Genomic DNA, 57,671 nt, shown 5'->3' on the forward strand with positions numbered 1-57,671 from the left:
AAATTACGGGGCCGGTGCCAGCATTGCCGAGCGCCGAGCCCTCCTGCATTACCGTGTTCAGAAAGCCGGTCGTTGACGCCCGAGCGGCCTCACCCGGCTTTTGCGGAGGGAACATGCCCGTCATTGCGACGTAGCCGCCCAGCGGAATCAGCTTGACGCCGTACTCGGTTTCGCCCTTGCGCTTCGACCAGATCGTGCGCCCGAAGCCGAGCATGTACTGCGTCACCTTGACGCCGAACAGCTTGGCGGGGACGAGGTGCCCGATTTCGTGCAGGCCGATAGAAACGGCGAGACCGATCACAAAGATCAGAATGCCGAGCACATAGAGCAAAACCTCAGTCACTCGCACAGGCTACTGCGCAGCGCTGTGGAATTTCAGGGAGGCCGCCGCCGAAGGGCCCAGTGCGCAATCGGTGCCGGATCGCCCGGCCGCCATGCACCCTCAGCGTGTGCGGGCGGTGATCGCCTGCTGCGCGCGCTCCCGAGCCCAGCGCTCGGCATCGGCGAGCGTGTCGAGCGTGAGCGTCGAGGGTGTCTCGTGCGCTTCCACCACCTGCCGCACGGTGTCGACAATATCGAGAAAGCCGATGCGCCCCGCGTGGAATGCGTCGACGGCTTCCTCGTTCACGGCGTTGTACACGGCCGGGTAGGTGAGCCGGGCGCGACCCACCTCCTTCGCGAGTTCAACGGCTGGGAACGCCGCGTTGTCGAGCGGTTCAAAGTCCCACGACGTCGCCGACCGCCAATCGAGCGGAGCCCCGATGTTGCCAATGCGATCCGGCCACGATAGCCCGAGCGCAATCGGCAACCGCATGTCGGGCGGAGACGCCTGCGCAATCGTCGACCCGTCAATGAATTCGACCATCGAGTGCACGATCGACTGCGGGTGCACCACCACCTCGATATCCCCGTACGACACACCGAAGAGCAGGTGAGCTTCGATCACCTCAAGTCCCTTGTTGATGAGCGTCGCCGAATTTGTGGTAACGACGCGGCCCATGTCCCAGGTCGGATGCGCCATCGCTTCCGCAGGGGTGACGTCGCGCAGCTCTTCGCGCGAGCGACCGCGGAAGGGCCCGCCAGAGGCGGTCAATATGAGCCGACGCACCTCGTCGCGACTGCCCGCTCGAAGCGCCTGCGCAATGGCCGAGTGCTCGGAGTCGACCGGCACGATCTGCCCGGGGGCAGCGAGGCCGGTCACGAGGTCGCCGCCGACGATGAGCGATTCCTTGTTTGCGAGCGCCAGCGTGCGCCCCTGCTTGAGCGCCGCGATGGTGGGGCCGAGTCCCACGGAGCCAGTAATGCCGTTCAGCACGAGATCGGCCTCGACGTCGTGGATGAGCTGCACCGCGGCGTCGGCGCCGAGCGCCGTGTGCTCGACGTTGAACTCATCCGCCTGCTCACGCAGGCGCTCCGCCTGCGTGCCCGCGACGAGCCCCGACACTTGATACTTGGCCGGGTGTTTGCGAATGACGTCGAGCGCCTGCTCGCCGATCGAACCGGTGGACCCGAGAATGATGACCCGCTTCATGCCCCCAGGCTAGTGGCAGGTACCGAGAAGGGCCCCAACGCGAACCAATTCGCGTTGGGGCCCTGACTCAGACGCTGCGCACTCGGACGCAGCTCTTCTCTCGTGCCTTACTCGGCTGCAGAATCCGCGTGGACCGTGCCGAGGATGTCGAGCACGAAGACCATCACGTCGTCTTCCTTGTGACCCTGCTGCTTCAGACCGGCGGCACCGTACCCGCCGTCTTCTGCAGGAACGACGGAGATGACCTGGGAACCGACCTTCTGGCCTTCGAGGGCCTTCTGGAAGCCGCCGATGACGCCGGTTGTCATAAAGTTGGCGGGTGCGCCGCGGCTCCAGCTCGAGTCGAATTCTTCGCCGGTGCTCCAGATCACGCCGCGGTAGTTGACGTACACACGGTCGCCGGGCTTCACCGTCTCGCCGTCGCCCTCGATCAGCGTTGCGATCGAGAGCTTGGTAGGTGCGTCGACGCCCTTCGGAATCGTAATGGTGGGCTCGCCGTTATCAGCCAACTTCACCGTCGGGAAGCCAGCGGGTGCCTTGACCGACTTGCCTTCTGCCTTCTTGAGCAGCTCGCTGTCTTCGAGCGTGCCGGGCTCGCCAGTCGCCGCTGCGGCGTCGGCAGCGTCGCTGATCTCACCGAACTCCATGACGATGACGAGCGAGTCATCAGCCGTGATGTTGTCGAGGCCGGTCTCCTTCGGATCCTGATCGCCGAACACGTCGGCGTACGGTGCGGCGAGGGCGACCTGTTCGCCGGCGGTGGCGCAGCGAAGGCCTTCGTACGCCCAGTCGGCGAGGCCACCCTTGTCAACCGTGATGGCGTTCGCGGGCAGCTGCTGCAGCACCGATCCGTCGGCGCCACTGAAGAGCGTCATCGAGGTGAGCACCGACTGGCCCGCCTCGACGACGTCACCCTTACCCTCCTTGATCACGGAGCGCTCAATCTTCTTCGTCGACACCGGAGTATCAGAGGTGAGCTTGAGGTCATCGCCCACGGAGCCCGAGACCTTCACGCTCGAGCTCGCCTTGCCAGAGGCAAGGCAGTCGGTGCCGTCGGCGTCAGCCTTCGCCGATCCACCGCCAGAACAACCGGCCAAAAGGAGTGCGCCCACGAGGGCTACGGGGGCGATGGCGCGCGTCAGTTTCACAGTAATAGCTGTCCTTCGAGTCTGGAGAGGCCGCTCCCGAACGCAGCGTGCTGCGGTGAAAGTGCGCCCGGAGCGCGGCCATACATGCACAACGAGTATGTCGCACCGCTCTGCCTGCCGCCTGAGAAGCGACCGACTCGCAGCTGTGGGTTAGCCGCGATCGGCGAGTGCCGCCGCGTAGAGATCCCTTGCCGACAGTCCCGTTGACTCGGCCACCGCCCTCGTCGCATCCTTCAAGCGTTCGCCAGCTTGCACCCGCTGTTGCACCTCAGCGAGCGCGGACTCCGGCGACACCGCGACCTCGGGCGCTCCGCCAACGACGATCACTATTTCGCCGCGCACGCCATCGGCAGCCCACTCAGCGAGTTCACGGAGCCCGCCCCGGCGCACCTCCTCATGGAGCTTCGTGAGTTCACGGCACACCGCTGCAGGCCGCTCGTCACCAAAGCCATCGGCGAGGTCGCTCAGTGAACTTGCGAGGCGTGTCGGCGCTTCGAAGAAGACGAGCGTGCGCCGTTCCGCCGCCAGCGAGCGCACAGCGCGACTGCGCTCCCCCGACTTCCGCGGCAAAAACCCTTCGAAGGCAAACCGGTCCGTCGGCAAACCCGCAACTGCGAGCGCGGTGATCATCGCGCTCGGTCCGGGAATCGCGGTGACGACCACGCCGCGCTCAGCCGCGAGCTGCACGACGCGAAAGCCCGGGTCGGAGACGGTCGGCATACCGGCGTCACTGACGAGCACGATGTCTTCGGTTGCGGCGCGCTCGACCAGCGCGGCCGCTCGGGCGTGCTCGTTGTGGTCGTGCAGTGCGATGAGCTCTGGACGATTCTCGATGCCGAGCAGTCTGAGCAGCTGGGCCGTGTGGCGCGTGTCTTCCGCGGCGACCACGGTCGCCTCCTCGAATGTGCTGCGCAGCCGGGCAGAAGCGTCGCCGAGGTTGCCGATCGGGGTCGCCGCGAGAAGGATCATGCACCAATCGTATGCGCCGTGGCCAGGCGGCTCGGTCCCCGGTCGCGACGCGGGTACTGCGAGAATGAAACCATGACCGATCCCCAACAACCCGCAAGCCCGCCGCCCCACCCGTATGCCGCGACTGCCGGGGCGCCCCGCACCCCCCGCGGCACTGGCGCACTGTCGATTGCGGCAATGGCGGTCGGACTTGCGGCGCTCGTCACCGTCATCATCTCGGCGCTGTACCTCGGCTGGGGCGCACTCTTGGCCGCCCTACTCGGGTTGGTCGCCATTGGGCTGGGCATTTTCGGGCTGCTGTCTCGGCGGAAGCGAGTGCCAGCGATCGTCGGGCTGGCCTCGGGTGCGCTCTCGGTGATCGCCGCCGTTGCGATTGGCGCGATAGCCGGGATCACACTCGCTAGCGCACTGGTCACGCACGCGACTGACGGTTCAGGCAGTTCGGGATCGACGCCCGACGCCTCCTCCGATGCGCCGACCGCGGCGGTCGAGTGGCCCGAGAACATGGCAACAGGCGGCATCGTCTTCGACCGCGACGGAGTCGTGCGCTCAGACGCGCCAGCTTCGGGCGAGCCCGAAACGACCACCTCCGATTCCTCATCTCACAGCATTCGCGTTTACGTTGACTACCGCTGCCCGTACTGCTCACAGTTCGAGACCACGAACGGTGACACCCTGCAACAGCTTGCGGCGAGCGGCCAGGCCACGGTTGAGATCACCCCATTGGCGTTTCTCGACCGCGTCTCCCCCGATCACTATTCCTCGCGCGCTTCAGCCGCGATGGCGTGCGTCGCCGATGCGCAGCCCGCGGCGGCGTGGGACGTCAACAGCCACCTGTTCGATCCGGACGTGCAGCCGTCTGAGACGAGCCCCGGGCTCACGAACGACGCCCTGGTCGACGCCATCGACGAGGCAGCTGGCGGGTTGAACGACGACGCGCGATCCTGCATTGAATCTGAGAAGTTCGTACCGTTCGCTCAGGCTCTGAACACCTGGGTCTTCGACAACCCCGTTCCGGGCGCGAAGGATCCGAGCACGACCGTGACCGGCACCCCGTTCGTGCTCGTTGACGGCGTGACGTATACGGGCAGCCTCGACGATGAGAAGGCGTTTACCGATTTCCTCGCGGATCAGGGAATGGTGCTCGGCTCAGGCTCATAGCTTGACGCCGCTTTTGCCTCGGTCTCGCGCGTGTGGCTGCTAGACTCGGTCGGCTATGCACCAAATGAGCGAGCACCCCAATCAAGCGCCAACGAACAGCGCGACAACGCTCATCGGGCGCACCGGAAAACTGTATTTCCCGCTCGCACTCGTGTCTCGTCTGCCGTTCGCAATGATGGTCATTGGCGTCTTAACGCTCGTGGTCTCCGCGCGCGGTTCGGTCGAGCTCGGGGGCCTTAATTCCGCCATGGTCGGCCTGGGCGTTGCCTGTTGCGGCCCACTCATCGGGGCGGCCGCCGATCGCTTCGGTCAGCGTCCGACGCTCCTGATTTCGGCCGCGGCAAACAGCGTGCTGCTCGGCGCGCTCGCCTGGGTTGCGTTCAGCTCGCTGCCGATTTGGGTGCTCTTCATCGGTTCTTTCCTTGCTGGCGCGACCGTGCCGCAGACGTCGCCGATGTCGCGCTCCCGGCTCGTGGCGATCGTCGCGAACGACCTGCCGCCGCAGCGACGGCCGCGAGTGCTGTCGAACGTGCTCGCCTACGAATCAGCAGCCGACGAGGTCATTTTCGTGTTCGGCCCGGTGATCGTCGGCGTCCTCGCGACGACGCTCGGCGCCTGGGCGCCGATTGCCGGCGCCGCCGTGCTCACGCTGCTGTTCGTCACGGCATTCGCACTGCACCACACGAGTGCCCCCGCGCAGTCCGCGGAGCAGCGCGCGGCGGCGCTCGCTCCGGCTTCAGAACTGGCGCGGCCCGCTTTGCTTGTCACCGTCGCTGGAATCATCTCGGTGGGCCTGTTCTTCGGTTCAATGCTCACAGCACTGACATCGTTCATGCAGGATCGCGGCGACCCCGAGAGTGCTGGGCTTATTTACGGCGCCATGGGCGTCGGGTCCGCGATTTTCGCGATCGGCGTCGCCGCACTGCCAGCCCGATTCTCACTGCGCGCGCGCTGGCCCGCCTTCACGCTCTGCATCATCGCCGGGACGGTGCTCCTGCAGTGGGCGAACGACGTGCCGTTCATGATCCTGAGTCTCGCCATTATGGGAATCGGCGTCGGCCCGCTGCTCGTCACGCTGTACAGCTTCGGAGCCGCTCGCAGCCCCGTCGGGCGCTCGGCGACCGTGATGACCATGTTGGGTTCTGGCCTCATGGTCGGGCAGTCAGCGGCCGCGGCGCTGACCGGCGTGATCGCCACCGACCTGGGAACCGCGGCAGCTCTCACGATCCCACTCGGCGCGGCACTGCTTGCGCTCGTCGCTGGCGGGGTGAATTGGTGGTTGAGCGGCTCAGACGATCGGGCCGGGCGAGGCCCGAATACGGCTCCGGTCACCGTCGTCGCGCCGGCGCCGTGAATCACTCAGCGAGCTGAGGAAATGCCGGGGTGACGCGCCCCCGGCGGAATATCGCCGTCCGCTGGGCGTTATACCGGAAGCCTGCACCGCCACCTCAAGAGGTGGAAGAATGGAGATTATGCCTGCCCCCGTGGTCACTCCCGCACACACTTCAGCCGCCGCGCTCAGCGCGGCCGACGTCGCCCTGCTGCGCGCGGAATTCCCGTACTTCGCGGCGCACGACGAGCTCGATGTCGCCCCGGCGTATCTCGACTCAGCAGCCACCTCGCAGCGCCCCACTCTCGTGCTCGACGCCGAACGACGATTCCTCGAGTCGTCAAACGCCGCGGTGCACCGCGGCACGAGCGGCGCGGTCGGCGCCGCAACCGAAGCCTTCGAGGGCGCGCGCGCCACGGTCGCTCGTTTCGTCGGGGCCGAATCCGCTGACCAGATCGTGTGGGCCGAGAACGCTACCGACGCCCTCAATATTGTCGCGCTCGGCATCGGTGAGGCGAACGCTGGCCTCGGAGTGCCAGGCAGCGAGCGCTATGCGCTTGACACCGGCGATGAAATTCTCATCACCGAAGCCGAACACCACGCGAATCTCATCCCGTGGCAGCGACTCGCGACCAAGACGGGGGCGACCCTGCGCTACATTCCAGTGCGCGCCGATGGCACCTGGACCCTCGACGATGCGCGCGCGGCGCTCACCGAGCGCACGCGGGTGTTCGCGTTTGCCCACGTCTCGAATGTGACGGGGTACGTCGCGCCCGTCGCAGAACTCGTCGAGCTCGCCCACGCAGTCGGCGCCATTACCGTCGTCGACGCCTGCCAGTCCGTGCCGCACCTGCCGGTCAATTTCACGGAGCTCGGCGTCGACTTCGCTGCGTTCTCAGGCCATAAAATGCTGGGCCCGAACGGCATTGGCGTGCTGTACGGGCGCCCCGAGCTGCTCGATGCACTGCCGCCAGCGCGCACCGGCGGCTCGGCAATCACCAAGGTCACGATGGAGACCGCGCTGTTCATGCCGGCCCCGCAGCGCTTCGAGCCCGGCACGCAGCCCGTCTCGCAGGCGGTCGGACTCGGCGCTGCCGTGTCGTTTATGGAAGCCATCGGTGTCGCCCGCGCTGCTGAGCGCGAGCACGAGCTCGTGGAGCGCCTCGTCGCAGGCATTGTCGAGACTCCGGGGCTGCGACTCCTTGGCCCAGCCGATACCTCACAGCGCGTCGCGCTGGCGGCGGTGTCGGTCGACGGAGTGCACGCCCACGATGTTGGGCAGTATCTCGACGAGCAGGGGGTGCTGGTGCGCGTGGGTCACCACTGCGCTCAGCCGCTGCACCGCGCACTCGGCATTACGTCGAGCACGCGTGCGAGCGTGCACGTGACAACGACTGAAGATGAGGTCGACCGATTCGTCGACGCGCTCCGCGGCGCACAGCGGTATTTCGGAGCGGAGGTGTCAGCGTGAGCGCGCTTGACGGGCTGTACCAAGAGGTCATTCTCGACCATTCAAAGCGCCCCATCGGCAAGGGTGAACTGACGGAGACCGAGGCGGCGCTGACCGCCACGCACCACGAGTTCAACCCCAGCTGCGGTGACGAGATCGACCTCTCGATCGCCGTCGACCCCGAGACCGGCCGCATCCGCCAGGTCGCGTGGGAGGGTCAGGGCTGCTCGATCTCGATGGCGTCCGCGTCGATTCTGGCGCAGCTCGTGCGCGATGACGAGCTCACGGTTGACGAGGCACGCGTGCGCATCGGCGCCTTCAGAGAGATGATTCAGGCGCGCGGCGCGGTCGAACCCGACGAGGAGTTGCTCGGCGACGCAGTCGCCCTGCAGGGAGTCTCGAAATTCGTGATGCGCGTGAAGTGCGCAATGCTCGGCTGGGTCGCGCTCGAGGCCGACCTCGCCCAGGTCGAAGCCCGCCGCTAGGCGGCGTTAGACGCCCGGCGCCCGGCGTTCCGCAAGCGATCCGCGTTCCGCAATACGGAAACCACCAGTTCGAGCTTGCGCAACGCGGATTGCTTGCGGAACGCGGCACCCGGATCGCTGATCCAGCGCCGCGGATCGCGCGTTCCGACCCCCTACCCCACCCGCGTCACCAGGCTCGACAGCTCGGCCCCTGGCGCGGTCACGCGGTCGGCGATCTCCCGGATCACGGCCTGCAACGCCGCGCCAGCGCGCGTGGGCGCCATGTCTGACCGGCGGGCGATACTCACGGTGCGCGCGAGCGCCGCATCCGCAAGCGGAGCGGTGCGCAACGATGGATGATCCGCTGCGACCATCGCCGGCACGACAGCGACACCGATCCCGCGCCCGGCGAAACTGAGCGCGGCATCCATCTCGGCCCCCTCGACCGCGACGAGGGGCGTCAGCCCGCGCGCCCGGAATGCCGCGTCGACCGTGACCCTGAGGTCATAATTCTCGGGGAACACGACCTGCGGCACCCGCGCGAGTTCGTCCAGCTCGACGGGAGCGGCGACGCGGGCCCCCGCCGCGCTGCCCCCGTCACCGGTTCGATCGAACGGATCGGGGCGCGTCGGGTCAGAGACCACCACGAGGCGTTCACTCAGGATCGGCTCCCGTTCGAGCACCGCACGCGCCGCCCCCGATGACACGCTTGTGACGATCAGCGCGAGATCGAGTTCGCCCGCCATGAGCGCCGCGATGAGGCTGCGCGAACCACGCTCGCGGATCTCGATGTCGATACCCGGGTAGCGATCCCGAAACTCGGCGAGTACATCCGCGACGAGGCTGGTGCAGAGTGTGGGCGTGGCCCCCAGCCGAATACGACCGCGGCGAAGCCCTGACAGATCGGACATTTCGTCGCGCGCGGTGTCGGCGTCTGCCAGCATGCGCCGCGCGATGGGCAACAGCCGCTCTCCCGCTTCGGTGAGCGCGACGTGGCCGCGTGCGCGATGCAGCAGTTCGACGCCGAGATCGGCCTCGAGCGTGGCGATCTGGCGACTCAGTGAGGGCTGGGCGACATGCAGCCGATCCGCGGCACGCGTGAAATGTTTCGTCTGAGCGATCTCGACGAATCCGCGCAACTGTTCGAGGTTCATATGCATAGCGTAAGTGCATCATCATGATTAGGACTATTCATTGGAGTAATCATGGCGATGCTTCTAACGTGGACCGCATGAGCACCTCAACCTCCACGGCCCCCACCTCGGATACCGCCCGCCCCGAACGTCTCCTCTCCACTTCCGTCCTCGTGATCGGCACCGGCGGTGCCGGGCTGCGGGCTTCCATCGAGCTCGCCGAACGCGGCGTGCAGGTGCTCGCAGTCGGCAAGCGCCGAGCCCACGACGCACACACGACCCTGGCTGCTGGCGGCATCAACGCCGCGCTCGGCACAATGGATCCTGAAGACAGCTGGCAGCAGCACGCGGCAGATACGCTGCGCGAATCGTACTTCCTCGCCGATCCGGCAATCGTCGAAACGGTCACCCGCAACGCGGCACGCGGCATTGAAGATCTCGAGCGGTGGGGCATGCCGTTCGCGCGCGAGTCCGACGGCCGCATCAGCCAGCGCTTCTTCGGCGCGCACAAGTATCGCCGTACGGCATACGCAGGCGACTACACCGGACTCGAGATCCAGCGCACTCTCATGCGCCGCGCCGCCGAACTGCGCGTCTCGATCATCGATACTGTCTACATCACGCGTCTACTCGTTTCCGAAGGGCGCATTTTCGGCGCCTACGGCTTCGATATCGTCGATGGCGGCCCGGTGATTATTCACGCTGACGCGGTGATTCTCGCCGCCGGCGGGCACACGCGCATCTGGCGCAACACATCGTCGCGGCGCGACGAGAACACGGGCGACTCGTTCCGTCTCGCGGCGCTCGCTGGCGGCAAGATCCGCGACGCCGAGCTCGTGCAGTTCCACCCGTCAGGCATCCTCGAACCCACCGACGCCGCTGGCACGCTCGTGTCAGAGGCGGCACGCGGCGAGGGCGGCATTCTGCGCAACGCACTCGGCGAGCGTTTCATGGAGCGCTATGACCCAGAGCGCATGGAACTCTCGACGCGCGACCGCGTCGCGCTCGCGAGCTACACCGAGATCTCTGAGGGCCGCGGCACCACGAACGGCGGCGTCTTCCTGGACGTTTCGCACCTGCCGCGCGAGCAGATCCTCTCGAAGCTGCCGCGCGTCTACCGGACCCTGATTGACCTGCAGATGCTCGACATCACCGAGGAGCCGATCGAGATCGCCCCCACGGCTCACTACTCGATGGGCGGCGTGTGGGTGCGCCCCGATGACCACGGCACGGGTGTCGATGGGCTTTATGCAATCGGCGAGGCATCGAGCGGGCTGCACGGCGCCAACCGACTCGGTGGCAACTCTCTCATCGAGTTGCTCGTCTACGGCCGCATCACCGGAGCCGACGCCGCCGAATACGTGACCGGACTCACGGAGGTGCGGCGCGACCCGGGCGCAGTCGCTGAGGCACGCGCCGAAATGCAGAATCTGCTGGTCGGCGATGGCACCGCTGGTAAGAGCACTGAAAGCCCGCGGCGGTTGCAGCGAGCGCTTCGCGACCTCATGACCGAGCACGCGGGCGTCGTGCGCAGTGAGGAGGGGCTCGCGGCGGGCCTTGAAAAGCTCGCTGCCCTGCAGGATCGGGTTGAGCGGGTGACGGCCCATCCCGATATTGCCGGGTTTGACGACCTCGCCCACGCATTCGACCTCTACGGGTCGATGCTCGCAGCGCGCGCAACGCTTGAATGCGCGCGTGAGCGCCGGGAGACCCGCGGCTGCCACAACCGATCCGACTTCGCTGAGCAAGATCCGGCGCTGCGCGGCAACTTCGTGTGGACGCCTGAAGGCGGCGCAGTGTTCGAGCCGCTGCCAGAAGCTCCCGATTCATTCCGGGACCTCGCGACCGCGGCGGCGGACGACTCGGTGAAGGGCAAACTGGTCGAGTAGGATCACCGACCGCTGGTAATGCGGTCTCGTGTGCGGCCTGGTTTACGGTCTGGCGCGCGGCCCTGTGTGCGGTATTTCCGTCCACAGGGCCGCGAATCTATGCGTTCCGGACCATTCAGCACGACTTCTGTGCACAACTCCGAAGGCCTGTCCCCTCGGGCTCACAATCGGTGTATGACCACACACAATCTCGCTTCCGGCCCCATTGTCCGTTGCCGAGGAACCGCCGATTTTCTCGCCGCGCTCCCCCACCTCACCGGCTTCACTGCCGACGACAGCGTGTTCGTCGTGTGCTTCATCGGGGCACGCTCGGGCGCAGCCGTGCGCTTCGATCTCCCCGAGAGCGAAGCGCCGTCTGACACGGCATCGCTCCTCGATTTCTTGAGCGGACTCACCTCCGACATCGCACACACGCATGGCGAACCCTGCGCGGTGGCGATCGTTATTACGAGCAGCAAATCGTTCGTTTCAGAGGGTGGGCCGCCGTGGCGACAACTCGCGCAACAGATTGAGCGGCGGCTCCGGCGCGACGGAGTCGCCGTACGGGAACTTTGTGTGGTTGCGTCAGACGGGTGGGTGAGCTTTCTCGATCGGCGGGCGCCGTCGTACGGGCGTCCGCTCAGTGACATCACGAACAGTCCCGTAGCGCGCGACGCGCTCCAACACTCCGAGCCTCCGGTAGCGCTCGACAAGCTGGGTGAAATTCCCGCGGCCGACCCCGAGCGCGCCTCAGCAATTGCGCGGGAGATTGCCGCGACCCACCCCTTCGACTCCCCGGGTTCAGAGCGGACCTCCCCGCCGCCTCTCGAACCCGGGGCCCACTCTCGGCCCTCGCCGGCCCGACTCACCGCCGCTGCCGCTGCCGTGCGTCAGCTGCGCAGCTACGATCCAGCAAGCGTGAGCGATACCGCCCGCCTGGCTCAAGCCGCGACGCAGTCAGATCTCTGGCTTGTCATCGCCCTCGGAGTGCTGACGCGACCCGAATTTCCGCTCGAACTCGCGGCCGATCTACCGCTCGGAAATTTCTCTGGTGTACCGGTCGACCTCGCGTGCGACGTGCAGGCCGACACTGAGGCAGACCGTGATGCCGCACACGGGCCTCCGCCAGGTTGGTCCATTTATCGGATCCTCGCGAGTATTTGCCCGGGGTTCACCGAACAAGATCGACTTCCGCACCTGTGCACGCGTCTGGGCGAGGCAATCGCCGAGACGCCAACGCGGCTGCGGCCGGGGTTGCTCGCCCTCAGCGCGTGGGTCTGGTGGCTGTATGGCAATCAGACGGTCGCGCAGCGTCAGCTTCGCGCAGCCCTCAGCATCGATCCGGCTCACGCAGTCTCGCTCATGGTGGAGCGTCTGACCTCAGAACCGCTGTATGAGCGCCTTATCTCGGCCGGAGCCCCGCGCCGCGTCGCCGATCAGCCGCCGCAGTCTCGGCGCACAGCACAGCAATGATGCGGTCAGTGAGCGCCGTCGAGAGCGGTTGCGCAAGGGTGAACCGAATCGCGGTCTGCGCGAGCTCCGGCGAGTACCCTAACGCGAGGAGCACGGGCGACGGTTCATCGGACCCCGCGGCGCACGCCGATCCAGACGACACCGCGAGCCCGGCCGCATCGAGCGCGACGAGCATGGACTCGCCGCTCACACCGGCAATCACGAACGAAGCGTGCCCCGGCAACCGTTCATCACGGTGCCCGGTGAGTCGTGCGCCCGGCACCTCAGACAGCACCCGCGTGATCAACGCGTCTCGCGACTCCATGAGCGCGACCGCGCGCGTGCCGAGGTGCGCCTGCGCCGCGACTACCGCCGCTGCGAACCCTGCGACGCCGGCGACGTTTTCTGTGCCTGAGCGACGGCCACCCTCGTGCCCCCCGCCGTGCATCAGCGGCTCCAACCGCAGTCCCGCTCGCACGAGCAGCGCACCTGTGCCCTGCGGCCCACCGAACTTATGACCGGCGATGGTCATCGCATCGATGCCAGGCCCGGGCCACGCAGCCCCGGCCTCGTCAGAAAACCGCACGGGCAGCGCTGCGGCCGCTTGCACGGCATCCGTGTGTACGAGGGCCCCCCGGGCGCGGGCAATCTCCGCGATGCGCGGCAGATCCTGCACCGTGCCCACCTCGGCGTTGGCCAGTCCGACGGTCACAAGCGTGGTGTCGCCTCGCGTGAGCGCAGCGACCGAGGCGGGGTCCACGAGTCCGTCGCCGTCGACCTCTGCGATATCTACGGTGAACCCGAATACCCGCTCGAGGTACCGGCAGCTCTCGATGACAGACGGGTGTTCGATGGGCGTCGTCACGATGTGGCGACCGCGCGGGTTCGCGAGCGCGAGCCCTATCACGGCGAGGTTATTTGCCTCCGTGCCGCCAGAGGTGAACACGACGTCAGCGAGCCGTGCACCAAATGCGTCGGCGATCGAGCTCCGCGCGGCTTCGACCGTCGCCCGAGCAATGTGCCCTGCCTGGTGCACGCTTGAGGGGTTCGCCGCACCGGCGTCGAGCGCAGCGATCATCGCAGCGCGTGCTTCGGGCCTGAGCGGCGCGGTCGCAGCAGCGTCGAGATACCCTGTGGCCCCGTCCTCACTCATCGCCGTGCCTCAGTCAGCATCAAGTCCGAGATCCAGTGCACGCGCGCCGTGGGTCAGCTGCCCCACGGAGATGACGTCGACGCCCGATTCAGCGATCGCCGCAACGGTGTTGAGGGTCACGCCTCCGCTCGCCTCCGCGACGACCCGTCCGGCGATGCGATCGACGGCGGTGGCGAGGTCGTCGGTGCTGAAGTTATCGAGCAGTACTCCGGTGACGTTCGAATCGAGTACGGCGTCGAGCTGGTCAAGACGATCGACCTCCACGATGATCGACGTTGTATGCCCGGCGCGCTCCCGAAGATGCTGCAGGGCAGCTGTCGTTGACGCCGGGTCTACGGCACCCAGCGCGGCAAGGTGGTTGTCCTTCACCATGATTGCGTCGGAGAGCCCGAACCGGTGGTTCGACCCGCCGCCCACCCGCACGGCGTGCTTTTCCAGGGCTCGCAGCCCCGGTGTGGTCTTTCGAGTGTCGGCGATGCGCGCTGAAGTGTGCGCTACGGCGGCCACGAAGCGCGATGTCAGCGTCGCAATGCCACTCAAGCGCTGGGCGAAGTTCAGTGCGACGCGTTCCCCCGTCAACACACCGCGGGCCGGGCCGTTCACCCGTCCGAGCACTTCGCCCGCACGAAAGGCGGTGCCGTCGGCGACGAGCTCGGTGACGCGCACGCGCTCATCGACCTGGCGAAAGGTCTCCCGCACAATCTCCCCGCCCGCGAAGACCCCGTCTTCGCGGGCTATGATGCGAGTCGCCGTTTCGAGTTCCGATGGAATCGCGAGCTCGACCGTGAGGTCTCCCCAGGGTGCGTCTTCGATGAGGGCCGCGCGCACAACCGCTTCGATAGTGGGTCTGGTCAGCATGCGGCAACGCTCCTCTGCTCGTTCGCGTGATGCGAGAGCCCACGCATATCCACCTGCGCGGGCAGCACAGCACGCGACGCAATGTGAAACGCTCGCCGCCGGGCCTGCGCCGGGTCGGTATTCGGGTGATCCGAACGGAACTGCGCACCCCGGGACTCGGTTCGTGCGGTCGCTGCGGCGCAAATCATGGCGGCGAGCGCCGCGCTACGCTCAGCACCAGCCTCGGAGCCGGTCCCAGCGCCTGGCTCCGTTCCGTGGCGTGAGCGGCCGTGCGAATTGCTGCCCAGATGAGCAAGGATCCTCGCGGCTGTCGCGAGCCCATCTCCGCTTCGTTCAATGCCCAGGTGCGCGCCGACGACGCCCGAGACCTCATCGGCGTGACCGACGGTCTTGGAGGCGAGATCAATTGAAGTCAATTCGCGAGCATCGGAGGCGAAGCCACAGCCGCCGCGCGCTTCGCCAGCCGGGAGTTCGATCGTGTCGGCGTCCCGCACGAGTCGTCGCATCCCGTTGCCTTCCAGTGCCCAGTCGCCGCGGTGCGGTTCGAAGGCGGTCGCTTGGCGGCCAGCTCGTGCGCCGAAGACGAGCCCCTCGAGCAGCGAATTCGACGCGAGCCGGTTGGCTCCGTGCACGCCGGTTGCGGCGACCTCGCCGGCTACAAACAGTCCGGGATGGCTGGTGCGTCCCTGCAGATCGCTCGCGACGCCGCCCATCGTGTAGTGCGCGGCCGGAGCAACCGGCACGGGCTCAGTTCGCCAGTCGAGCCCGAGTTCGGCGAGGATCCGCGAAATTCCGGGGAATTCGCGCGCGAGCGCGCCAGCGCCGGCGTCGCGTTCGATCGCTGTGGCGTCGAGCCACACCTCCCTGTCGCCGCTGCGCTGCAGTGCGCGGTGCGTCTCGAGCGAGACAATGTCGCGCGGAGCAAGCTCGGCGAGCGGGTGCTTGCCGAGCATGTACCGCTCGCCGCTCGCATTCCGCAACACGGCTCCGGCTCCGCGCAGGGCCTCCGATATCAAAAATCCGCGGGCGCCGTCTGGGCCTCCCACGAGCACCGTGGGGTGAAACTGCACGAATTCCAAGTCGGCCACAAGCGCCCCAGCGCGCGCGGCGAGCACGACTCCAGCACCGCGCGCCGCCGGATGGTTCGAACTCACCGGGTAGAGGGAAGCGTATCCGCCCGTCGCCAGCACAACGGCGTCCGCACGCAGCTCGGAGTGGCACCCCGTCGCATCGCGCACAATCGCTCCGCGCACGACACCTCCGGCGACGAGCAACTGCTCGACACTCGTACCCTCGATCAGGGTCAGCGCATTCCCCGCTGCGGCCAAGCTCTGCACTCGGTCGACGAGATAGGCGTGCAGTGCGGCACCCGTGCGGTCGCCTCCGGCGTGGACGATGCGTGCGCGGCCGTGCGCCGCCTCGAGTCCGAGCGACACGGAGCCGTCGGCGTCGCGGTCGGCCGGGAAGCCGTCAGCGAGCATGGTGCGCACGATTCGGGCCCCGTCGCGCACCAGAGCCGCTGCAGCAACCGGGTCGGTGAGACCCGCACCCGCCACCAGAGTGTCGGCCAGATGATCGGCCTCGCGATCCTGCGCTCCGATGGCCGCCGCAATTCCGCCCTGCGCGAGCGGGGTATTGCCGAATGGCCCCGGGGTCACGAGCACCGCCTCACCGCCGTGACGCACCGCGGTGAGCGCCGCCGACATTCCGGCGACACCCGATCCGATGACCAGGATCATGGCTTCGCCGCCAGCATGCGTTCGAGGGCAACACGCGAGTCTCCTGCGACCGACTCCGGCACGGTGATCCGGTTCGGGTGTTGACCCGCGAGCAACGATTCGAGCGTCCAGGCAAGGTATGCGGGGTGTATCCGGTACATCGTCGAACACGGGCACACCACCGGATCGAGGCAGAAGATCGTGAGGTCGGGGTGCTGCTGTTGCAGCCGGTTGACGAGGTTGATTTCAGTGCCAACCGCGATGACGCTGCCGGGCTCCGCGGCCTCAATTTCACGACGAATGTACTCCGTCGAACCGGCGCCGTCGGCGGCTTCAACCACCGCGGCCGGGCACTCGGGGTGCACGATCACCCGCACACCGGGGTACTCGGCACGGGCGCGCTCGATCTGGGCAACCGTGAAGCGCTTGTGCACCGAGCAAAAGCCGTTCCACAGGATCACTCTGGAGTCGCGCAGCTTCTGCTCGGTGTGCCCGCCGAGCGGCAGGTGGGGGCGCCAGAGCGCCATCTCATCCTCGCCGATGCCCATCGCCTTGGCGGTGTTGCGCCCTAGGTGCTGGTCGGGGAAGAACACGACGCGCTGACCCCGCTCGAAGGCCCACTCGAGCACGGTGCGCGCGTTCGACGAGGTGCAGACGATGCCACCGTTGCGGCCGCAGAACGCTTTGATTGCCGCGGAGGAATTCATGTACGTGACCGGGATCACGGCCTGCCGCCCGTCGGCGGTCGTTTCACCCAGCGTCGAGGTGAGTTCGCGCCAGCACGCCTCGACCTGGTCGATCGTGGCCATGTCCGCCATCGAGCAGCCTGCCGCAAGATTCGGCAGAATCACGGCCTGGTCGGGGCCAGAGAGAATGTCGGCGGTTTCGGCCATGAAGTGCACGCCGCAGAACACGAACGCCTCGGCCTCGGGGCTCGCCTTCGCGGCTTGCGCGAGCATGAACGAGTCCCCGACGAAGTCAGCGTAACGTACGATCTCGTCGCGCTGATAGAAGTGGCCCAGAATCTGCACGCGACCGCCGAGCGCCTCGCGGGCCGCAGTGATCCAGGCGTCGAGTTGTTCATCGCTCGCCTCCGTGTAGCGCACGGGCAGCGGGCCCTGGCGCGGCGCGTCACCCGGAATCTGGTCAACCGTCGAAGCGCCCGGGCCGTACCCCGGCTCGCGGTCGATCTGCCACGGATCCTGCGAGAGACCCGAGTCGCAGCTCGACGCCCCGGTTGCCCGGAGCGCAATGGGGCGACGCGATGCTCGGGGTCGATCTGTTCCACGGGCGGGCGCGGGATCGCCCCCCACCGCCTGTTCGCGCTCCGCTGCTCCGCGGATGAGTTCGTGCACGCTGGTCATGATGACCTCCTGGGTTGCGCTAGATCGCTTGGAACATCGGATGTCGTGTCGCCCGCGAAGCGGTACAGACGGGCGGGGCGGTGAGGGGTGCCGATCTCACGTTCACCCGTGTCCACGAGCGAGCCCTGCGCGAGCGCCTGCCGCCTGAAGTTCGCGGGGTCGAGCGCAGAGCCGAGTACCGCCTCGTAGACCGCCCGAAGTTGACCGAGCGTGAACGTCGGTCCGAGAAAGCGATGAGCGACGGCCGCGTACTCCGTCTTGCTGCGCAGGCGGGCCAGCGCGTAGGCGACGATCTCCGCGTGATCGAACGCGAGGGCGGGAAGGCGGTCCGCTGAACACCACGCCACGTTCGGATCGGCGGCGGTCTCTGCGGTGGCGGTGCCTGCACCGGCGCCCACGTCATCATGCAGAACCGCGGGCGTGGCATCGTCCCAGCGTCGCACCGGCGCTGATCCGGCATCGCTCGCCGCGTGAGCCGCACCATCGCCCGCCGGTCCCAGCGGCGCCCCCGCCAAATCGGCCTCCCCAAGCATTGCCCAGTATGCGATCGTCACGAGCCGCTGTGCGTCGGCCGAGCGCTCCACGCCGCCGAACGCATACAGCTGTTCGAGGTATCCGGGAGTCCGCAGGGCCGCGGCGCGAATCGAGCGCAGCGCCGTGTCGGTGAGAGTTTCATTCCACCGAGTCGGGCCACCGGGTAGCGCCCACTGGCCGCGAAACGGCGCACGCGTGCGGCGCACGAGCGGCAACCACAGGGTCGGGCCCGTGACCGAATGTTCGCCTGCGGACGATGAATCAAGCTCGAACGCGCCCATCGGGGGCCGCAGCGCAAAAGCCACCGTCGACACTGCGACAGCGGGCGGCAGGTACTGCCGTACACTCACGCTCGCATCCGAGAAGCTCACCGTAGCACCTCTTTTTGCCTTACGCTGCTTAAGATTTCAGTTATGGTCAAACTGACCTTAAGTAGCATATGCCCTGGGACGCGGCTGTCAAGCTCGGGTTCGCCGATATCCACAAGACAAAGAAATTTGCGGTTAGGCCTCGCGTGATGCCAAACGGTGGGATAAGCTCAACGGGTAAGACCAGTAATGCCGAACGTAGGGATTCTCCAGCACGTTTTATTTGCCGCGAACACGCGGCACGCTACCAGTCTCCACGTCGGCGCCGTCGCCGTGGCACCCCGGCCGCTTCAGCGGCCAGCAACACAAGAAGGAAATACAGTATGGCCACCGGCACCGTTAAATGGTTCAACTCGGAAAAGGGCTTCGGCTTCATCACCCCCGACGACGGAGCATCCGACGTCTTCGCGCACTTCAGCGCAATCTCGGGTAACGGCCGTCGCGACCTGTTCGAAGAGCAGCGCGTCGAGTTTGACGTCGAGCAGGGCCCCAAGGGCCTGCAGGCAAGCAACATCCGCGCACTCTAAGTCGCGCAACTCAACGAGGTGCAGGGCGAAAGCCTTGCACCTCGTTTTTGTATGTTCTGCACACCTGACTCGATTTGCGTTGAGAGCATCGCTACATTCGGATCACACTGACCCTGACACGGGAGCCGCATGTCGACGCTGACGTACCCGAATCTGTTTTCGCCCCTCTCACTGGGCAGCATTACCCTGCCGAACCGCATCATCATGGGCTCAATGCATATCGGCCTCGAGGAGGCTCTCGGTGGCTTCGATCGCCTCGCGGCGTTCTACCGTGAGCGCGTCGTCGGCGGCGCTTCACTCATTGTGACCGGCGGGGTCTCCCCCAACGTCGAGGGACGCCTCACCGAGGGTGCGGCCACGCTCGCGTCAGAGACCGACATCGCCAATCACCGCATCGTGACGGACGCCGTGCACGACGCCGGCGGGTACGTCGTACTGCAGATTCTGCACGCCGGCCGATACGGTGCCCACGGCAACATCGTCGCGCCAAGCCCGCTCCGTGCCCCGATCTCCCCGCTCACGCCGCGCGAACTCGACGAGGGCGACATCGAACGCACGATTACCGACTTCGCACACACCGCGAAGCTCGCGCGCATCGCCGGCTATGACGGCGTCGAAATCATGGGCTCTGAGGGGTACCTCATCAATGAGTTTGTCGCCCCCCACACCAATCACCGCACCGACGGTTGGGGCGGTGACGCCGAGCGCCGAGGACGTCTCCCAGTCGAGATTGTGCGGCGCGTTCGCGCCGCCCTCGGAGACGACGGGTTACTCATCTATCGGCTCTCCATGCTGGATCTTGTGCCCGATGGCTCGACCCTCGACGAGGTCGTCGAGCTTGCCCGCCGCGTCGAGGCCGCCGGCGCGGATCTCATCAATACCGGGATCGGCTGGCACGAGGCGCGCATCCCCACGATCGCGAGCTCAGTACCGCGCGGAGCATTCACGTGGGTGACGCGCCGCATCATGGGAGCCGTATCTATCCCGCTCATCACGACGAACCGCATCAATACGCCGGAGAGTGCCGAGGCCATTCTCGCCGACGGCCGCGCAGACATGGTCTCGCTCGCTCGCCCGTTTCTCGCCGACCCCGCATTCGTCGCGAAGGCGGCGGCGGGCACCCCCGAACGTATCAACACCTGCATCGGCTGCAATCAGGCGTGCCTCGACCACACCTTTGCCGGCAAGACCGCGTCGTGCCTCGTAAATCCGCGCGCGGGTCACGAGACTGACTTGATCATCGCGCCCGCGCTAGACCGCAAGCGCATCGCGGTCGTCGGTTCGGGGCCCGCGGGCCTCTCCTGCGCGACCACGGCGGCATCGCGAGGTCACGACGTCACCCTTTTCGAGGCGAGTGACCGTATCGGCGGCCAGTTGAACGTGGCGTTGCAGGTGCCAGGAAAGAACGAGTTTCGCGAGACGCTGCGCTACTTCGCGGTGCGGATCGCCGAGACCGGTGTTACCCTCCGCCTCGGCGAGCGGGTCGACGCGGGAGCGCTCATCACCGAAGGATTCGACGAGATCGTGCTCGCGACCGGCGTACTGCCGAGGCGGCCAGAGATCGACGGCCTCGACCACCCGAGCGTCGTCGGGTATCTCGATGTGCTGCGCGACAAGGCTCCGGTGGGCAAGCGGGTCGCGATCCTCGGTGCCGGCGGCATCGGTTTCGATGTGGCCGAATTTCTCACGGCGACGAGCGACGAAGATCCAGAGGACGTCGCGGGCTTTCTCGCCCACTGGGGCGTCGACGCCGAGTACCGGCGGGCCGGCGGGCTGACCGCCGCCATCGAGGAGCAGCCCGCTCGATCCGTCGTGATGCTGCAGCGCAAGGCGGGCAAACTCGGCGCGGGGCTGGGCAAGACGACCGGCTGGATCCATCGCACCGAACTCGCACGCCGCGGCGTGCGCATGGTGCCGGCAGCGGAGTATCGCGCCATCGATGATGCCGGCCTGCACATCGGGATCGACGGCGAGGCCGTGACGCTCGAGGTCGACACGGTCGTGCTCTGCACCGGGCAGGATCCGTCGCGCGACCTGTTCGATGATCTCGAGCGTCTCGGGGCCGCAGCCCACCTGATCGGCGGGGCAGACATCGCAGCCGAGCTCGACGCGAAGCGCGCCATTGACCAGGGCACGCGACTCGCGGCTCGATTGTAAAGGAAGCCATGACGACCGCACCCGGCGCAGCGCAGCGCCTCTCACGGATGATCCAGATTCCAACCGTCTCGGCTGAGATTTCCGAGCGCGGGAGTGCCCCCTTCGAGCAGTTCATCACACTGCTCGAAGAGCTATATCCCGGAGTGCATCGGCACCTCGAACGCGAGCGCATCACCGAGCTCGGTCTGCTGTTCCGCTGGCGCGGCGCCGACGCATCGCTCGACCCCGCCGTGCTCATGGCCCACTTTGACGTCGTGCCGGTAGACCCGAGCGACGCGTGGACGTATCCGCCATTCGACGGGCAGATCGCCGATGGCTTCGTCTACGGGCGGGGCGCGCTCGACGACAAGGGGCCACTGCTCGTCGTGCTCGAGGCGGTCGAATCGCTGTTGAGTGAGGGGTTCACCCCGGCTCGGGACGTCTATCTCTCGTTCGGCGGTAATGAGGAGACGTTCGGCGATGCTGCTCGCACGATCGCACAGACGTTCATCGACCGCGGCATCACGCCGTGGCTCGTGCTCGATGAGGGCGGTGCGGTGGTAGACGCTCCGCTCCCCCTTGTACGCGGCCTCGCCGCGATGGTCGGCGTCGGCGAAAAAGGGGCAATGACCGTGCGCTTGAGCGCTCGGGGCGACGGCGGTCACGCTTCGGCACCGCCCGCTCGTACCGCCGTAGCTCGCGTGGCGCGCGCGGTCTCCCGTCTCAGCCCGGGTACCTTCCCGGCACGCACCCCAGCCGGAGTGACGCGCATGCTCGAGCACTTCGCCGCCCGCCGCGGTCCCGCGCAGCGGCTCTATCGGCTGCTCGCGGCGAGGCCCTGGCTCACGGCTCGCGTGTTCTCCCGACTTGGCGGAGAACCTGCTGCAATGGTGCGCACCACGGTTGCCCCCACGATGTTCGAGGGCGGCTCGGCAGCAAACGTGCTCCCCTCGCAGGCAAGCGCGACGGTGAATCTGCGCGTCGCGATCGGGGAATCGGTCGCCGGAACGGCCGAACGCCTTCGGCGACGCATTGCTGACCGGAAGGTCAAGGTCGACGTATTGGAGGGTGAAGATCCCTCGCCGGAATCCGCCACCGACAACGCTCAGTTCGCGCTAATTGCGACGGCCGTGCACGCGTCGCACCCCGCGGCGAGCGCGGTGCCGTACGTCATGATGGCGGCCACCGATTCGCGCCACTTCCACCGTTTCACACCTGCCGTGTACCGCTTTGCTCCGCTCGCGATGTCGTCCGAGCTGCGGGCAACGATCCACGGTGTCGACGAACGCGTCGCGATCGACGAGCTCGAACGGGGCACGAGATTCCACCGCGCACTGATCACGGGTCTCGGCGTCGCGGAGCCACGCCCATGACGCGGGTGAAACTCGGCGTACTCGCCGGAGTCGTCGGGTTTCTGGCGTTCGTAGAATTCACCAGCGGGTTCATTCAGGGGTATTACACCCCGATGCTCTCGGATATTGCACGCCACCTCGACGTGCCAGACGCCGACGTGAACTGGCTTGAGGGCTCGCAGCTCATGCTGTCGGCTCTCGTCGTGCCGGTGCTCGCGAAAATCGGCGATATGGTCGGCCACAAGCGGATCCTGCTCTGGTCGACCGCGATTACCGCCATCGCAACGCTCGCCCTCCCGTTCGCCAACAGCTTCCCACTCTTTCTCGCCGCGTGGACGCTGCAGGGCGTGTACGTCGTGTGGTTACCGCTCGAAATCGCTCTCATCTGGTCGCGCACCGCTGGCCGCGACGGACGGTCGCTGCTCACGGCACGTGCCGCGGGCATGCTCGTTGCTGCGCTCGAGGCCGGCGCGATCTCGGGGGCGCTCATCGGGGGCCAGCTCATCGACTCGTTCCCGATTTTCGGCGTACTCGTGATTCCTGGAGTGCTCGTGGCACTCTGCTTTGTCGTGATCGCGTTCGGAGTCACAGAATCCCCGGTGCAGCTCGGAGGCAAACTCGATTACGTCGGGCTCATGCTCATCACGTTCGCGCTGCTCGCGTTCACTGGCGGGCTCAGCCTGCTGCGACTACTGGGGGTCGGGAGCCCGCTCGCGTGGGCCACCGTCGTGCTCGGTGTGATGCTCGTGATTCCGTTTGCCCGGTGGGAGCTACGGCACCCCGATCCGCTCATCGACGTGCGCCTCTTCCGCTCGCCCGCGCTCGCCCCAGTGTTCGTGACCGCCGCGCTCTTCGGTATGAGCGTGCTCGGCGCGCAAGCCCCGCTCTCGACCTTCATTCGCACCGACCCCGAAGTCGCCGGCTTTGGTCTCGGCATCGGTGGCTTCCTCACCTCGCTCGTGATCGGCATGTACCTCATCGCGATGGTCGCGGGAGCGCTGCTCTACCCGCTCGTGGCCCGCCTCACGACTCCGCGGAACACGCTCGCGGGCGCCGCGCTGCTCGTCGCCATCGGGTACTTCATGTTCGTACCGTTCCACACCACGTACACGCACATGATCGTCAACATCATGATCGCCGGGCTCGGCTCGGGGGCGCTCGTCGCGGCGCTTCCATCAGCGGCCGCGGCTGGCGCGCCGGAGCGGCTCACCGGCGTGGCCACGGGCCTCACGAATTCAACGAAGACGGTGGGTGGCGCGATTGCGTCGGCGATCTTTGGAATCGCCCTGATGCACGGCGTCGCGGGGGCGACCGGCACCGCTGACAACGCGGCGGCCGCGGCCGGCGGTACCGCTGGGTCGTTCACCGGGTACGTGATCGTGTGGTGCGTGTGCGGCGGGTCAGCGTTGATCGCCGCAATTGCACTCAGGTTTGTGGTGCCTCAGCGGGCGTTTCAGGATCGGCAGCCGTCGCCCGTGGCGTAGCGAGTTCGCCCAACTCACTGGTCGTAGCCGCAAACACGCTCTCGGCCACGCACAACGATTTCTCGAGCAACGCGTCGAGGCGGTGGCGCCCAGCCCCCATCAGCGCCCACCGCCACACGGTGCCCACGAGTGTCGCTGCGTACCCCGCGGCCGTGATCTCGGTGCGCAGCTCATCGAGCCCGTCGCGCCGCAGCCGCGCGCCGATCGCCTCAGCGAGGCGCAGCTGACGTGCGGCGCGGCCGGCCGCCAGTTCATCTTCGACGTCCATAGTGCGACTCTCCGCGATCGCCAGCGCCAGCGTGTCGGGTGCCTCGCCCAGCACAAAGGCGCGCAGCGCTTCTGGGAAGCCTCCGCCTGCGTCGTCGTGAGCCGCGCTCTTCTCGGTGCCAACGAGTGCGTTCTCGACCGCGGCGATTCGACGGTCAAACACGTACCAGAGAATCTCCGACTTTGACGTGAAGTAGTTGAAGAAGCTCGAACGGCTCACGCCGGCGCGGCGCGTGATCTCGGCGACTGAGGTCGATTCGTAGCCGCGCTCAAGAAAGAGCTCACACGCCGCGTCGGCGAGCATTTCGCGGGATGAAGCATGCGGGCGTCCGCGCGTCGGAGACATGAAGCCCACTGTAGCGAAAAGTCGTATTCGTGTGCCGTGTTTCCCGCGTTAGAGGTGCTTTCCGCCCGTCACCGGCAGCACAGCGCCCGACACAAACGACGCGTCTTCCGAAGCGAGATAGACATACGCGCCCGCGAGCTCCGCTGGCTGGCCGGGGCGACCCAGCGGAGTGTCCTCACCAAAGTGGACCTGCTTCTCGTCCCAGCCGGTGGCGGGAATGAGCGGGGTCCAGATCGGGCCCGGGGCGACAGCATTCACGCGAATCCCGCGCTCGCCCTGCTGTTCGGCAAGCGCCTGCGTGAACGCGACCAGGCCCGCCTTTGTCATGGCATAGTCGAGCAAATCGGGCGAGGGGTTATAGGCCTGCACCGAGGCCGTCACAATCACGCTCGAACCGGGCTGGAGATGCGGAGCGGCTTCGCGGAAGAGCAGGATCGGCGCCACGAGGTTCGTCGAAAACACCTCTTCGACCGCGTCGCGAGAAATGTTGGCGTTCGGCTCGCGCTCGCGCTGTGTTCCGGCGTTCAACACGAGGATGTCGAGCCCGCCAAGTTCGGCGACGGTGCGCTCAATCGTGTCGACGCAGTCCGCTTCTTTACGCAGGTCTCCCGGCAGCAGCACCCCACGGCGATTTGCGTGTTCGATCTGCGCGAGGGTTGCCTGCGCGTCCTCCTGCTCCTCCGGCAGATACGCGATCGCCACGTCAGCGCCCTCGCGGGCAAACGCAATGGCCACGGCACGGCCGATCCCGGAATCGCCGCCGGTGATAAGTGCACGCATCCCAGCCAGTCGGCCGCTGCCCGTGTATGTGTCCTCGCCGTGGTCGGGTCCGGGCTGCATGGCGGCTGTCAGGCCGGGCTGCGACTCCTGCTCCTGCTCGGGCAGCGGGGCCTTCGGATACTTTGTACGCGGGTCAACATTCGGGGTCATGAGTCCTCCTCGGTCGTGCGGGGTGGCGGGTGTCGGGTGTCAGATGAGCGAGGCCGCGAGCTGTCGCTAGTGCGAGCGAAGCCGGTCGATGAGCTGCTGCTTGCGCAGCTTCGAATAGCCGGTCAGCCCGATCTCCTTCGCGCGCTCGCGCAGTTCAGCGACGGTGCGCTCGTCATAGTCTTCGGCGTTTCCGCCGCGCTTACCCAGCTGTGAGCGGCCCTCTTTCGCCGCCGCGTTCGATATCCGCGCGGCCTTCTCGGCCGACGCCCCATCGTCGCGAAGGCGTTCGTACAGTTCGGGATCCTTCAGCTGCGGTGTCTTCGTTTTCGGCATGACCGTCCTTTCTACTGTGCTCATACTGCGCCCCCTGTCGGGCGCTACACCTTCGAAGCTACGCCCGCCCCAGCCGAGGTGGCAGCCCCTCGACAGCCACCCCGCCGCCCGCTAACCTCGCCCGCCCGCCCGCTGAACCTCCGCCGAGAACACCCAAAGTGTCATTAAGACGGCCGATACTGACCATTTGCGTCCGCTCGATAGGGGCCGCAGCGAGAGTTACGGGCGGGGCGCAGCGGGGGTCAGGTTCGCTACTGCCGGGCCCTCCAGGAGTTCGCCGTCGGGCGCGAAGCGCGACGCGTGGAGCGGGCAGTCCCAGCTGCGCTCCGCCGGGTTCCAGTTCAGGATGCCGCCGAGGTGCGTGCAGACGCCCGAGACGCGGCAGACGCGGCCGTCAACCCGTGAGACCGCGACGGGGTGCGCGCCCTCCCGCACGACCACGCCCTCCCCCTCGGCGACGTCATCATCGCTGATCGGGCCGGTGAACATCGCTTGTGCCCAGTCGCTCGCGACGTGCGCGGCAACCTCTGCATTTGTGCGCACCGCATCGACGACGCCGGCGACGCCCGGGCCTGCGTTTCGCAACGTCTCCGCCCAGTCGAGGCGGCCGCCGAGCATCTGCGACACGAGCGAAAGGCCTGCCGCGACCGCGTTCGTCATCCCCCATTTGTGGTAGCCGGTCGCGGTGAAGATACGCCCGCCGCCGCCCGGCAGCGGGCCCGCGAACGGGAGCGACGAGTGCCGCTCGTAGTCCTGAGCGGCCCACCAGGCGACCCGATGCCCCACTCCGAGGCGATCCCGCGCCCAGGTATCGAGTTCCGCGAGCGTGCGCACCGTGTCGCCGCCGCGACCGGTCGTGTGCGCGCCGCCTCCCACAAGCACCAGAGTTTCACCTCGCGTGCCCCGCGCGGTGCGCAGCGACCGATCGGGGGCGTCGATCGAGACGTGCATGCCGCGAGGAGCGCGCCCATCGGCCACCTCGTAGGCCGTGACGAACGACCGCGACGGCGCCAGGCGGGCAAAGAAAAGCCCGCGGTCGAGAATCGGCACGCCCGTCGCCAACACGCAGCGGTCGGCGAGCACGGCTCCGTCCTCAGTTTGCACGCGCAGCCCGTCACTCGCCGTCTCGACCTCGCGCACGCGCCGGTGCTCGTGGATTTCGCCCCCACGCTCGAGGAGCTCGGCGGCGAGCGCGGCGAGCACTTCGACGGGCTGCAATTGCACCTGCGCGGCGAGTCCGATTGCTCCTGCTGTTTCAAACGGCAGCCCCGTGTCGTCCGCCCAGCTCGCGGGAACACCCGCAACCTCGCACGCCGCGAGCTCACGCTCAAGCGCATCGCGATTTCCCGCATCATGCACGAACGTAACTGCGTCTTGACGTTCGACCGGCAGGCCGAGCCGCTCAAGCTCTCGCACGAGCCAGGCCTGCCCCTCGCGGTTCGCTTCTGCGTACGCTTGCACTGCTTCGTCGCCCGCATGAGATCGCACATCCGAGAGCACGCTGCCCTGCAACAGGCTCAGTTTGCCTGTCGTGTGACCGGTCGTCACGGCGCCGACCGTGCGCGCCTCAAGCACCGCAACTCGCTGCCCGGCCCTCGCGAGCAACACCGCCGTCACGAGTCCGGTGAGCCCAGCGCCCGCGACGACCGTGTCGAATCGACGTTCGACGGGCGCGGGATCGGGCGGTGACACGGGTATGGAGGGGCCAGTGAGTTGCCACAGTGCTGTCATATGGCTCACGCTACGAAGCGCCGCGCACACACGGCAGCCCCTTGACAGCGTTCATCCTCGCGATGGTAGGTGGAGTTTGCCCCGCACGCAAGGCGCTGCCCAAGTCACACATGAACGGCGATGCTGGAGTTGAGGCCCACCCGGTGTCGCGATGCGACGACAACCGGCGCGAGGGCCGATCGCTCACCACGGTGGGACACAGCTGGGAAGGAGAGGCACCATGAACATTGTCGTTGTTGGCGACACCATCGTCGATGCTCGCACACCCCAGTTACGGGTCGACGGCGCAGACCTCGTCGCGCGGATGCTGCAGCGCGACGGCCACCGGGTACACCTCGTCACCGCGCTCACGGTCGACGCGCCTACGAAGTTACTCAGAGAGTACCTGGCGGGCGTACACATCGTCGCTGGCGTTCTTTCCACGAACACCACTGCTGAACCGAAGTTGCCCCACGTCACTCGCGAGATGCTGTCGACGATCGCCAGCGCAGACGCGCTGATCGTGTCTGATCATGGACGCGCGATCACCGATCACCCTGAAATTCGCATCGCGCTGCATCGACGCGGCGCCCGTGTGCCGCTCGTGTGGGATCCGCACCCGCGGGGCGCCACCCCGGTGCCGTCGGCGTGGCTCGTGACGCCAAATCTGACCGAGGCCGTTGCGACGGCCGGCGGGCGCGCCGCGGTGACGACCGAAGACGAAGAGGTGGCCACCGCGGGACGCGCTGCGGCCCGACTGCGCGAGCACTGGGGATGCATTGCCGTCGCCGTAACCCTGGGGAACCGCGGTGCCCTGTTTCTCGACGCCGATCATGGCCCGATGCTCATCGCGCCGGATCGGGGCGAAGCGCCGAGCGTATCCGAAGCCGCCGACCCCGGTGACGCAGAGCCTGATGAGGCAGAACTCAGTGGCTCAGCCACGAGCGGCGCAGAGCCTCGTGACGCAGAAACCCGCGGTGCGGGCGATCGCTTTGCAGCCTCGGCACTCCTCGCGCTCGCGGCGGGCGACCCGCTGCCCCACGCGGTGCGTGCGGCGGTCGTCGCCGCACGCGACTACGTGGCGAGCGGCGGCGAGAGGGCTATCGCCGGCCCCGTGTCGCGAGCAGTGTAAGCAGGCACTGTTCGTCAACGCTGAGGTGCGCTCGAGGGCGCATCTTCGTGCGCGCTTTCCGGAGCCGTGCGCGCGCGTCGGCGTCCTCCGCGAGCGCCAGTACGCGCGGATCTATGTACGACGATCGCGTCACTGCTGGGGTATTGCCGAGCCGCGTGGCGGCGTCGCGCACGGCGTCGCGGGCGGCGGCCGCGGCACTCGTCTCGGTACGAAACGCCTCCTCGTCGTGTTCGAGCAGCGAGGACAGTGCGAGTCGACTGCCGCCCCACGTGCGAAAGTCTTTTGCAGTGAACTCCTCGCCCATGACGCGCTTTACATAGGCGTTCACGTGTTTGCTACTCACGCGCCGTGAGACGCCGGTGTCTTCGAAGAACCGAAACACTTCGTCGCCGGGCAGTGCCTCGAGTCTGGTGATCAGCCGGGCGATCCGCGGATCGGCTACCCGACGCTCGTGCCGCTTCCCGCTCTTCCCCACGAAATCGAATCGCACCGAGCGCCCCGTCGCCTCGATGTGTTCCTCACGCAGCGTCGTGACCCCGTAGCTTCCGTGCTGCGCCGCATACTCAGCGTTGCCGACGCGAAAGAACTCGAGATCGATGAGCCGGATCACGCAGGCCACGACTCGCTCGCGGCTCAGCCGCCGCCGACGGAGATCGCGGTCGACGCGTGCTCGGAGTTTCGGCAGCGCGGTGCCGAAGCGGCCCAGCCGCGCGAACTTCTCGCGCTCCCGCCGCTGCCGAAACCGCGGGTGATAGATCATCTGCGTACGCCCCGCGGCGTCGATACCGCGCGCCAGCACCTTAGCCGCGGGCGATCGGGCGATCTGCACATCCGTCCACGCAGGCGGAATCACCAGGGCTTCAATCCGTGCGATCTCTTTCGCGGCGGTCAGTCGTCGCCCATCCCGGCGGTACACGAACTCATCGTCAATGCGGTGACGCGTAATCGGCCCGCCACGCCGCCCGCGACCGCTCGCCGCGCTCACCGCCCGGCGACCTTGGGCGCCCCGGGGATGCCGCTTTCGCGGTAGAGATCGAGGAGGCCAGCAATTCCGCTCTCGTGGAAGCGAGCAAGCTGACGCTGAGCAGGCCCGCCTGAGAGACGGAGCTCGCCGAGGTATCGCTCCACCCGATCCGCGTCACCGAAACGGGTGAGCGCTCCCTCTGCATACGCGAACAGCTCATCGAGCGCCGCCGCGGCCGGTTGCGCAATGCCTACAGCCGGATCAACGAGCGAGGCCGACAGGCCGTCACGCGCGGCCATCCAGATCGCACCGTTGACAAGACCGGGAAGCGCCCGCGGCGCCTCGGACCCAGCCTCAGCGTCAGCAAGAACCTGATCAACCAGCGCGCGCACGAGCAGAGCGAACGAAACCGCGTCTTCCGGGGCGAGCTGCGCATCTGCGATGCGCAGCTCTATCGTCGGATAGCGCTCAGACAGTCGCGCTACCCAGGTTACGATTCCCGGATCGATCAGCACACCCGTGCTCACCAACCGCCCAACGGTCTGTTCGTACTCGTCTCCGCCCGCGAACTCCGGCGGGTACCCGGCCAGCGGCCACGACATGCTCTTAATGTGTCGCCAGCTCGCGAGCCCCGTCTCCTCACCGCACCAGATCGGCGAATTCGCGCTGATCGCCAGCAGCGCCGGCGCCCACCGGGCAAGCCCGCGCAGCGCCGTCACCCCGGCGTCACGCGAGGGCATCGAAACGTGCACGTGCGTGCCCGTCACATACTGATGGGCGGCGGCAGCGCGCAGCTCAGAACGTATCTCGCGGTACCGCTCGCGCGGCGTCACTGATCCGGCGCGCTCGCCGCCGACCGGCGGCAGGCCAGTTCCCGCAAGCACTGCGCCGAGCTCACGCGCCGCGCCACCCGCGACCTCGCGAAACTGGCGAAGTGCCGCATCGGCTTCTTCGGCCTCGGTGCAGACCGGAGACGCCGTCTCGAGCTGACTCGCGAAGAACTCGCGGTCGGCTTCGCGGCGCAGTTGCGGTCTGAGCTGAACGATCTGCGCAGCCCGATCGACGGGCTCGCCCGATGAGGCGTCAAGCAGCAGGAATTCTTCCTCGACACCGAAGCTCCGCACTGCGAGCTCGTCACGTGCCACGCTCAGAGCGCCTCTCCCGCGTCAATGTCGGTGTCTTCTGCGCGGCGGGCCGGCGACGACGCAACATCTTCACCGAGTTCCTCCAGCGCATCACGCGGATCACTCGCGGTCGTTTCCACGGCCTGTTCGTCATCGGCGGTCACGAGCGGGCGATCCTCATCGCGATGATCCGTCACAGTAAGATCCTCGTCGCCGTCAATCTCGTCGGTCGGTTCCCAAATTTCAGCCATGTCCGTCCCCATTCGTCGATGTCGTGCAGCATCGAGCGTATTGCCCCGCCACTGGCCCTGTCATCGGGGTTGATTTCGCAGGTGAGCGTCGGTTAGCGTCCGACTCGGTCTCAGGGAGAGGTAACCTGCCACGCGTCAGCCCGGGCGACGAGCACCCCGACCACTGCGGCCGACGTCAGTCGGAGCCGATGACGATGCCCGTGCGCAACTCCACCAGGCGCGCGAGCACGGCTGCCACAGCAGCCGGATCGGGGACGCGACCGGTTGCAGCCGTGTCACCATCGCCGACCTTGATGCCGAGGTCGTCGGGGCCGAGCACCTTGAATGCGTCTTCGTCAGTGACGTCGTCACCGAGAAACAGCACGGGACCCACGGGAAGCGCGTCGCGAATACTCTGCAGCACCGCCCCCTTGTCGGAGGCGCGCACCGAGAACTCACGCACTTGCTTGCCCTCGCGCACGTGCAGCCCCTCAGCGACGCCGAATTCAACCGCCGCAGCGAGCAGTTCACGGGCGTGCTCGGCATCGGTGACCTCGCGCGTGTGCACGGCAATGCCGAATGGTTTACGCTCGAGCCGCACCCCAGGTTCAGATCCGAGTACACGCTCAAACCGACGCGTAATCTTGTTCAGGCGCTCGGTTTCGTCATCGGTCGGTTCACCGAATCCGCTCGCACCCACGATGCCTGAGACATCGAATCCCGTGAGCTCGGAGCCGTGTGATCCCGAGATGATCCAGCCTTCGCCACCGGCGCCCGTCTGGGCGAGGCCGTCGAGCGACCGGCCGGTGAGGAGCGCCACGCGCACTCCGGGCGCTGCGCTCAACATCTCGAGCGCTTGCCGCGCGCGGGGCAGCATGCGCGCGTCTTGCGGACGCGGCACGATCGGCGCGATGGTGCCGTCGAAATCGGTGGCGACGAGCAGCGACGATGCGGTCGCGATACGACGCAATCGATCGCCGACGCTGCGCGGTACGAATGCCTGCGGCACGAGCGATACCGGCCCGGTCGCACCCTCCTCAGCCCCGCTCGCCTGCGCGGTGGCCCGCGCCTCGGAAATCGAGGTCATCGAGCCCAAGAACGCGGATGCCCAGTGAGCCACGTCGTTGTCGTACACCGCTCGGCGCATGCCCTGCATGCGCCGTCGCTGCTCTTCCGCGGGCATGTGCATGGCGCGCAAGAACGCGGCCTTGAGCCCTTCGATGTCGTGGGGGTTAACCTGCAGCGCGTCTTTCAACTCGTCGGCCGCGCCAGCGAACTCGCTGAGCACCAGCACGCCGCGCTCGTCTTCGCGACAGGCCACATACTCCTTCGCCACGAGGTTCATGCCGTCGCGAAGTGGTGTGACGAGAAGTACATCGGCTGCGAGGTAGAGCGCCACCATCTCCTCCCGCGAGTAGCCGCGGTGCAGGTAGACGAGTGGCGAGTGGCCGATGGTGCCGCGCTCACCGTTCAGTCGGCCGACGGTCAGCTCAACTTCGTTTCGCAGCTGGCGGTAGGCGTCGACACGCTCGCGACTCGGGCTCGCCACCTGCACAAGCACGATATTCGACGCGTCTATTTCGTCGTCGGCGAGCATCTCGTCAAACGCCTTGAGGCGGTGACGAATGCCCTTGGTGTAGTCGAGCCGGTCGACGCCAAGCATCACGGTCTTCGGGTCGCCGAGTTCGGCGCGAATCTCTCGGGCACGCGCCTGCGTCTCGGGGCGCCGAGCGACATCGGCGAACGCGGCCGCATCAATCGAGATTGGGAACTCCTGCGCAAGCACGGTACGGCCCGGAGCATCAGTCGTCGCGGGCAGCACCATCGTGTTCCCGAGTGCCTGGGTGTGCGTGTAGCGCTCCGCGATCGTGCGGAAGCTAATGGCGTCGGGCACGCGCTGGAAGCCGATCACGTCGGCGCCGAGCAAGCCCTGAATGATGCTGCGCCGCCACGGCAGCTGCTCGAAGAGACCTCGCGGCGGGAAAGGAATGTGCAGGAAGAACCCGATTGTGAGATCGGGTCGCAGCTCGCGCAGCATCGCAGGCACGAGCTGCAATTGATAATCGTGAATCCAGGCGACAGCGCCCTGCGACGCGGTCTCGGCGACCCGCTCGGCGAAGCGACGGTTGACCTTCACGTAGCGGTCCCACCACTGCCGGTGAAACTCGGGCGGGGCGATGACATCGTGATAGAGGGGCCACAGCGTGCCGTTCGAGAAGCCCTCATAGTAGAGCTCGACATCGTCGGCCGAGAGGTCGACGGGCTCAAGCCGCATGCGTCCGATCTCGAACGGATCGATGTGTTCGTCGGTAGCCCCGGCCCAGCCGACCCAGACGCAACCAAGCTGCTCGACGATCGGCTCAACGGCTGTGACCAGCCCGCCCGGCGACGCACGCCACGACGTACTTCCGTCTGCCTCGATCACCCGGTCGACGGGCAATCGGTTCGACACCATGACGAGCTCGCGCCCTCCGGTCAGATCCTGCATTCCGGTCATCGCACCTCCCAGCGGTTCACCCGAAGTCTACTCAGCGCTGTCGAGGCCCGCTCCCCCTTGACCAGCCGCGACGCAGCATGAAACGCATAAGCGGAGAGGACTACAGTGGTCGAGTGAACCGCACACCTGCAGCAGAACGCGTCCGCTACCGAGCGGAGCCTTCGGTGCTCACCGCACTTCGCTCGCCCCGCTTACTGACGCGCGAGGCACTCGCGGGCATCGTGGTCGCCCTCGCACTCATTCCCGAGGCGATCGCATTTTCGGTGATCGCGGGCGTCGATCCGAAGGTCGGCCTGTTCTCGTCGTTCATCATGGCGGTCACCATCGCGTTTGTGGGCGGTAGGCCGGCGATGATCTCTGCCGCTACCGGTGCTGTGGCGCTCGTGATCGCACCAGTCGCTCCCACCTACGGCATGGACATGTTCATTGCCACGGTGATCCTGGCCGGCATCTTCCAGATTCTGTTTGCGGTGTTGGGCGTCGCCAAGCTCATGCGTTTCATTCCGCGCAGCGTCATGGTGGGGTTCGTGAACTCGCTCGCCATTCTCGTGTTCCTGTCGCAGTTGCCGCACCTCATCGGCGTGCCCTGGCCCGTCTACCCGCTCGTGGTGCTGGGAATCGCGATCCTCGTGCTGTTTCCGAAGCTCACGAAGGTCGTCCCCGCTCCCCTCATCGCCGTCGTCGTCGTCACGCTCGTCGTCGTCGTTGCGCGCATCGCGGTACCGACCGTCGGCGACCAGGGCGAGTTGCCCCGCAGCCTGCCTGAACTCTTCATTCCCCATGTGCCCATCACGTGGGAGACGTTCACCATCATCGCGCCGTTCGCGTTCGCGATGGCTCTCGTCGGGCTCATGGAATCGCTGATGACGGCGAAACTCGTGGACGAAATCACGGACACGCACTCGAACAAAACACGAGAGAGCTGGGGTCAGGGCGTCGCGAACATGGCGTCGGGACTGTTCGGCGGCATGGGCGGCTGCGCGGTGATCGGCCAGACGATGATCAACGTGAAGGCGTCGGGCGCCCGCACCCGCATCTCGACGTTCCTCGCCGGAGTGTTTTTGCTCGTGCTCATTGTGGCGCTCGGCGATATCGTCGCACTGATCCCCATGGCCGCACTCGTTTCCGTGATGATCATGGTCTCCATCGGCGCGTTCGACTGGCATTCAATTCAGCCCGCGACCCTGCGCCGGCTTCCGAAGAGCGAAACGCTCGTGATGCTCGCCACCGTCGCGCTCGTCGTCGCGACGCACAATCTCGCGATCGGAGTGATCGGCGGCGTGCTCATCGCTTCGGTGCTGTTTGCGCGGCGGGTGGCGCGCGTCGTGGATGTGCGGCGCGAACTCAGAAGCGAGGGCGGGATCGCCGGCTCCCTCGCCCACTACACCGTCACCGGCGAGCTCTTCTTTGCCTCGAGCAACGACCTCACGACGCTCTTCGAATACCACCGTGACCCCAAACACGTCGTCATCGACCTCACGGGCGCGCACGTCTGGGACGCCTCGACCGTCGCGGCGCTCGATGCGATCGAGACGAAGTACGCGCAGTACGGAGCGACGGTCGAGTTCGTCGGTATGAACCCCGACAGCCAGACCATGCACCGCCGCCTCACGGGCGAGCTCGGCGGGAGTGTGTAGGGACCCGGCTGGTGGAGGCCCGTTTGCTGACAGTAAACATGGCGGCTGCCACGTCCCGATCCCATACGTATAGTTCTCGGGCAAGCACACGATCGCCGCCCGCTTCACCGAGATAGGTTCCCAAACGATCGGAAGAAATCGCGGCTTCGAGTGCAGCGAATCGAGACTCGTCGTCTGCTGTCATATCGCTTATGCTGGAGGCGTAGTCCCCGGATAGGGCCTCTCCCGACTAGAGCGGTGAAGCCCTCGGGGTTCTTTTATTTCAGCCACCTACTGATCTGCGAAATGCTCGGGAGCCCCTCTTTCAGCTCACGACTCTCGTCCGGCGCGCGCGTTCGCCCTCCTGCGAGAATGTTGACGACGATGCCCGGAGGTGACGGCATGAGTGATGGAAGCGGACTGACCGTTGGCGGGGTCGCCGACCTGGTCGGGGCGAGCGTGCGAACCCTGCACCACTGGGACGAGATCGGGCTCATCACACCGTCGAGCCGCACCGCCGCCGGTTACCGAAGCTATTCCTCCGATGACATCGGCCGCCTGCATCGGGTGCTCGTGTACCGGGAGCTGGGGTTCAGCCTGGCGCAGATCGCAGAAATACTTGACGACCCCGAAGTTGACGTGGCACAGCACCTCCGCGAGCAGCGCCGCCTCCTGGATGTGCAGATCACGAACCTCAGCAGGATGGCCGCGGCCGTCGACCAGACTCTCGCTTTCAGAATCTCTGGGACAACAGTGAGCGTTCGGGAGCAGGCAGAGATTTTTGGCCGCGGTTGGAGGGACGAGTGGGCCGACGAGGCTCGTGACCGCTGGGGCAGCTCAGACGAGTGGCGGCAGTTCGAGGAGAACGCTTCCGCTCTCACCGCGTCAGAGCGAACGGAACTGCACCGCGCAGGCGAGGCGTTATACGACGAGGTCGCGGCCGCTATGCGATCTGGCACTGCACCAGCGAGCACGCACGGGAGAGCGCTAGCAGAGCGGCATCGAGCAATGATCGGGAGCCTGTATTCGTGCACCCCGTCAATGCACGCGGTTCTCGGTCGCATGTACGTTGATGATCCTCGCTTCCGCGACTCCCTCGATGCGACCGAACCCGGTCTGAGGGTGTGGCTGTGTGAAGCGATCTACGCGGCCGTCCGAGTGCACGGCGTCGACCCAGCCAGTGCAAAGTGGGAATAGCTGGGATTTGACCCTCACGCGGCGTGAGGCTCGACGCTGGAAACATGACCAGCGCGACCACCTTCAATGCCTTCGCCACAGCGGATGCGCGTACCTGTGATGCCATTGACAGTGTGCGTCATCCCGCCGTTGCTCGCGTAGCCGACGTGCTCCGCTCTCGGTCATCCCGCCCGCGAACCGTGCTCATCGACGATGTCGAGAACATCGCTCAAGCCGTTCGTGCTGGCGTCCGCGTCATCGCGGTGTACACATCGGCGACGGAATGCCACCGAGCTGCAGACCTGCAGACCGTCGCTCCGAGTGCAGAACTGCACATCCTTGCCGACGCCCTGTTGCGGTCCCTCTTCGGGCGAGACAAGCACGCGCGCATCTTCGCCCTCGTACGCGCGCCGCGGCCAGCCTCCTGGCGCGATGTCGCGGCGCGCCAGGGCGACCTGCTCGTGCTTGATGGCGTGCGGATCGCCGGGAACATCGGAGCGATCATTCGTACGGCATGCGCATTCAATGCGGCCGGCGTCGTACTCCTCGACAGCGGGATCACCACCGCCTACGATCGACGCCTGATTCGAGCAAGCCGCGGCCTAATGTTCACGATCCCGGTACTCATTGCCACAGCGAGCGAGCTCGAAACGTTCATCCGTTCCGAACGAATTCCACTCGCGAGCATGACGTCAGAGCCTGCTCAACCGCTGAGCAATATCGCGGGTGTCGACGGCCGAATCGCGATGCTCATGGGCTCTGAACGAGCCGGTGCTTCCCGCATGCTCGACGCTCTCGCCGAGCACCGCTATACAGTCCCCATGCACTCACCGGTCGAATCGTTGAACGTCTCGGTGGCCGCAGGAATTGCCCTGTATGAACGTCGCCGAGCAGCCGCAGCATGATGACGCGGGCGCCCGGACATCGCCCGGCACGTTCCCACAACCTAAAAAGTCGCGGAAACCATGAGGTTTCCGCGACTTTCGTGGTCGGGATGACAGGATTTGAACCTGCGACCCCGTCCATCAAAATCCATGATCAAAATTGATTTCGAGACCATGCGGATGGCTACGGTTCCCTCGTGTTGCTTGGAAATGTGGCGCTGCGCCAGTTCTGAGTGTAGCCGGTCGATTCGGGGCCGTCACGGTTGATTCTCATGGGTTGTGCGTGGCCTATCGACCAGGCCGACTCGCCATCAGACTCGGCACCTTCGAGTTGTTTCGGAGCCAGTCGGCGAGATTGAAATCGATCATGTTCGCCGGCCTGAGACAGGCGAGATGTCCTTCCTCCGCGGTGAGGCGTTCTGATCCTTGCCCGGGCAGCGGGAACCCCCGCAGCAACGGCTCGTGGTGCGCGACTCGATTGCGAACCGCATGAACGATGTCGAACTGTCGGAGCACCCAGTCGCGAGAATAGGTTTCGCCCATGTTCTGGGCCGTAAGGCGCCCGCCCGGGAAGGCGCGGTGCAGCACTGTGCGCCAGTTCTGCTCATAGTCGATCTTGACCCGTCTGGGCTCCTTACCTACGTAGCCGCCCGAGTCGAAGAGATCACGCCAGAACCTGAGCATGAGTCGCGCCACGAGCTTGCCCGGCACAGCGGGTCGCTCAGGGTTCGCTCGATCATGAGCAGGCAGCCGCTCCCATGCCTTCTGCAAGTTCGTAGTGGCGCGCCAAACAAGCGGCATGCCACCCAGTTCGTACCAGCGCTCCCCGAAATGCGCCGCAAGCACGTCGTGGATCGAGTTGCGAAGTGCCACTTCGATGATCGTGATGTCCGCAAACATGGCGGCAGCAACATCTCGATCCCACGCGTAGAGCTCGCGGGCAAGCATTCGATCGCCGCCCACCTCGCCGAGATAGGTGCCCAGACAACCGACAGAAATGGCAGCCTCGAGTGCCTCGAACTGAAGGTCGCCGTCTGCCGTCAAAGCGCCTATACTAGGCGTGTAGTCCCCGGATCTGGACTCTCCCGACATGAGCGGTGAAGCCTCCGGGGTTCTTCTTGATTCCGCGCAAGTCGCCTTTCTGGGATACCGGCCAAAATGAGTGGATAGCACCTTGCGTGGCAGGCATTGCACGAGGCGTCAGCGTGTACCCAGAGGCCTTCCTCTGCACTGAACCCTCTGATTCCGTCTGGCTCACTGAGCGCTGGCAGTGCGGGCTTCGCGGGTCGATCTTTGTGGTCGTCGAGCACTTTGGCAGGGCCTGGATGCTTGCTGTTTGAAGCGCTCTGGGTATAGTTCCGTCCCGGGTGTCTGTCAACCGGCATTGCTCACAGGCTGACGGGGTTCAGCATAGTAGGTGTTCTCAACCTCGACCGGGGTGCGGTAATCGAGCGCTTCATGGCGGCGCTGATGGTTCCACCGCCACACGTACTCGAGGGTCGCGAGTTCGACTTCCTCGACCGTGCGCCACGAGCCCCGCCTGCGGATCAGTTCAGCTTTGTAGAGCCCGTTGACGGTCTCCGCGAGAGCGTTGTCAAAACTATCGCCGACATAGCCCGTCGAGGGCAGCGCGCCGAGCTCTCGCACGCGTTCGCTGTACACCAGCGACAAGTAGTTCGATCCGTGGTCTGAGTGGTGCGTCACCCCGGTCAGATCCCCACCACTGTTCCAGGCCGCCATGTCCAGCGCCTGCAACGGCAGCACGTCCGCTTTCAATGTCGCAGCTACGTTCCAACCGACGATCCTTCGCGAGTACACATCGGTGATGAACGCGACGTTCGCGAACCCCGACCAGGTCGCGACATAGGTGATATCGGCGCCCCAGAGACAGCGAGGAGCGGCCGCGCTGAAGGCGCGGTTCACGAGATCCCCGGGCAACTCCTGCCTACGACCCGGGCGGGTCGTGAACGCCTTCGCACTGCGCGTGACTCCCCGAACTCCCGCGAGCCGCATGAGTCTGCCGGTCTGGTCCCGACCGATCTGCCACCCTTCGCGGTTGAGGAGCGCATCTTCCGAAACCCGTACACGCTGTAGGTCTCGGCATGCAGTCGCTGGATCTCGTGGATGAGCAACTCGTCACGCAGCTGCCTCGCCGAGGCCTGCCTGGTCTTCGCTGCCCGATAGCCGCGAGACGTGAGAAACCCACGAACAGCCACATGCAGGGTCCGGCAGACGAACTCGACCCCGAAACGATCACGGTACTCGTCGATGAACGCGATCATTTCGTTCGTGGGCGGTCGAGTTCCTTCGCGAAAAACACCGACGCGGCCTTCAAGACCTCGTTCGCTTTCCGCAGTTCCGCGTTCTCGCGCTGCAAGCGCTTGTTCTCGGCCGCGAGATCGGTCGTGACGCCTGGCTGGGCACCGGCGTCGATCTCGAACTGCCGGTACCAGGTGGGCAGCGCTTCGTGACCGACGCCGAGAAGATCAGCGACATGTCGAACCGCGCTCGTCCTGTTCGGATGCTCGGACAATGCCTCCGTTACCATTTGGACCGCGCGGGCCTTGAGTTCTGGATCGCACTTTCTGGGCATGGTATTCCTCATTCTCGTATAGAGATCTGAACTAAACCCAGAGCGCTTCAGTTCTATCGTTTACGTGATTCGTTCATATGTGCCGGAATGCATCGCCGTGAATGTCGCCGGTCAGCTGTATGGTTCGAGCCATGAATGAATCACCTACTTCTGACACCTCAGATACTGGGCGCGATGTCGACGTGCGTGCACAGCACTGGTTCCATACATCGACTCAGCCTGACTGGCCGAGTGAGGCGTGGGATCCGGGTGCCCGACTCGACGCAGCGGCAGAAAGTCGCATGCGCCGCCTGCTCCCCGCTGGCCGTTTTGAGCGATGGCAGGAGGAGCAGCGGCGCAAACTCTTACACATTGGCACACTCACATCAGCGCTGGAGAATATGGAACGTCGGCGGCGCAATCAGGCGGACGAAAATAGCAAGTTCTGGCTGTACCGAGTGCGGCTAAAGCCAGACGTCTCAGTACGCTCCGGCGTAAGGGCCGATCCCGGTGGGCTTGTCGGCGACGTTCTGCCCGAGAAGGTTCTCACAGAGCATGAGTCAATCTTGCGATACGCGAACGCTCACGAAGATCGTGGATCAATATCACTCGCGCTCCGCCGCTGCGCCATCGCCGCCGTACAGCGCATGCCTATCCCTGACGCATACAACGAACCCGCTCTAATGCAGGCACTGGATTCAGCGGAGTGGGAAGACAGGTAGGCAACTTCGATGAATCTTCCCACGGATTTCGAAGCGCTCCGAGCACTGCTGGATGAACTCATCAAGGCGTGGGAGGAACACGGTGACCCACGTGATTTGACGCAGCCAAAGGCACGCCGAGGGCAGCGGATTAACTCCATCGACATTGCCCGGATGGAGTCCGTGCTCGGTCTGAGCCGCCACGCCTACGAAACTGCGTACTCAATCCGCCTCCTCCTCGACAATGGGCACATACTCAGCGCGATCCCGCTTATTCGCCCGGCTTACGAGTGTGCACTCACGTCCGTGTGAGCGAAGGTGTCGAGGCGGTGAAAGCGTTCATTCACGAATTCGCACTGAACAACCGCAGTATGAAGATCAGCCTCCGAAAGGCCATGTCCGCAACTTTCCGCAACAACGCTGAGTCAATCGCTGATGCAGATGTCGTAGCATACAGCGCCTCTCTTGACAATGCTCAACGCTTCGACCTGATATGCGAAGATCTCGCACCCGGTAGCGCAGACGCTTATGTGTATTACCGCGCTCTGAGTGGTTTCAGCCATGCTGGTGTTCGATTGCTTGAGCTGTATTTTGAACCCGACCCTGCCGGAGGGCCGACGCCAGCTGTCCGGTCCAAACCCTGGGAGCCGTTCGGGGACAACTATCTGCTGTTTTTGACCTGCGCCTCACTCGTGTGGGCGGGTCGACCGATCACGTATCTCGCAGAAAACAAGGTATACAGGAATTATCTCCGCCGCGCTGGAAACCAGATCAGCGTGAACTCAGAACTCAAGCTGAGCCCAAAGTACTACCAGCGGCATGCAGAGGCGAAAGCAAAGTCCAGGAATGTTGGGCACTGACCTCGGTTTTCCAGAACCCGCCTCCCTGGCTTTTGCGTGGTCTATTGCCGAGCTTGCTTCCGCCGCACCTAAAGCCACGACCATGCTTCGACTTCCAAGAATCAGGCTCACGGTTTCTCGTAGTGGGGACGCGACTGGACTCAAACCGAATGCGTGGAAGCGCATCGATCGGCTGAGTGTGGCCTGGATCCGGGGTGAGGGCAGGCCTTACTGTCGAGGACTTACCCACCGATCTGGTTCTCTATCCACGTAAGGAGATCGAGTCTCTCGATCGCCAGAAAAACGGAAGAGGTGCCAGGTGTCCATCGATTGTGCTGACAATGGAGTCCGCCAGCCCGGAAATGCAGTATCCAATCGGCTCGCCACCTCATCCGGAACAGTCAAGCCGTCTCCTGCGAATACCGATCGCGTCTCCAGGTAGCTCTCCCAGGCAGTCTCTCCCGCAGAAAAGTGGTGATGGAAGGTCGTCGCGAAGATAAGGGCGATGTGGTCGTTCACCGGCGCTGATGTCGATATGACCGTCCGGCACCCCTTCTCCAGTGCTGCGACGTCGAGGGGAACGGATCGCGCAACTCGCCCAGGTCGGAACACGCCCAGCCCAGACTCACATGCAGACAAGAACGCCAGCTGAGTTTTCGTCGCATCGACAGATCGCAGGATGCCTGGCGCTGAGAGCACATCGTTCGCAAGCCTGATCCCCGTTTCATATTCTCTGGCGCCGGCGATACCGTGTCCCGCCACGTGAAGCACTCGTGGCCACTGACCCCGCCAATCTGATAGCGAGTGCCCGCCGGTGAGTGCGCGCACGATGTCAAGCTCGGCCGCCGCGGCTCCAAGGTATTCCGCGCCAGCGCCCGCGTACCCAAGAACAGCGCACGCATTCTCTTTCACATCGGCTGGAAGCGACTGCAGAGGACGAAGCGAGTGCGAGTACGTCGCCGAACGAAATCCCATACGCAAAGCAGCCTCGTGAATGGGTAAGTCGTAGGCACCAAGCCCCGCCGAGATGAGCAGATCAGAAACTCCTTCATCGAGGAGAAGGCGCAGCGGTGCGAGCAGTTCAATCAGAGACTCACCCAAGGTCGTGTAGCTACGCGCTATCTCAAAGTGTGCAGCCGCAAGATCCAGCATGTTCCCACGTAGGTCACCAGCCCCAGTACGGTATACGACTGCCGCCGAGAACCAGCCGGTGTCTTCCATTACGGAGATGTGCAGGAGCGCTTCACGTTCTTTCACCCACACGGGGTCCGGATGCCACGTCATGCGAGGCGTGGTGGCTTCCGCAAGCCGAAGCTCTTCCTCCGATTCAGACAGCAGCCTTTCATCGATCAATCCGCCACCCGCATGAGTCTGTGCGGCATCCTCAAGAACCTGCAAACGACGGCTCCAGGCCCCGGAAACGGGGGCTTCAGAAACGGAAGCTTCTGCAAGCGGTATGGTCGATTCGAAGAGTGCGCGCTGGCGCTGATCGATCATCTTCAAGAGTTCGATCGGCGAAGGAAGAAGATCGAAACGACCGCGTATCACACCGCTCCACTGAGCACGATGTTCACGAAGCGGCTCGAGCTGGCCCATCGGCAGCCCAAAATTCCAGAGATGGCGAAGTTCACCGTCTTCACGCAGGCGATAGAACTCCACGCGAACCAGCCCGACCTCCAGGAGGACGTCCAACTACTGAGCCGTGCGATAGTCGTCATAAGCGAAACTAAAGGGCAAATAAGCTGGATCGTCATCGGCGTCAAGCACCATGAACAGGTCGACAGATGAATCAGCCGGAAACTGTATACCTATGTCCGGTTGGTAGCACCACCGCTGCAGGCTTCGCTCATCTCGGTTGGTTTCGACGACGACCGTGAGCGTCAACACGTACCCAGTGGATGCTCGCCAGAGTCTCGCACCCCCTGTCGCGACAGTATCCCGAAGCCATCTTGGAGTCATGTCTCCGGGGGACCTAGGCCAAGAGCCCGGAGCTGACAACCAGAGATAAAGATCGACGCGAGCGCTCTCCAAAGCTTCGCGGGCCGCATCACGCGCCGGATCCGCACCGAGCAACCGCGCTTCAAGGGGAGTTAAGGTCATCAACCAGTCAGCGCCGGCCTGCTCGACGCACAGCCAGGTGTAGAGTTCGTCCATCGACTGATGATCCGGCGAGTCACTGCCTCGTATCGCGAGGCGCGATTCGAAGTCCCGTTCCCTGGCCCAGCCCTCTCCCCACGCTTCCGAAATGCGGCGTTCCAAATGTGAACCCGCGAACCACGAACCGATCTCAGAGTCTTCCCAATTCTCATAGCGCCGAGCTGCCCAGAGCAGGGACAGTATCGATGGCATCAGCCACGCAGCAAAATCGGGATCCACATCGCCACCGCGCCACCCAGTGTTCACCAGGGTCGTGGCCTCATCTTCGGTGAGCAGGTTTCCAAAGGTCAGATCTGCAACGTCCACGCCGAGGAGGTGCCCTGCCCCGACGCCGAGGACAACGGTGCAACAGGTGATCGGTTCCAAGTCAGAAAGCCCGGCGAAACGTGCCAAAACCCTTGGGGGAAGCACCTTTCGGCTTACTTCACTGAACCAATCTCGTCGCAGCTGATTCAGAAGCTCAGGGGTCATGCGATAAATTCTGGCATCCTCTGAGTGTCACTCTTCAGGGTCGGGCCGAGCGAACTAGCAGCTGAGCCCAAAAGACCCGGAACCCCGCTGGTCGCTCAGTAGCGTCCTGCCCTTGAAATTGGGAGACAATTCAAACCCACATCCGTCAGAACCTCTGATCAGAATTACCTTCGAGGCCACGCAGATGACTACGACTTCCTAGCATTGGTAGGGATCTAGCGTCGCACCACTTCCGAACTGAACCTGTCGGTTCAGAATCGTCGCGGTTGGGTTCCATGAGATCTGCGTTACTCCAAGCAACGCAGCTCAACAAGTGACGCGGGATCTGATCTTCTCCACGGCTGGTCGTGTTGGCTACCCCATGACTCTCCTGAGAAGATCTGTGTTATGGACAACGAGATCCTCGCCGTCGCTGAGATCAACTCGCTGATAGGCAAATGTCCCCGTCTGAAAGCTCTGATCAACAGCAACGATAAAACGCCCCTGATCGATGGTCAGATCGACATTTACGACGGGATCCTCCGCAGCAACGAGGAATGGGTCGGAAGTGTCGATGTGCAGGTCAAGGGCAAGCTCACACCTCAGCGGGGAAAGTTCCGCAAGTCATATCCGATCTCTCGAACCGACCTCACGGCTTACATGAACAATTCGGGAGTCCTATATTTCGCGGTCTCGATTGACCGCAACACCGGGGACCGGGTGCCATACTATGCTTTTCTCTCCCCGGCAGCCATCGAGCGCATCCTGGACCGCGCTGCACCGACCACGAAACAGATCTCGGTAGCGATCAAGCCCTTCCCTAGTGACGCAGCTGAGATTGAACGTATCGTTCGAGTCGCTTATAAAGCCAAAGCGGAGCGACCAAGTTCTGAGGGCGTGTTCGCCTTGCTGCCTCAGATGAAGAGCATCACCGTGCATACAGCAGAGCCCCTGGGTTTTGACTCGCCGGTGGCGCTGATCCCCGGACTGAGTGACCACACGCTCGTGTTGAACACGCACGACGGGCTGTCGCTTCCCATTGGCGGTGAACTTCATATCTACCCGGGCTTGTATTCACCGCAGGAAATCGACATCTCGGTATCTTGCGGTGACGTCTCATTCACTCAAGCTACGGTACAAAAGATCGATGAAGAACATCTTCAGCTCACACTTTCAGACGGCATCACACTGGTCCTGCACTATATGGATGGGCTCCAATCCATGAACGCCAACTTCACGTCTGTGAGCAGTTTCCCCACACGGCTGCAGACACTTGAGTTCTACGCTGCCCTCGTGGACCAGAAACCCCTCATGATCGACGGTCAAGCCGCATCTGAGTTTGAGGTTCCAGACGGCGAGGACGATCAGCAGATTGCCCATCTGGCGTACCTTCGTAAGCTCTCGGAGCTTTTCGAACTGCTAAAGGTCGATACACAGATTGTCGAGTACTCCGAAATCGATGACTCGCAGCATGCGGAGCTTCAACGAATATATCGAGCACTCACTACGAAAGAAGAGTTCACTCGATCGGAAGATCGGATCAGCTATCTCATGCCTAACATCGGGCATTGGAAACTCATGCTGGTGTTTCTACCAGGCTCGACACCAGGAACCTGGCGGTGCTTTGATCCGTTCGCTGCGGAAAACAGGGACCTCATCAAAATCGGGCGCAGGGAACTCGAGAACGGGGAAAGCGAGGAAATGCCGGTAACGGTCTACGAGATACTTGACCGAGACAACCTTCCCCTGGTACTAAATCTTCACCTTGATGAGGTAGTCAAAGCATACGAAGTTCTCGAGAACCAGGCTGAGGCCATTTCAATGGCGACTCAGATGGTACTTCGTCTCCTCTCGACTGCCGACACGGAAAACCAACGTAAGTACGAGTTTCTCGGGAGCGCCGAACGACTTAACGAGTGGATCATTTCAAGAGACGGTGAGGCGCCCAACCATCTCATCAACCGCTGGCAGATCATGCATCGTCGTAAACCGCTCAGTCCCGAAATCAAAAACATGGTACGCAGCCTCAGGCGAAAAATACAGAGAGAGCAGCCTCTGGGAGCAGGTCATATGGAGGTTGCCTGCGCATTACTTCTGGGAGATCAGGAAGAAGCCGCCTATTGCTTCTCCAACCTCACCGCTGACGAAAAGGATCAGTTCAAAAACTGGCCGATCTGGACCCTCAGCAACTCCGCTGCGCAGGGCGACTCGCAGGAACCGGCCGAGATAGTCGATGTCCGCTCGATACAGCTGGACTGAACTGGCATACCACGCGCCGAGCGTACTGATACCTCGCCGGTTCTATCTCCAGCAGACGAGACAGGTCCAGGATCTTGCACTCCTGTAAAAAGCAGCATCGAATGCAGAATTAAACAATGAATCGAACCTTTCCTAGCGATGAGCGCGGAGCAGGAAACTTGGGCCCTCCTCCCTGCTACATTGCTCCTGTTCCTGATGGAACGGCGACTGCCCAATAATTTGGGGGCTCTTCGCAGTTGAGGGTGTAGCCGGGGTTCGGGCGGTGGTGGCCGGATAGGGGTCGAGGTCTCACAAGGCTGGAAGTTCCTAGGATCGGTCAGAAAGGAAGACCAGTACTGAGCGCGTCGATCACATGGCGAGCAGCTTCGCTTGCTTCGTCAGCCACGCCAGCTGACACACCTGCGGAGATCGGAGCGAGGAGACCCTTGATCATCGTCAATCCCCGCTTCACCACGCCCTTGTCTGGATCCGGCTTCACGACCTCCGCGAGTACCTTCTCTGCTTGCCCCTTTGCTTCGTTCTCGTCATCCCCTAGATCGAGTGTTGCGAGGCTCGCTATCAAGTCTGTCAGGGAACGAGCGATGTTCTCGTAGCCGGGTGCGATCTGCTGAGCATGATCATTATTCTGAGTGACGTCACCATCTGCGTTCCAGACGAGCTGCGCGTTGTCACCGTTCACCGTGACAACTGGCCCATGGTAGTTGTTTACCGTCGTCCCGCTGCCAAGGATCAGATTTGACGGATCAGCCGCGACAGGAACGCGAACCGGATGTTTCGCGAACTCACGTTCCAGCTCACGAGTCATCTGCCTGATGCCCTGCTTGTTGATCTTGAAACCACTAGCCATGTTCTCGTCCTTCTTCCGTCACAAAAAGGATCTCACAGACCACCGACACCCACACGAAGCCGAGTTTGGACCGCACTTGCAAGACGCGTGGCAGCTCTTGAGCAGGGCGCCGGCGAGGCGTGGCAGTAGCACGTTGAGATGGCTATTCAGGCGGCGTTCTGCCGGATTCGCTGGAAGTGGAATTACGGCTCGACACGCGCATTCGGAAGTGCCGGCAAGCTACCAAAAATCATTGGAGCACGCAGCGAGCATGAGGGGTGGAAGCTGTGTTGGTGTCTTTTTGGCTCTTGGCTCAGTTCCTCGCGCTGACGTTCTCTGTGGCTCTCGGCTCCCTCCTCCCACAGCATTCAATGCCGACGTTGCTTGCGGTCGCGGTGTTTTCGTTCGTGCTCGCATCGGCCACCCCGTGGGTCGTTCGATCGATGACTCGGGCGCTCGTGCTGGCCCCGAACGCACCACCTGCTCAACTCGTGCCCGGTGTTTCGCCAGTAGCTCGGCTCCGCGGTGCACCGGGTACCCGTGGCACCACCCAAGCTCGTGCCCCGTCAGGTGAGCCGTGTCCGCACCGTTCGGGAACGACCGGAGGCGCTTGGCACAGACTAGACATCGACCCAGGGGTCGGCGGAGTAAGGTCGGGAATCACATGGTTTTTACGTGACTGTATCAAGTTCCACAACCTAAAAAGTCGCGGAAACCGTGAGGTTTCCGCGACTTTCGTGGTCGGGATGACAGGATTTGAACCTGCGACCCCGTCGTCCCGAACGACGTGCGCTACCAAGCTGCGCCACATCCCGATTGCGTTTTTCACGCAAGGAATACTCTAGCGGCTTCCCTCACGAATACGAAAACGGCCAAGCCCCGGACGTGTCGCGGCACGGCACGGCCCGGCACGGCACGGCACTCGCAAAATCCGCGAGCACGTGTGGCGAGCGCCCGTTACACCCGGATCGACGCGAGCAGTGCCCCGCTTACCCCGTCCCAGCTGCCGCGCAGGCTGTGGGTGCCCTCCGGGTCGGCCCCGGCATCCACCGACACGATTCGATTGATCGCCAGCAGTGCGAACTCGGTTTCGGCCACCGTCGCGGAACCCTCCTGTGCCACGTGCACCGCTGCGAGCTCCGGGCTGATCGCCTGCGCGTCTCCCCCGGTACCGCGCACGCGCACCGACGGCTCACGCTCAGTCGAGGTGCCATCGGCGTCCTGCGTGAACTCGCGACTGCCCGCGTCGCCGCGCAGCATCGCGCCCGCAAACACCGCTCGGGCGACCGGATCGCCCACCGCGTCAAGCGCGTACCGTGTGCCGAGCACCCCGTGTTGCATCGCGCCCACCACGAACTCCTCGCCGCCTTCAAGCACAGCCGAGCGGTACGTCAACGGCACGTGGTACACCGTTCGATCACCGGCCGTGAAGAGATGCCCTTCGATACCGACCTCGCCCTCCGGGTCGTCGAAGCGGTACGCACCGATCGGCTCAAGCCGGCTGGCGTCGCCCGCGAACCAGTTCTGCTGCGGCAGCCAGGCCGCGAGCAGCTCGTACTTTGAGGGGCTGAGAGTGGTGCGGTGAATGATCGACATGCCCCGATCCTACGACCGCGGAGCGGCCGTCACCAGCGCCTAAAACGACGAGGGCCCCGGCCACGCGTGAGCGTGAACCGGGGCCCTCGGCCAAAAATCGAACCGGGTTACTTCTGGTTCTTCAGGCGCGAAGCCGAGCGTGCGCGCAGGGTGGCTGCGAGCTCCACCTTGCGAATGCGCACGTACTCGGGGGTGACCTCAACGCACTCGTCTTCGCGAGCGAACTCGAGGCACTCCTCGAGCGTGAGCCGGCGGGGCGGCGTCATCGACTCGAAGTTGTCGGCCGCGGCCGAGCGCATGTTGGTGAGCTTCTTCTCGCGGGTGATGTTCACGTCCATGTCTTCCGAACGTGAATTTTCGCCGATGACCATGCCCTCGTAGACCTCTTCGGTGGGCTGCACGAAGAAACTCATGCGCTCCTGGAGGTTGATGATGGCGAACGGCGTGACGACACCCGAACGGTCAGAAACGATCGAACCGTTGTTACGGGTCGTGATCGGGCCCGCCCACTCGGCGTAACCGTGCGAGATCGCGTTCGCGATGCCGGTGCCACGCGTGATGGTGAGGAACTCCGAGCGGAAGCCGATCAGGCCGCGCGACGGAACGATGAACTCCATACGCACCCAGCCGGTGCCGTTGTTCACCATGTTCTCCATGCGGCCCTTGCGAGCAGCGAGCAGCTGGGTGATCGCGCCGAGGTGTTCTTCGGGCGTATCGATGGTCAGGTGCTCGTACGGTTCGTGCTTCTTGCCGTCGACCTCCTTGGTGACCACCTGGGGCTTGCCGACGGTGAGCTCGAAGCCCTCGCGACGCATGTTTTCGACGAGGATCGCGAGCGCGAGTTCACCACGGCCCTGCACCTCCCACGCGTCGGGACGACCCACGTCAAGCACGCGCAGTGACACGTTACCGATCAGCTCGCGGTCGAGGCGGTCCTTGATCATGCGCGCGGTGAGCTTGTGGCCCTTCACCTTGCCGACGAGCGGCGAGGTGTTTGCACCGATGGTCATCGAGATCGCGGGCTCGTCGACCGTGATGGTCGGCAGCGGGCGCACGTCTTCTGCATCGGCGATCGTCTCGCCGATGGTGATGTTCTCGATGCCAGCGATGGCCACGATGTCGCCGGGGCCAGCCTTCTCAGCCGGGAAGCGCGTGAGTGCCTTGGTGAGCATGAGCTCGGTCACGCGCACGTTCTGAACGGTGCCGTCGTGCTTGACCCACGCGACGGTCTCGCCCTTGTTGATCCAGCCGTGGTGCACGCGCAGCAGCGCGATGCGACCGAGGAACGGCGACGAGTCGAGGTTCGTGACGTGCGCCTGCAGCGGGAACGTATCGTCGAACTTCGGCGCGGGCACGCGCTCGAGAATGGTCTGGAACAGCGGCTCGAGGTCCGGGTTATTCGGCAGCTCGCCGTCGCTCGGACGATCGTGCGATGCAGCGCCCGCGCGACCCGAAAGGTACACGGTCGGCACGTCGAGCACAGCGTCGACGTCGATGTCGGGGTGATCTTCTGCGAGGTCCGATGCGAGACCGAGCAGCAGGTCTTGGGCTTCGCCCTCGACCTCTTCGATGCGCGAGTCGGGGCGGTCGGTCTTATTGACCGCAAGGATCACGGGGAGCTTCGACTCGAGCGCCTTGCGCAGCACGAAGCGGGTCTGGGGCAGCGGACCCTCGGAAGCGTCAACGAGCAGCACAACGCCGTCGACCATCGAGAGTGCGCGCTCAACCTCGCCACCGAAGTCGGCGTGGCCCGGGGTATCAACGACGTTGATGACGATCTGCTTACCGTCCGAGTGCTTGCCCTCGTAGGTGATGGCCGTGTTCTTGGCCAGAATGGTGATGCCCTTCTCGCGCTCGAGGTCGTTCGAGTCCATGACCCGATCATCAACCTCTGAGTGTGCGTCGAAGGAGTTCGTCTGACGCAGCATGGCGTCGACGAGTGTGGTCTTGCCGTGGTCGACGTGTGCGACGATGGCGACGTTGCGGAGGTCTTCGCGGGTGGCGAGAGCCATAAGTAGTAGAGTCCTAACGAGACGAGGTGGCGTCGGCGCGGCGGGATGCCGGCCACGGAGCGGGATCGCCCCGCGGGTGACGCCGAAAGACGCCGACGCACTATCCTAGCGGGTCAACCCGCGAATTCACGCTGAACTGTGTGAAGAGGGCCCGGGCGTACGCGCGCCAGGGCCCTCTTCACTTTGGGTGTCTACGCTCCAGCCCGCAGCGCCCGCGATGCCTCGCGCCTGCGTCTCTGTTCAACGGGGTCAGGCACCGGAATCGCCGCGAGCAGCTCCCGCGTGTACGGGTTCGTCGGGTTGCCAAGCACCTGCGCTGTGGTGCCCTGCTCCATGATGCGCCCCTGCTGCAGCACGATGATGCGGTCGGAAACCGCGTCGATGACCGCAAGGTCGTGGCTAATGAAGAGCGACGCGAAGCCGAGCTCCGCCTGCAACTGCACGAACAATTCGAGCACCGTTGCCTGCACGGACACGTCGAGCGCACTCGTGGGCTCATCGGCGATGAGCAGCTTCGGATCGAGCGCGAGCGCGCGTGCGAGTGAGGCACGTTGCCGTTGCCCACCTGAGAGCTCGTGCGGGAACCGATCGCCGAAGTTCGTCGGCAGCCGCACCGCGTCGAGCAGTTCGTTTACGCGCACGCGCGCGGCCGCCTGGCTAGCCGCGCGGCCGTGCACGATCAGCGGTTCGGCGATGCACTCCGCGATTGAGAGCAGCGGGTTGAAACTGGTCGCCGGGTCTTGGAATACGAAGCCGATATCGGGCCGCAGCGGTGCGAGCGAGCGCTGCTTAACGTCGCGCATCTCGTGCCCGAGCACCCGAAGCGATCCGTCGACAACCTTCGTTAGGCCGACGATGGCGCGGCCAATCGTCGTCTTGCCCGACCCCGACTCCCCCACAAGCCCAACGACCTCACCAGGTCCGACCGAGAAGTCAACGCCGTGTACCGCGACTACCGCTCCCCGGCCGAAGCGCGACGGATACCCGATCTGCGCGTTATCGGCGACGATGAGGTGTCCGCTGGTGTCGCGGGAGCGCCCAGCCTCGCTGACGAGTACCTCTTCTGGGGTCTCGCGCGCCTGCGTACGCGACTTACCGTGCCCCACGTGCGGCACCGCCGCCAACAGATCACGGGTGTACTGCTCGCGCGGTGACGCAAAGAGCTCGGCGACGGGCGCCTCCTCAATGATCTCCCCGCGATACATCACGATGACGCGGTCGGCGAGATCGGCCACCACCCCCATGTTGTGGGTGATGAGCACGATTGTCGCCCCAAATTCATCGCGACAGATGCGCAGCAATTCGAGGATCTCTGCCTGCACGGTGACATCGAGCGCCGTCGTTGGCTCGTCGGCGACGATCAGGCCAGCGTTCAATACGAGCGCCATCGCGATCACGATGCGCTGCTTTTGCCCGCCCGAGAACTGGTGGGGGTACTCGTCGATGCGCCGATCCGGGTCAGGAATGCCCACACGACGCAAGATGTCAATTGCCTGCGTGCGCGCTTCTTTCTTCGAGATGTTCTGGTGTGCGCGCAGCCCCTCCGCGATTTGCCACCCGACGGTGTAGACCGGATTCAGGGCGGTTGACGGCTCCTGGAACACCATTGCCGCGGCCCCGCCGCGCATCTTGCGCAGCTCGGCGAGCGATGCGTGAACGACGTCAGTCTCGTCACCCGCGCGCGAGCGCACCACAACGGCGCCCGACATGGTGGCGGTTTCGGGCAATAAACCGAGCAACGCGTTCGCGGTGACAGTCTTGCCCGATCCTGATTCGCCCACGATCGCCAGCACTTCGCCCGCGTGTGCCGCAAGCGAGATGCCCTTGACCGCGTCGACGGGATCGCTGTCGGTCGCAAACCTCACGCGAAGATCGGTGATTTCAGCAATGCGATTCATGACGTCCCCTTCGCCCGGCGACGCTGGCGCAGTCGCGGGTCTGACAGATCGTTCAGGCTCTCGCCCACGAGGGTGATGCCGAGCACCACCAGCACGATGGCGATGCCTGGGAAGATGCTCGTCCACCAAATGCCACTGGTGACGTCGGCCACCGAGCGGTTGAGGTCGTAGCCCCACTCCGCGGCTGACGTTGCCTCGATGCCGAACCCGAGAAAGCCGAGGCCCGCAAGGGTGAGCAACGCCTCAGAGGCGTTGAGGGTGACGACGATAGGCAGCGACCGCACCGAGTTGCGCAGCACGTGGCGTACGAGAATGCGGCCCGTCGGCACACCGATCACGCGCGCGGCCTCGACGAATGGCTCGGAGCGTACGCGCACCACCTCCGCGCGAATCACGCGGAAATACTGCGGGACGAACACGACGGTGATCGAAAGCGCGGTCGCGAGTATGCCGCCGAACAGCGTCGACTGGCCTCGGCTGATCACGATCGACATCACAATGGCGAGCAGCAGCGACGGGAACGCGTAAATCGCGTCGCACAGCACGACCAGGATGCGGTCGAGCCAACCACCGAAGTAGCCAGAGACGAGCCCGAGCGCGATACCCAAAAAGATCGAGCAGACGATCGCCGCAGCGATCACGAAGAGCGCGGTTTGCGCCCCCCAGATGACGCGCGACAGAACATCAAAGCCAGACACAGTCGTGCCGAGCAGGTTCACCGAGTTCGGCGGTTGCTGCGTGCCGAACGCGACACCGTCGACCGACTGCTGCGCCCAGCTGAACGGGGCGAGTAGCGGTGCGAACAGCGCGAGCAGCACAAACGCGATGGTGAGGGCGAGGCCCGTGATCAGCATGCCGCGCTGGAGGCCGACGCTCTGGCGCAACTGCGACACGACCGGCAACCGGTCACGCAGGCGCCGACGCTTCGGCACGGCGACGGCCAGTGTGGCCGTCGAGGGTGTGGGGAGGTCTCGTGAACTCATGATCAGTACCTCACCCTCGGGTCGACGGCGGCGGCGACCAGGTCGACGACAAAGTTCGTCACCGCCACAATCACCGCGATCATCACCACGATGCCCTGCACCGCGACGAAGTCGCGCGCCTTCAGGTACTCAGCGAGCATGAAGCCGAGCCCCTTCCATTCGAATGTCGTTTCCGTCAGCACGGCGCCGGCGAGCAACAGCGCGACCTGCATGCCCATCACCGTAATGATCGGGATCAGCGCGGGCCGGAACGCGTGCTTCGTCAGCAGTCGATACTCGCTCACGCCGCGAGAACGCCCGCTCGTCACGAACTGCTGACCGAACGTGCCGATCACGTTCGTGCGAATGAGCCGGAGGAAGACACCAGCCGTAAGCAGGCCGAGCGCGACGGCGGGAAGCACGGCGTGCCAGAGTACGTCGCCAACGAGCGCCATGTCGCCGAGCCGCAGCGCGTCGAGAAGATACAGGCCCGTCGACGAATCGACGCCGCCCATCACGAGTTCGGTGCGCGTGCTGGCACGGCCGGCAACCGGCAACCAGCCGAGCCACACCGAAAAGACCAGTTTGAGCAGCAATCCGACGAAAAAGATGGGGGTGGCGTAGGCAAGAATTGCCATGATTCGCAGCACCGCGTCTTGCCAACGATCGCGGCGGTACGCGGCGATCAGACCGAGCGGAATACTGATCACGAACGCGACGATGAGTGCGTAGAAGACGAGCTCGAGAGTTGCAGAGCCGTACTGGAACAGAATCTCGAGAACGGGGCGATTGTCGGTGATCGAGGTGCCGAAGTCACCACGGAAAATACCGCCGAGATAGTCGAAGTACTGCACGAGCAGCGGGCGGTCGAAGCCGGCCTCGTGCACGCGCGCCGCGAGCTGATCGGGTGGGAGGCGGCCGCCGAGCGCCGCGGTGATGGGATCACCCGTCATGCGCATCAAGAAGAAGACGACGGTGACGAGTATGAAGACAGTGGGGATGATGAGCAGGAGGCGGATCAGAACGTAGCGTCCGAGCCCACCCCCCGTCGGCGCGCGTCGCGCTGCGACGACAGAAGCAGGAGCAGTCATGATTGAAACCTTTTCGCGGGGTTCATGACAGCGGGCTCCATCCCGAGGGTGGAGCCCGCTGGCACGATGTGCGCTACTTGGAGATCGGTGCGTACCGGAACTTGAAGGACGCGTCGAGGGTCGTGCCGTCGACGCCGGTGCCCGTGTAGGCCACCTGCTTGCCCTGCAAGAGCGGCAGCGTCGAGAGATCGTTCGCGACGAGATCCTGAATCTCACCGATCTGATCCATCCGCTTCTTCTCGTCCGTCTGCGTCTGCTGATCGACGATCAGGTCTGCGACCTTCGGGTTGTCATAGTGGTTCCCGAGGAAGTTCTCCTTGAGGAAGAACGGCGACAGGTAGTTGTCGGCATCCGAGTAGTCGGGGAACCAGCCGAGCTGGTAGGCCGGATACACGTCGGCGGTGCGGTCCTTGGAGTACTGCACCCACTCGGTCTGCTGCAGGTTGACCTTGAAGAGACCGTCCTTCTCAAGCTGCGTCTTTACCATGGCGTACTCATCACCCGACGACGGACCGTAGTGGTCGCCGTTGTACTGCAGGCTGAGCTCAACCGGGGTCTCGACGCCAGCGTCGGCGAGCCGCTGCTTCGCCTTGGCCGCATCGGGGCCACCATCGCCGTCGCCGTACAGACCCTTCAGCGGCTCCGTCGCTCCCGTGAGTCCGTCTGGAACGAACGAGTACAGCGGGCTGTAGGTGTCTTTGTAGACATCCTTCGCGATCGCCGCGCGATCGACGAGATCGGCCGCGGCCTGGCGCACGGCCTGTGCCTTCGCCGGATCAGCGTCTTCAGCGGTAGCACCGTAGGGCTGAGTGTTGAAGTTGAATACGATGTAGCGGGTCTCGCCGCCGGGGCCCTCAACCAGCTTGACCTTGTCGTTCTTCGCCAGCTCGTCGTTGTCGGTCGCCGACAACGAGCGGAAAGCGACGTCGATCGCACCACCGGCGATGTCGAGCTTCATGTTCGATGCGTCGGCGTAGTACTTCACGTTGACGCCGCTGTTCTCAGGCTTGCCGAGGTTGCCCTGGTATCCGTCGTACGGCGCGTACGCGATGAGTTCGTTGAGCTTGTACGAGGTGATCTCGTACTGCCCGGCGAACGCCTTGCCTGAGACAATGTCGTCATCGCTCGTGAGCGCATCGGCTGCGAACACGTCTTCGTCGATGATCGGAGCGGCCGGGCTCGACAGAATGAGCGGCCACACTTGGTCATCGCCGTTCTTCAGCTTGAAGACGACCGTGAGATCATCCTGCGCTTCGACGCTGTCGAGGTTTCCGAGTAGCGAGGCGGGCCCGTTCGGGTCGTTGATCGCAACCTGGCGATCGAACGAGAACTTGACGTCGCTCGCGGTGAGATCGTTGCCGTTCGCGAACTTCAAGCCCTCCTTGAGCTTCACCGTGTACTCGGTGGGCGAGGTGAACTCGGCCGATTCAGCAATGTCGGGGGTCACATCTGCGGTGCCGTACTCGCTGTTGAGCAGGAACGGATACACCTGGTTCATTACCGCAAATGATCCGTTGTCGTACGCGCCGGCCGGGTCGAGTGACGTGACTTTATCGGTCGTACCGATCATGATCTCGCTGCCACCCCCGTCACCGTCTCCGCCGGAGCCCGTCGTGCTGCTGGTTGCGCAGCCAGTGAACAGCAGTGCGGCGCCCATCAGCGCGGCCGCAGACATCAGTGTCTTCTTCAATGGTTTCCCTCTCACTACCCGGGGAGCGCGCATCACTACGTTGTCGATGCGCCCGGTCGTTGAACACTGGCAGCTTAGCGAAGCCGTGTAACGATGAGGTACCAGAAGGCAAAATCTGTCAGGCAGGTCATACTGGACCCCTCCAGGCTCAGTATTGAACGAGCCTTGAAGGTCTTACAGCAGGCGCTCCCCTTTTCGCCACACAGCGTGCGTGAGCGGCATGCCGGGTCGATACGCGAGGTGCGTCACCGACGGCGCATCGAGCAAGTGAAGATCGGCCCGCGCGCCGGGGCGCACGACGCCAACAGCCCCCTGCACGTCCCCACGAGGATCGCGCCAGCCGTCCGACTCCATGCCGAGCGCGATCGCTCCGCCGAGCGTGGCGGCGCGCACGGCCTCCTGCACCGTTAGCCGCATTTGGAGCACCGCGGTCGCCACACAAAACGCCATCGAGCTCGTGTACGACGTGCCGGGATTCGCGTTTGAGGCGATCGCGAGCACCGCCCCGGCATCGAGCAGATCGCGCGCCGGGGCGAGCGGCATGCGGGTCGAGAGGTCGCAGGCGGGCAGCACGGTCGCGACGGTGCCGCGACGACCCGCGCCGCCATCCCAAGCTCTCCACGAACCGGCGAGCGCCGAGACGTCGTCATCACTCAGAAAGCCCAGGTGGTCGACGCTCAGTGATCCGGCGCTCACCGCGAGTTGTACCCCCGGGCCGTGCCCGAGCTGGTTCCCGTGCACGCGGGACGCGAGCCCGGCGCGCGCTGCAGCCTCGAGCACACGACGGGAGGCAGCCTCATCGAAAGCACCCTCCTCGCAGAAGACATCGACTGCGCTCACGTGCGGCGCGACCGCGTCGAGCATTGGCCCCGTGACGAGGTCGAGATACGACGCCGGATCGTCTCCCGCGGGCACAACGTGCGCCCCGAGAAACGTCACGGCGTCAGCGTAGCGACCCGCGATCACTGCTGCGCGGCGCTCGTCTTCGACGGTGAGCCCGTAGCCCGTTTTGGTCTCGAGCGTCGTCGTGCCCCCGCTCCGCGCCTCTTCGACCAGGCGCGCAAGGTTCGCCGTGAGTTCGGCGTCAGTGGCGGCACGCGTGGCCTCGACGGTGACGTTGATGCCGCCAGCGGCATACGCCTCACCCGCCATGCGCGCCTCGAACTCGGCCGTGCGATCGCCAGCGAATACGAGGTGCGTGTGGGAGTCGACCCAGCCGGGCAGCAGCGCGCGGCCCCCAGCGTCGAAGCGTGAATCGGCCGCGGGCGCGTGGGCAGCCGGCCCGACCCACGACACCCGATCCCGCTCGATCACGACGGCCGCATCGCGAAGCCTCCCCCCGTGCGCATCATCGTTCGTCGTGAGCTCACCGATATTGTCGATGACCAGGCTGCCTCGATTGGACGGCA

Annotated in this window: 48 protein-coding genes, 1 tRNA gene, 1 pseudogene and 1 other annotated feature (2 of these 51 cut by a window edge); of the genes and pseudogenes, 19 read left to right on the forward strand and 31 right to left on the reverse strand. The window is 64.9% G+C overall.

What is annotated here, in order from left to right; all coding sequences use genetic code 11:
* From ACFWHR_RS09150 to rsmI, 4 genes are all read right to left on the reverse strand, one after another.
* On the reverse strand, positions 1-343 hold the start of the coding sequence (locus ACFWHR_RS09150; RefSeq protein ID WP_382447994.1) for a M50 family metallopeptidase. It extends 1,082 nt beyond the left edge of the window; 343 of the gene's 1,425 nt are visible here — the first part of the coding sequence; the start codon lies at positions 341-343; its stop codon lies off the left edge, out of view.
* A gap of 99 nt (positions 344-442) precedes the next feature.
* On the reverse strand, positions 443-1,531 hold the full coding sequence (gene dxr / locus ACFWHR_RS09155) for a 1-deoxy-D-xylulose-5-phosphate reductoisomerase (RefSeq protein ID WP_382447995.1): 1,089 nt from the start codon (positions 1,529-1,531) through the stop codon (positions 443-445).
* 107 nt (positions 1,532-1,638) lie between these two features.
* Complete coding sequence (locus ACFWHR_RS09160) at positions 1,639-2,679, reverse strand: FKBP-type peptidyl-prolyl cis-trans isomerase (RefSeq protein WP_382447996.1); 1,041 nt, start codon at positions 2,677-2,679, stop codon at positions 1,639-1,641.
* A 150-nt stretch (positions 2,680-2,829) separates the two neighbouring features.
* Positions 2,830-3,648: a 16S rRNA (cytidine(1402)-2'-O)-methyltransferase gene (gene rsmI, locus ACFWHR_RS09165; protein ID WP_382447997.1), complete on the reverse strand. Its 819-nt coding sequence runs from the start codon at positions 3,646-3,648 to the stop codon at positions 2,830-2,832.
* 72 nt (positions 3,649-3,720) lie between these two features.
* Here rsmI and ACFWHR_RS09170 point away from each other — a divergent pair, with 72 nt between their 5' ends.
* From ACFWHR_RS09170 to sufU, 4 genes are all read left to right on the forward strand, one after another.
* Entirely contained in the window at positions 3,721-4,809 is a 1,089-nt protein-coding gene (locus ACFWHR_RS09170; protein WP_382447998.1) for a DsbA family protein, read from the forward strand.
* Positions 4,810-4,864: 55 nt separating this feature from the next.
* The gene (locus ACFWHR_RS09175; protein WP_382447999.1) at positions 4,865-6,163 is read left to right on the forward strand and encodes an MFS transporter; all 1,299 of its coding nucleotides are present in this window, start codon (positions 4,865-4,867) and stop codon (positions 6,161-6,163) included.
* Positions 6,164-6,281: 118 nt separating this feature from the next.
* Positions 6,282-7,610: an aminotransferase class V-fold PLP-dependent enzyme gene (locus ACFWHR_RS09180; RefSeq protein WP_382448000.1), complete on the forward strand. Its 1,329-nt coding sequence runs from the start codon at positions 6,282-6,284 to the stop codon at positions 7,608-7,610.
* On the forward strand, positions 7,607-8,074 hold the full coding sequence (gene sufU, locus ACFWHR_RS09185) for a Fe-S cluster assembly sulfur transfer protein SufU (protein ID WP_382448001.1): 468 nt from the start codon (positions 7,607-7,609) through the stop codon (positions 8,072-8,074). Before ACFWHR_RS09180 ends, sufU begins: the two co-directional genes overlap by 4 nt.
* Positions 8,075-8,226: 152 nt before the next feature.
* Here sufU and ACFWHR_RS09190 read toward each other — a convergent pair whose 3' ends face one another.
* Positions 8,227-9,207 carry a LysR substrate-binding domain-containing protein gene (locus ACFWHR_RS09190; protein WP_382448002.1) on the reverse strand — a complete coding sequence of 327 codons (981 nt, stop codon included), beginning with the start codon at positions 9,205-9,207 and terminating at the stop codon, positions 8,227-8,229.
* A 77-nt stretch (positions 9,208-9,284) separates the two neighbouring features.
* Here ACFWHR_RS09190 and ACFWHR_RS09195 point away from each other — a divergent pair, with 77 nt between their 5' ends.
* A complete protein-coding gene (locus ACFWHR_RS09195) occupies positions 9,285-11,075 on the forward strand; it encodes an FAD-binding protein (protein WP_382448003.1) in 1,791 nt (596 codons plus the stop codon).
* 174 nt (positions 11,076-11,249) lie between these two features.
* Positions 11,250-12,527 (forward strand): DUF4192 family protein, encoded by a 1,278-nt coding sequence (locus tag ACFWHR_RS09200; protein ID WP_382448004.1) that lies wholly within the window; start codon positions 11,250-11,252, stop codon positions 12,525-12,527.
* On the opposite strand, the gene ACFWHR_RS09205 is transcribed toward ACFWHR_RS09200, so the two are convergent.
* The 5 genes from ACFWHR_RS09205 to ACFWHR_RS09225 are packed head-to-tail and all read right to left on the reverse strand — an operon-like array spanning position 12,457 to position 18,483.
* Positions 12,457-13,659, reverse strand: a complete 1,203-nt coding sequence (locus tag ACFWHR_RS09205; RefSeq protein WP_382448005.1) for a cysteine desulfurase family protein — start codon at positions 13,657-13,659, stop codon at positions 12,457-12,459. The two genes, ACFWHR_RS09200 and ACFWHR_RS09205, sit on opposite strands and share 71 nt — an antisense overlap.
* A 9-nt stretch (positions 13,660-13,668) precedes the next feature.
* Positions 13,669-14,517 (reverse strand): carboxylating nicotinate-nucleotide diphosphorylase, encoded by an 849-nt coding sequence (gene nadC, locus ACFWHR_RS09210; protein ID WP_382448006.1) that lies wholly within the window; start codon positions 14,515-14,517, stop codon positions 13,669-13,671.
* Entirely contained in the window at positions 14,511-16,256 is a 1,746-nt protein-coding gene (locus ACFWHR_RS09215; RefSeq protein WP_382448007.1) for an L-aspartate oxidase, read from the reverse strand. Before ACFWHR_RS09215 ends, nadC begins: the two co-directional genes overlap by 7 nt.
* A complete protein-coding gene (nadA, locus tag ACFWHR_RS09220; RefSeq protein ID WP_382448008.1) occupies positions 16,253-17,599 on the reverse strand; it encodes a quinolinate synthase NadA in 1,347 nt (448 codons plus the stop codon). Before nadA ends, ACFWHR_RS09215 begins: the two co-directional genes overlap by 4 nt.
* Positions 17,596-18,483, reverse strand: coding sequence for a hypothetical protein (locus ACFWHR_RS09225; protein WP_382448009.1), 888 nt, complete (start codon positions 18,481-18,483; stop codon positions 17,596-17,598). The genes nadA and ACFWHR_RS09225 overlap by 4 nt, the downstream gene beginning before the upstream one ends.
* A 341-nt stretch (positions 18,484-18,824) precedes the next feature.
* Between ACFWHR_RS09225 and ACFWHR_RS09230 the strand changes: the two genes are divergently transcribed.
* The 4 genes from ACFWHR_RS09230 (at position 18,825) to ACFWHR_RS09245 (ending at position 24,000) form a co-directional block, all read left to right on the forward strand.
* Positions 18,825-19,028, forward strand: a complete 204-nt coding sequence (locus ACFWHR_RS09230) for a cold-shock protein (RefSeq protein ID WP_090150682.1) — start codon at positions 18,825-18,827, stop codon at positions 19,026-19,028.
* A 129-nt stretch (positions 19,029-19,157) separates the two neighbouring features.
* Positions 19,158-21,185 carry an FAD-dependent oxidoreductase gene (locus ACFWHR_RS09235; protein WP_382448010.1) on the forward strand — a complete coding sequence of 676 codons (2,028 nt, stop codon included), beginning with the start codon at positions 19,158-19,160 and terminating at the stop codon, positions 21,183-21,185.
* An 8-nt stretch (positions 21,186-21,193) separates the two neighbouring features.
* Positions 21,194-22,537, forward strand: coding sequence for a M20/M25/M40 family metallo-hydrolase (locus ACFWHR_RS09240; RefSeq protein ID WP_382448011.1), 1,344 nt, complete (start codon positions 21,194-21,196; stop codon positions 22,535-22,537).
* The gene (locus ACFWHR_RS09245) at positions 22,534-24,000 is read left to right on the forward strand and encodes an MFS transporter (RefSeq protein WP_382448012.1); all 1,467 of its coding nucleotides are present in this window, start codon (positions 22,534-22,536) and stop codon (positions 23,998-24,000) included. The genes ACFWHR_RS09240 and ACFWHR_RS09245 overlap by 4 nt, the downstream gene beginning before the upstream one ends.
* On the opposite strand, the gene ACFWHR_RS09250 is transcribed toward ACFWHR_RS09245, so the two are convergent.
* The 4 genes from ACFWHR_RS09250 to ACFWHR_RS09265 form a co-directional block, all read right to left on the reverse strand.
* Positions 23,942-24,613 carry a TetR/AcrR family transcriptional regulator gene (locus ACFWHR_RS09250; RefSeq protein WP_382448013.1) on the reverse strand — a complete coding sequence of 224 codons (672 nt, stop codon included), beginning with the start codon at positions 24,611-24,613 and terminating at the stop codon, positions 23,942-23,944. The genes ACFWHR_RS09245 and ACFWHR_RS09250 overlap by 59 nt on opposite strands.
* 48 nt (positions 24,614-24,661) lie before the next feature.
* Complete coding sequence (locus tag ACFWHR_RS09255) at positions 24,662-25,543, reverse strand: SDR family oxidoreductase (RefSeq protein WP_382448014.1); 882 nt, start codon at positions 25,541-25,543, stop codon at positions 24,662-24,664.
* Between the two features lie 66 nt (positions 25,544-25,609).
* Positions 25,610-25,876, reverse strand: a complete 267-nt coding sequence (locus tag ACFWHR_RS09260) for a Rho termination factor N-terminal domain-containing protein (RefSeq protein WP_382448015.1) — start codon at positions 25,874-25,876, stop codon at positions 25,610-25,612.
* A 219-nt stretch (positions 25,877-26,095) separates the two neighbouring features.
* Positions 26,096-27,607 carry an FAD-dependent oxidoreductase gene (locus tag ACFWHR_RS09265; RefSeq protein WP_382448016.1) on the reverse strand — a complete coding sequence of 504 codons (1,512 nt, stop codon included), beginning with the start codon at positions 27,605-27,607 and terminating at the stop codon, positions 26,096-26,098.
* Positions 27,608-27,827: 220 nt separating this feature from the next.
* Between ACFWHR_RS09265 and ACFWHR_RS09270 the strand changes: the two genes are divergently transcribed.
* Entirely contained in the window at positions 27,828-28,718 is an 891-nt protein-coding gene (locus ACFWHR_RS09270) for a hypothetical protein (RefSeq protein ID WP_382448017.1), read from the forward strand.
* On the opposite strand, the gene ACFWHR_RS09275 is transcribed toward ACFWHR_RS09270, so the two are convergent.
* The 4 genes from ACFWHR_RS09275 to ACFWHR_RS09290 all read right to left on the reverse strand — a co-directional run bounded on the left by ACFWHR_RS09275 (position 28,687) and on the right by ACFWHR_RS09290 (position 33,533).
* Entirely contained in the window at positions 28,687-29,703 is a 1,017-nt protein-coding gene (locus ACFWHR_RS09275) for a DNA topoisomerase IB (protein WP_382448018.1), read from the reverse strand. The genes ACFWHR_RS09270 and ACFWHR_RS09275 overlap by 32 nt on opposite strands.
* Entirely contained in the window at positions 29,700-30,827 is a 1,128-nt protein-coding gene (locus ACFWHR_RS09280) for a YbdK family carboxylate-amine ligase (RefSeq protein ID WP_382448019.1), read from the reverse strand. Before ACFWHR_RS09280 ends, ACFWHR_RS09275 begins: the two co-directional genes overlap by 4 nt.
* Before the next feature lie 2 nt (positions 30,828-30,829).
* Entirely contained in the window at positions 30,830-31,057 is a 228-nt protein-coding gene (locus ACFWHR_RS09285) for a hypothetical protein (RefSeq protein ID WP_382448020.1), read from the reverse strand.
* Between the two features lie 175 nt (positions 31,058-31,232).
* Complete coding sequence (locus ACFWHR_RS09290) at positions 31,233-33,533, reverse strand: bifunctional alpha,alpha-trehalose-phosphate synthase (UDP-forming)/trehalose-phosphatase (RefSeq protein WP_382448021.1); 2,301 nt, start codon at positions 33,531-33,533, stop codon at positions 31,233-31,235.
* Between the two features lie 77 nt (positions 33,534-33,610).
* Between ACFWHR_RS09290 and ACFWHR_RS09295 the strand changes: the two genes are divergently transcribed.
* From ACFWHR_RS09295 to ACFWHR_RS09305, 3 genes are all read left to right on the forward strand, one after another.
* Positions 33,611-35,170, forward strand: a complete 1,560-nt coding sequence (locus tag ACFWHR_RS09295; RefSeq protein WP_382448022.1) for a SulP family inorganic anion transporter — start codon at positions 33,611-33,613, stop codon at positions 35,168-35,170.
* 381 nt (positions 35,171-35,551) lie between these two features.
* Entirely contained in the window at positions 35,552-36,346 is a 795-nt protein-coding gene (locus ACFWHR_RS09300) for a MerR family transcriptional regulator (protein WP_382448023.1), read from the forward strand.
* Between the two features lie 44 nt (positions 36,347-36,390).
* The gene (locus ACFWHR_RS09305; protein ID WP_382448024.1) at positions 36,391-37,230 is read left to right on the forward strand and encodes a TrmH family RNA methyltransferase; all 840 of its coding nucleotides are present in this window, start codon (positions 36,391-36,393) and stop codon (positions 37,228-37,230) included.
* A 267-nt stretch (positions 37,231-37,497) separates the two neighbouring features.
* On the opposite strand, the gene ACFWHR_RS09310 is transcribed toward ACFWHR_RS09305, so the two are convergent.
* Positions 37,498-38,253: a hypothetical protein gene (locus tag ACFWHR_RS09310; RefSeq protein ID WP_382448025.1), complete on the reverse strand. Its 756-nt coding sequence runs from the start codon at positions 38,251-38,253 to the stop codon at positions 37,498-37,500.
* Between the two features lie 134 nt (positions 38,254-38,387).
* Here ACFWHR_RS09310 and ACFWHR_RS09315 point away from each other — a divergent pair, with 134 nt between their 5' ends.
* On the forward strand, positions 38,388-38,549 hold the full coding sequence (locus tag ACFWHR_RS09315) for a hypothetical protein (RefSeq protein ID WP_382448026.1): 162 nt from the start codon (positions 38,388-38,390) through the stop codon (positions 38,547-38,549).
* Between the two features lie 34 nt (positions 38,550-38,583).
* On the opposite strand, the pseudogene ACFWHR_RS09320 reads toward ACFWHR_RS09315, so the two are convergent.
* Positions 38,584-39,802, reverse strand: a pseudogene (locus tag ACFWHR_RS09320) (IS3 family transposase).
* Positions 39,415-39,530 (reverse strand) — a sequence feature (AL1L pseudoknot). It overlaps the preceding pseudogene by 116 nt.
* Positions 39,803-39,933: 131 nt before the next feature.
* On the opposite strand from ACFWHR_RS09320, the gene ACFWHR_RS09325 reads away from it, so the two are divergent.
* The 3 genes from ACFWHR_RS09325 to ACFWHR_RS09335 are packed head-to-tail and all read left to right on the forward strand — an operon-like array spanning position 39,934 to position 41,342.
* Positions 39,934-40,503 (forward strand): hypothetical protein, encoded by a 570-nt coding sequence (locus ACFWHR_RS09325; RefSeq protein WP_382448027.1) that lies wholly within the window; start codon positions 39,934-39,936, stop codon positions 40,501-40,503.
* 9 nt (positions 40,504-40,512) lie between these two features.
* A complete protein-coding gene (locus tag ACFWHR_RS09330) occupies positions 40,513-40,794 on the forward strand; it encodes a hypothetical protein (RefSeq protein ID WP_382448028.1) in 282 nt (93 codons plus the stop codon).
* Complete coding sequence (locus ACFWHR_RS09335) at positions 40,791-41,342, forward strand: hypothetical protein (RefSeq protein ID WP_382448029.1); 552 nt, start codon at positions 40,791-40,793, stop codon at positions 41,340-41,342. Before ACFWHR_RS09330 ends, ACFWHR_RS09335 begins: the two co-directional genes overlap by 4 nt.
* A gap of 207 nt (positions 41,343-41,549) precedes the next feature.
* Here the strand turns inward: ACFWHR_RS09335 and ACFWHR_RS09340 are convergent, their stop codons facing one another.
* Together ACFWHR_RS09340 and ACFWHR_RS09345 are read right to left on the reverse strand one after the other, a co-directional pair.
* A complete protein-coding gene (locus tag ACFWHR_RS09340; protein WP_382448030.1) occupies positions 41,550-43,013 on the reverse strand; it encodes a CHAT domain-containing protein in 1,464 nt (487 codons plus the stop codon).
* The gene (locus ACFWHR_RS09345) at positions 43,014-43,949 is read right to left on the reverse strand and encodes a hypothetical protein (protein WP_382448031.1); all 936 of its coding nucleotides are present in this window, start codon (positions 43,947-43,949) and stop codon (positions 43,014-43,016) included.
* Positions 43,950-44,336: 387 nt separating this feature from the next.
* On the opposite strand from ACFWHR_RS09345, the gene ACFWHR_RS09350 reads away from it, so the two are divergent.
* Positions 44,337-46,187: a hypothetical protein gene (locus ACFWHR_RS09350; RefSeq protein WP_382448032.1), complete on the forward strand. Its 1,851-nt coding sequence runs from the start codon at positions 44,337-44,339 to the stop codon at positions 46,185-46,187.
* Positions 46,188-46,503: 316 nt separating this feature from the next.
* Here ACFWHR_RS09350 and ACFWHR_RS09355 read toward each other — a convergent pair whose 3' ends face one another.
* From ACFWHR_RS09355 to ACFWHR_RS09395, 9 genes are all read right to left on the reverse strand, one after another.
* A complete protein-coding gene (locus ACFWHR_RS09355) occupies positions 46,504-47,034 on the reverse strand; it encodes a hypothetical protein (protein WP_382448033.1) in 531 nt (176 codons plus the stop codon).
* 717 nt (positions 47,035-47,751) lie between these two features.
* A tRNA-Pro gene (locus ACFWHR_RS09360) sits at positions 47,752-47,828 on the reverse strand.
* A 142-nt stretch (positions 47,829-47,970) separates the two neighbouring features.
* Positions 47,971-48,609, reverse strand: a complete 639-nt coding sequence (locus tag ACFWHR_RS09365; protein WP_382448034.1) for a hypothetical protein — start codon at positions 48,607-48,609, stop codon at positions 47,971-47,973.
* A gap of 107 nt (positions 48,610-48,716) precedes the next feature.
* Positions 48,717-50,621, reverse strand: coding sequence for a translational GTPase TypA (gene typA / locus ACFWHR_RS09370; protein WP_382448035.1), 1,905 nt, complete (start codon positions 50,619-50,621; stop codon positions 48,717-48,719).
* Between the two features lie 191 nt (positions 50,622-50,812).
* Positions 50,813-52,519 (reverse strand): dipeptide ABC transporter ATP-binding protein, encoded by a 1,707-nt coding sequence (locus ACFWHR_RS09375; protein ID WP_382448036.1) that lies wholly within the window; start codon positions 52,517-52,519, stop codon positions 50,813-50,815.
* Complete coding sequence (locus ACFWHR_RS09380) at positions 52,516-53,502, reverse strand: ABC transporter permease (RefSeq protein ID WP_382448037.1); 987 nt, start codon at positions 53,500-53,502, stop codon at positions 52,516-52,518. Before ACFWHR_RS09380 ends, ACFWHR_RS09375 begins: the two co-directional genes overlap by 4 nt.
* A 2-nt stretch (positions 53,503-53,504) precedes the next feature.
* Positions 53,505-54,572 carry an ABC transporter permease gene (locus ACFWHR_RS09385; protein ID WP_382448038.1) on the reverse strand — a complete coding sequence of 356 codons (1,068 nt, stop codon included), beginning with the start codon at positions 54,570-54,572 and terminating at the stop codon, positions 53,505-53,507.
* Positions 54,573-54,645: 73 nt separating this feature from the next.
* Positions 54,646-56,247, reverse strand: a complete 1,602-nt coding sequence (locus tag ACFWHR_RS09390; protein ID WP_382448039.1) for an ABC transporter substrate-binding protein — start codon at positions 56,245-56,247, stop codon at positions 54,646-54,648.
* 189 nt (positions 56,248-56,436) lie between these two features.
* Positions 56,437-57,671, reverse strand: partial view of an amidohydrolase family protein gene (locus ACFWHR_RS09395; protein ID WP_382448040.1) — the 3' portion only. The gene runs 1 nt beyond the window's last position; only the last 1,235 of its 1,236 coding nucleotides appear in the window; only part of the start codon is in view: it crosses the right edge, with 2 bases visible at positions 57,670-57,671; it ends in the stop codon at positions 56,437-56,439.

Origin of the sequence: Leucobacter sp. NPDC058333, from assembly GCF_042726155.1 — a bacterium.
In the GTDB taxonomy this organism is placed as follows: domain Bacteria; phylum Actinomycetota; class Actinomycetes; order Actinomycetales; family Microbacteriaceae; genus Leucobacter.

What these genes read in the sequence shown, in the direction of transcription:
- dxr (WP_382447995.1), bottom strand. Translation starts at nt 1,531, where the DNA reads ATGAAGCGGGTCATCATTCTCGGGTCCACCGGTTCGATCGGCGAGCAG.
- rsmI (WP_382447997.1), bottom strand. Translation starts at nt 3,648, where the DNA reads ATGATCCTTCTCGCGGCGACCCCGATCGGCAACCTCGGCGACGCTTCT.
- ACFWHR_RS09170 (WP_382447998.1), top strand. Translation starts at nt 3,721, where the DNA reads ATGACCGATCCCCAACAACCCGCAAGCCCGCCGCCCCACCCGTATGCC.
- ACFWHR_RS09175 (WP_382447999.1), top strand. Translation starts at nt 4,865, where the DNA reads ATGCACCAAATGAGCGAGCACCCCAATCAAGCGCCAACGAACAGCGCG.
- ACFWHR_RS09180 (WP_382448000.1), top strand. Translation starts at nt 6,282, where the DNA reads ATGCCTGCCCCCGTGGTCACTCCCGCACACACTTCAGCCGCCGCGCTC.
- ACFWHR_RS09190 (WP_382448002.1), bottom strand. Translation starts at nt 9,207, where the DNA reads ATGAACCTCGAACAGTTGCGCGGATTCGTCGAGATCGCTCAGACGAAA.
- ACFWHR_RS09195 (WP_382448003.1), top strand. Translation starts at nt 9,285, where the DNA reads ATGAGCACCTCAACCTCCACGGCCCCCACCTCGGATACCGCCCGCCCC.
- ACFWHR_RS09200 (WP_382448004.1), top strand. Translation starts at nt 11,250, where the DNA reads ATGACCACACACAATCTCGCTTCCGGCCCCATTGTCCGTTGCCGAGGA.
- ACFWHR_RS09205 (WP_382448005.1), bottom strand. Translation starts at nt 13,659, where the DNA reads ATGAGTGAGGACGGGGCCACAGGGTATCTCGACGCTGCTGCGACCGCG.
- nadC (WP_382448006.1), bottom strand. Translation starts at nt 14,517, where the DNA reads ATGCTGACCAGACCCACTATCGAAGCGGTTGTGCGCGCGGCCCTCATC.
- ACFWHR_RS09215 (WP_382448007.1), bottom strand. Translation starts at nt 16,256, where the DNA reads ATGATCCTGGTCATCGGATCGGGTGTCGCCGGAATGTCGGCGGCGCTC.
- nadA (WP_382448008.1), bottom strand. Translation starts at nt 17,599, where the DNA reads ATGACCAGCGTGCACGAACTCATCCGCGGAGCAGCGGAGCGCGAACAG.
- ACFWHR_RS09230 (WP_090150682.1), top strand. Translation starts at nt 18,825, where the DNA reads ATGGCCACCGGCACCGTTAAATGGTTCAACTCGGAAAAGGGCTTCGGC.
- ACFWHR_RS09235 (WP_382448010.1), top strand. Translation starts at nt 19,158, where the DNA reads ATGTCGACGCTGACGTACCCGAATCTGTTTTCGCCCCTCTCACTGGGC.
- ACFWHR_RS09240 (WP_382448011.1), top strand. Translation starts at nt 21,194, where the DNA reads ATGACGACCGCACCCGGCGCAGCGCAGCGCCTCTCACGGATGATCCAG.
- ACFWHR_RS09245 (WP_382448012.1), top strand. Translation starts at nt 22,534, where the DNA reads ATGACGCGGGTGAAACTCGGCGTACTCGCCGGAGTCGTCGGGTTTCTG.
- ACFWHR_RS09250 (WP_382448013.1), bottom strand. Translation starts at nt 24,613, where the DNA reads ATGTCTCCGACGCGCGGACGCCCGCATGCTTCATCCCGCGAAATGCTC.
- ACFWHR_RS09255 (WP_382448014.1), bottom strand. Translation starts at nt 25,543, where the DNA reads ATGACCCCGAATGTTGACCCGCGTACAAAGTATCCGAAGGCCCCGCTG.
- ACFWHR_RS09260 (WP_382448015.1), bottom strand. Translation starts at nt 25,876, where the DNA reads ATGCCGAAAACGAAGACACCGCAGCTGAAGGATCCCGAACTGTACGAA.
- ACFWHR_RS09265 (WP_382448016.1), bottom strand. Translation starts at nt 27,607, where the DNA reads ATGACAGCACTGTGGCAACTCACTGGCCCCTCCATACCCGTGTCACCG.
- ACFWHR_RS09270 (WP_382448017.1), top strand. Translation starts at nt 27,828, where the DNA reads ATGAACATTGTCGTTGTTGGCGACACCATCGTCGATGCTCGCACACCC.
- ACFWHR_RS09285 (WP_382448020.1), bottom strand. Translation starts at nt 31,057, where the DNA reads ATGGCTGAAATTTGGGAACCGACCGACGAGATTGACGGCGACGAGGAT.
- ACFWHR_RS09290 (WP_382448021.1), bottom strand. Translation starts at nt 33,533, where the DNA reads ATGACCGGAATGCAGGATCTGACCGGAGGGCGCGAGCTCGTCATGGTG.
- ACFWHR_RS09295 (WP_382448022.1), top strand. Translation starts at nt 33,611, where the DNA reads ATGAAACGCATAAGCGGAGAGGACTACAGTGGTCGAGTGAACCGCACA.
- ACFWHR_RS09300 (WP_382448023.1), top strand. Translation starts at nt 35,552, where the DNA reads ATGAGTGATGGAAGCGGACTGACCGTTGGCGGGGTCGCCGACCTGGTC.
- ACFWHR_RS09305 (WP_382448024.1), top strand. Translation starts at nt 36,391, where the DNA reads ATGACCAGCGCGACCACCTTCAATGCCTTCGCCACAGCGGATGCGCGT.
- ACFWHR_RS09325 (WP_382448027.1), top strand. Translation starts at nt 39,934, where the DNA reads ATGAATGAATCACCTACTTCTGACACCTCAGATACTGGGCGCGATGTC.
- ACFWHR_RS09330 (WP_382448028.1), top strand. Translation starts at nt 40,513, where the DNA reads ATGAATCTTCCCACGGATTTCGAAGCGCTCCGAGCACTGCTGGATGAA.
- ACFWHR_RS09345 (WP_382448031.1), bottom strand. Translation starts at nt 43,949, where the DNA reads ATGACCCCTGAGCTTCTGAATCAGCTGCGACGAGATTGGTTCAGTGAA.
- ACFWHR_RS09350 (WP_382448032.1), top strand. Translation starts at nt 44,337, where the DNA reads ATGGACAACGAGATCCTCGCCGTCGCTGAGATCAACTCGCTGATAGGC.
- ACFWHR_RS09355 (WP_382448033.1), bottom strand. Translation starts at nt 47,034, where the DNA reads ATGGCTAGTGGTTTCAAGATCAACAAGCAGGGCATCAGGCAGATGACT.
- ACFWHR_RS09365 (WP_382448034.1), bottom strand. Translation starts at nt 48,609, where the DNA reads ATGTCGATCATTCACCGCACCACTCTCAGCCCCTCAAAGTACGAGCTG.
- typA (WP_382448035.1), bottom strand. Translation starts at nt 50,621, where the DNA reads ATGGCTCTCGCCACCCGCGAAGACCTCCGCAACGTCGCCATCGTCGCA.
- ACFWHR_RS09375 (WP_382448036.1), bottom strand. Translation starts at nt 52,519, where the DNA reads ATGAATCGCATTGCTGAAATCACCGATCTTCGCGTGAGGTTTGCGACC.
- ACFWHR_RS09380 (WP_382448037.1), bottom strand. Translation starts at nt 53,502, where the DNA reads ATGAGTTCACGAGACCTCCCCACACCCTCGACGGCCACACTGGCCGTC.
- ACFWHR_RS09385 (WP_382448038.1), bottom strand. Translation starts at nt 54,572, where the DNA reads ATGACTGCTCCTGCTTCTGTCGTCGCAGCGCGACGCGCGCCGACGGGG.
- ACFWHR_RS09390 (WP_382448039.1), bottom strand. Translation starts at nt 56,247, where the DNA reads ATGTCTGCGGCCGCGCTGATGGGCGCCGCACTGCTGTTCACTGGCTGC.